General features: G+C 54.0%; 55 protein-coding genes (1 of these 55 running past the window's edge). 36 read left to right on the top strand and 19 right to left on the bottom strand.

Annotated features, from left to right (window positions below; genetic code table 11):
* The 3 genes in view from HOJ08_07880 to HOJ08_07870 are tightly spaced (at most 30 nt apart) and all read right to left on the bottom strand, a layout consistent with a single transcriptional unit that may run on beyond the window.
* A protein-coding gene (locus HOJ08_07880) for a xanthine dehydrogenase family protein molybdopterin-binding subunit (protein MBT5673352.1) crosses the window boundary here: on the bottom strand, positions 1-972 show its 5' end (the start). It extends 1,194 nt beyond the left edge of the window; 972 of the gene's 2,166 nt are visible here — the first part of the coding sequence; it begins with the start codon at positions 970-972; its stop codon lies beyond the left edge, outside the window.
* Between the two features lie 10 nt (positions 973-982).
* The gene (locus HOJ08_07875) at positions 983-1,450 is read right to left on the bottom strand and encodes a (2Fe-2S)-binding protein (GenBank protein ID MBT5673351.1); all 468 of its coding nucleotides are present in this window, start codon (positions 1,448-1,450) and stop codon (positions 983-985) included.
* Positions 1,451-1,480: 30 nt separating this feature from the next.
* Positions 1,481-3,679, bottom strand: a complete 2,199-nt coding sequence (locus HOJ08_07870; GenBank protein ID MBT5673350.1) for a xanthine dehydrogenase family protein molybdopterin-binding subunit — start codon at positions 3,677-3,679, stop codon at positions 1,481-1,483.
* A 146-nt stretch (positions 3,680-3,825) separates the two neighbouring features.
* Here HOJ08_07870 and HOJ08_07865 point away from each other — a divergent pair, with 146 nt between their 5' ends.
* The 12 genes from HOJ08_07865 (at position 3,826) to HOJ08_07810 (ending at position 13,858) form a co-directional block, all read left to right on the top strand.
* The gene (locus HOJ08_07865; protein MBT5673349.1) at positions 3,826-4,161 is read left to right on the top strand and encodes an XdhC family protein; all 336 of its coding nucleotides are present in this window, start codon (positions 3,826-3,828) and stop codon (positions 4,159-4,161) included.
* Complete coding sequence (locus tag HOJ08_07860) at positions 4,158-4,871, top strand: xanthine dehydrogenase (protein ID MBT5673348.1); 714 nt, start codon at positions 4,158-4,160, stop codon at positions 4,869-4,871. Before HOJ08_07865 ends, HOJ08_07860 begins: the two co-directional genes overlap by 4 nt.
* Positions 4,868-5,473 (top strand): nucleotidyltransferase family protein, encoded by a 606-nt coding sequence (locus tag HOJ08_07855; GenBank protein ID MBT5673347.1) that lies wholly within the window; start codon positions 4,868-4,870, stop codon positions 5,471-5,473. The genes HOJ08_07860 and HOJ08_07855 overlap by 4 nt, the downstream gene beginning before the upstream one ends.
* 258 nt (positions 5,474-5,731) lie before the next feature.
* Entirely contained in the window at positions 5,732-6,208 is a 477-nt protein-coding gene (locus HOJ08_07850) for a (2Fe-2S)-binding protein (GenBank protein MBT5673346.1), read from the top strand.
* A gap of 14 nt (positions 6,209-6,222) precedes the next feature.
* On the top strand, positions 6,223-8,535 hold the full coding sequence (locus tag HOJ08_07845; GenBank protein MBT5673345.1) for a xanthine dehydrogenase family protein molybdopterin-binding subunit: 2,313 nt from the start codon (positions 6,223-6,225) through the stop codon (positions 8,533-8,535).
* A 127-nt stretch (positions 8,536-8,662) separates the two neighbouring features.
* Entirely contained in the window at positions 8,663-9,493 is an 831-nt protein-coding gene (locus HOJ08_07840; GenBank protein ID MBT5673344.1) for an alpha/beta fold hydrolase, read from the top strand.
* Positions 9,490-9,894, top strand: a complete 405-nt coding sequence (gene msrB / locus HOJ08_07835; GenBank protein MBT5673343.1) for a peptide-methionine (R)-S-oxide reductase MsrB — start codon at positions 9,490-9,492, stop codon at positions 9,892-9,894. The genes HOJ08_07840 and msrB overlap by 4 nt, the downstream gene beginning before the upstream one ends.
* 18 nt (positions 9,895-9,912) lie before the next feature.
* Positions 9,913-10,734 (top strand): sulfite exporter TauE/SafE family protein, encoded by an 822-nt coding sequence (locus tag HOJ08_07830; GenBank protein ID MBT5673342.1) that lies wholly within the window; start codon positions 9,913-9,915, stop codon positions 10,732-10,734.
* A gap of 27 nt (positions 10,735-10,761) precedes the next feature.
* A complete protein-coding gene (locus HOJ08_07825; protein ID MBT5673341.1) occupies positions 10,762-11,502 on the top strand; it encodes a hypothetical protein in 741 nt (246 codons plus the stop codon).
* Positions 11,503-11,525: 23 nt separating this feature from the next.
* The gene (locus HOJ08_07820) at positions 11,526-12,245 is read left to right on the top strand and encodes a hypothetical protein (GenBank protein ID MBT5673340.1); all 720 of its coding nucleotides are present in this window, start codon (positions 11,526-11,528) and stop codon (positions 12,243-12,245) included.
* A 57-nt stretch (positions 12,246-12,302) separates the two neighbouring features.
* On the top strand, positions 12,303-13,106 hold the full coding sequence (locus HOJ08_07815) for an alpha/beta fold hydrolase (GenBank protein ID MBT5673339.1): 804 nt from the start codon (positions 12,303-12,305) through the stop codon (positions 13,104-13,106).
* 26 nt (positions 13,107-13,132) lie between these two features.
* Positions 13,133-13,858 (top strand): hypothetical protein, encoded by a 726-nt coding sequence (locus tag HOJ08_07810; GenBank protein ID MBT5673338.1) that lies wholly within the window; start codon positions 13,133-13,135, stop codon positions 13,856-13,858.
* Positions 13,859-13,955: 97 nt separating this feature from the next.
* Here the strand turns inward: HOJ08_07810 and HOJ08_07805 are convergent, their stop codons facing one another.
* Positions 13,956-14,189 carry a hypothetical protein gene (locus HOJ08_07805; GenBank protein ID MBT5673337.1) on the bottom strand — a complete coding sequence of 78 codons (234 nt, stop codon included), beginning with the start codon at positions 14,187-14,189 and terminating at the stop codon, positions 13,956-13,958.
* Positions 14,190-14,474: 285 nt separating this feature from the next.
* Between HOJ08_07805 and HOJ08_07800 the strand changes: the two genes are divergently transcribed.
* From HOJ08_07800 to HOJ08_07790, 3 genes are all read left to right on the top strand, one after another.
* Positions 14,475-15,572 (top strand): ornithine cyclodeaminase family protein, encoded by a 1,098-nt coding sequence (locus tag HOJ08_07800; GenBank protein ID MBT5673336.1) that lies wholly within the window; start codon positions 14,475-14,477, stop codon positions 15,570-15,572.
* Positions 15,573-15,581: 9 nt separating this feature from the next.
* Positions 15,582-16,829 (top strand): MFS transporter, encoded by a 1,248-nt coding sequence (locus HOJ08_07795; protein MBT5673335.1) that lies wholly within the window; start codon positions 15,582-15,584, stop codon positions 16,827-16,829.
* Between the two features lie 202 nt (positions 16,830-17,031).
* The gene (locus HOJ08_07790; protein MBT5673334.1) at positions 17,032-17,784 is read left to right on the top strand and encodes a GntR family transcriptional regulator; all 753 of its coding nucleotides are present in this window, start codon (positions 17,032-17,034) and stop codon (positions 17,782-17,784) included.
* A 5-nt stretch (positions 17,785-17,789) separates the two neighbouring features.
* Here HOJ08_07790 and HOJ08_07785 read toward each other — a convergent pair whose 3' ends face one another.
* The 8 genes from HOJ08_07785 to HOJ08_07750 form a co-directional block, all read right to left on the bottom strand.
* On the bottom strand, positions 17,790-19,103 hold the full coding sequence (locus HOJ08_07785; GenBank protein MBT5673333.1) for a 2Fe-2S iron-sulfur cluster binding domain-containing protein: 1,314 nt from the start codon (positions 19,101-19,103) through the stop codon (positions 17,790-17,792).
* Positions 19,104-19,116: 13 nt separating this feature from the next.
* A complete protein-coding gene (locus tag HOJ08_07780) occupies positions 19,117-19,488 on the bottom strand; it encodes a (2Fe-2S) ferredoxin domain-containing protein (GenBank protein ID MBT5673332.1) in 372 nt (123 codons plus the stop codon).
* A 13-nt stretch (positions 19,489-19,501) separates the two neighbouring features.
* A complete protein-coding gene (locus HOJ08_07775) occupies positions 19,502-20,626 on the bottom strand; it encodes a DUF4340 domain-containing protein (GenBank protein MBT5673331.1) in 1,125 nt (374 codons plus the stop codon).
* Positions 20,627-20,628: 2 nt separating this feature from the next.
* Positions 20,629-22,662, bottom strand: a complete 2,034-nt coding sequence (locus HOJ08_07770; GenBank protein ID MBT5673330.1) for an ABC transporter — start codon at positions 22,660-22,662, stop codon at positions 20,629-20,631.
* 6 nt (positions 22,663-22,668) lie between these two features.
* Positions 22,669-23,403: an ABC transporter permease gene (locus HOJ08_07765; GenBank protein ID MBT5673329.1), complete on the bottom strand. Its 735-nt coding sequence runs from the start codon at positions 23,401-23,403 to the stop codon at positions 22,669-22,671.
* Positions 23,400-24,347 carry an ATP-binding cassette domain-containing protein gene (locus HOJ08_07760; protein ID MBT5673328.1) on the bottom strand — a complete coding sequence of 316 codons (948 nt, stop codon included), beginning with the start codon at positions 24,345-24,347 and terminating at the stop codon, positions 23,400-23,402. Before HOJ08_07760 ends, HOJ08_07765 begins: the two co-directional genes overlap by 4 nt.
* Before the next feature lie 192 nt (positions 24,348-24,539).
* Entirely contained in the window at positions 24,540-25,847 is a 1,308-nt protein-coding gene (locus HOJ08_07755) for a 2-methylfumaryl-CoA isomerase (GenBank protein ID MBT5673327.1), read from the bottom strand.
* 73 nt (positions 25,848-25,920) lie between these two features.
* Entirely contained in the window at positions 25,921-26,997 is a 1,077-nt protein-coding gene (locus HOJ08_07750) for an AbrB family transcriptional regulator (GenBank protein ID MBT5673326.1), read from the bottom strand.
* Positions 26,998-27,220: 223 nt separating this feature from the next.
* Here HOJ08_07750 and tkt point away from each other — a divergent pair, with 223 nt between their 5' ends.
* Genes tkt through HOJ08_07735 form a run of 3 tightly spaced genes read left to right on the top strand, consistent with a single transcriptional unit; the run spans position 27,221 to position 31,553 of the window.
* Entirely contained in the window at positions 27,221-29,257 is a 2,037-nt protein-coding gene (tkt, locus tag HOJ08_07745) for a transketolase (protein MBT5673325.1), read from the top strand.
* 58 nt (positions 29,258-29,315) lie between these two features.
* The gene (gene gap / locus HOJ08_07740) at positions 29,316-30,320 is read left to right on the top strand and encodes a type I glyceraldehyde-3-phosphate dehydrogenase (GenBank protein ID MBT5673324.1); all 1,005 of its coding nucleotides are present in this window, start codon (positions 29,316-29,318) and stop codon (positions 30,318-30,320) included.
* A gap of 15 nt (positions 30,321-30,335) precedes the next feature.
* Positions 30,336-31,553 (top strand): phosphoglycerate kinase, encoded by a 1,218-nt coding sequence (locus HOJ08_07735; GenBank protein MBT5673323.1) that lies wholly within the window; start codon positions 30,336-30,338, stop codon positions 31,551-31,553.
* Here the strand turns inward: HOJ08_07735 and HOJ08_07730 are convergent.
* Positions 31,550-33,517: a PAS domain S-box protein gene (locus HOJ08_07730; GenBank protein ID MBT5673322.1), complete on the bottom strand. Its 1,968-nt coding sequence runs from the start codon at positions 33,515-33,517 to the stop codon at positions 31,550-31,552. The genes HOJ08_07735 and HOJ08_07730 overlap by 4 nt on opposite strands.
* 3 nt (positions 33,518-33,520) lie before the next feature.
* A complete protein-coding gene (locus tag HOJ08_07725) occupies positions 33,521-34,732 on the bottom strand; it encodes a DUF2336 domain-containing protein (protein ID MBT5673321.1) in 1,212 nt (403 codons plus the stop codon).
* 369 nt (positions 34,733-35,101) lie between these two features.
* Here HOJ08_07725 and HOJ08_07720 point away from each other — a divergent pair, with 369 nt between their 5' ends.
* Positions 35,102-35,356, top strand: coding sequence for a hypothetical protein (locus tag HOJ08_07720; protein MBT5673320.1), 255 nt, complete (start codon positions 35,102-35,104; stop codon positions 35,354-35,356).
* Between the two features lie 20 nt (positions 35,357-35,376).
* Here HOJ08_07720 and ftsY read toward each other — a convergent pair whose 3' ends face one another.
* Genes ftsY through HOJ08_07705 form a run of 3 tightly spaced genes read right to left on the bottom strand, consistent with a single transcriptional unit; the run spans position 35,377 to position 38,431 of the window.
* Positions 35,377-36,312, bottom strand: coding sequence for a signal recognition particle-docking protein FtsY (gene ftsY, locus HOJ08_07715; protein ID MBT5673319.1), 936 nt, complete (start codon positions 36,310-36,312; stop codon positions 35,377-35,379).
* Positions 36,309-37,571, bottom strand: a complete 1,263-nt coding sequence (gene mtaB, locus HOJ08_07710) for a tRNA (N(6)-L-threonylcarbamoyladenosine(37)-C(2))-methylthiotransferase MtaB (GenBank protein MBT5673318.1) — start codon at positions 37,569-37,571, stop codon at positions 36,309-36,311. Before mtaB ends, ftsY begins: the two co-directional genes overlap by 4 nt.
* Positions 37,568-38,431, bottom strand: coding sequence for a diaminopimelate epimerase (locus HOJ08_07705; protein ID MBT5673317.1), 864 nt, complete (start codon positions 38,429-38,431; stop codon positions 37,568-37,570). The genes mtaB and HOJ08_07705 overlap by 4 nt, the downstream gene beginning before the upstream one ends.
* Positions 38,432-38,703: 272 nt before the next feature.
* Between HOJ08_07705 and ffh the strand changes: the two genes are divergently transcribed.
* The 9 genes from ffh to HOJ08_07660 all read left to right on the top strand — a co-directional run bounded on the left by ffh (position 38,704) and on the right by HOJ08_07660 (position 46,918).
* Positions 38,704-40,074, top strand: a complete 1,371-nt coding sequence (ffh, locus tag HOJ08_07700) for a signal recognition particle protein (protein ID MBT5673316.1) — start codon at positions 38,704-38,706, stop codon at positions 40,072-40,074.
* A 79-nt stretch (positions 40,075-40,153) separates the two neighbouring features.
* Positions 40,154-40,705: a 30S ribosomal protein S16 gene (gene rpsP, locus HOJ08_07695; GenBank protein ID MBT5673315.1), complete on the top strand. Its 552-nt coding sequence runs from the start codon at positions 40,154-40,156 to the stop codon at positions 40,703-40,705.
* A 14-nt stretch (positions 40,706-40,719) separates the two neighbouring features.
* Positions 40,720-41,307 carry a 16S rRNA processing protein RimM gene (rimM, locus tag HOJ08_07690; GenBank protein ID MBT5673314.1) on the top strand — a complete coding sequence of 196 codons (588 nt, stop codon included), beginning with the start codon at positions 40,720-40,722 and terminating at the stop codon, positions 41,305-41,307.
* Positions 41,294-42,052: a tRNA (guanosine(37)-N1)-methyltransferase TrmD gene (gene trmD, locus HOJ08_07685; protein ID MBT5673313.1), complete on the top strand. Its 759-nt coding sequence runs from the start codon at positions 41,294-41,296 to the stop codon at positions 42,050-42,052. Before rimM ends, trmD begins: the two co-directional genes overlap by 14 nt.
* A 97-nt stretch (positions 42,053-42,149) precedes the next feature.
* A complete protein-coding gene (rplS, locus tag HOJ08_07680; protein MBT5673312.1) occupies positions 42,150-42,545 on the top strand; it encodes a 50S ribosomal protein L19 in 396 nt (131 codons plus the stop codon).
* Between the two features lie 123 nt (positions 42,546-42,668).
* On the top strand, positions 42,669-44,075 hold the full coding sequence (gene leuC, locus HOJ08_07675) for a 3-isopropylmalate dehydratase large subunit (GenBank protein MBT5673311.1): 1,407 nt from the start codon (positions 42,669-42,671) through the stop codon (positions 44,073-44,075).
* Positions 44,076-44,098: 23 nt separating this feature from the next.
* Positions 44,099-44,710 (top strand): 3-isopropylmalate dehydratase small subunit, encoded by a 612-nt coding sequence (gene leuD / locus HOJ08_07670; GenBank protein MBT5673310.1) that lies wholly within the window; start codon positions 44,099-44,101, stop codon positions 44,708-44,710.
* 33 nt (positions 44,711-44,743) lie between these two features.
* Positions 44,744-45,856, top strand: a complete 1,113-nt coding sequence (leuB, locus tag HOJ08_07665; protein ID MBT5673309.1) for a 3-isopropylmalate dehydrogenase — start codon at positions 44,744-44,746, stop codon at positions 45,854-45,856.
* 33 nt (positions 45,857-45,889) lie between these two features.
* Positions 45,890-46,918, top strand: a complete 1,029-nt coding sequence (locus tag HOJ08_07660) for an aspartate-semialdehyde dehydrogenase (protein MBT5673308.1) — start codon at positions 45,890-45,892, stop codon at positions 46,916-46,918.
* A gap of 34 nt (positions 46,919-46,952) precedes the next feature.
* On the opposite strand, the gene cynS is transcribed toward HOJ08_07660, so the two are convergent.
* The gene (cynS, locus tag HOJ08_07655) at positions 46,953-47,396 is read right to left on the bottom strand and encodes a cyanase (GenBank protein MBT5673307.1); all 444 of its coding nucleotides are present in this window, start codon (positions 47,394-47,396) and stop codon (positions 46,953-46,955) included.
* Between the two features lie 239 nt (positions 47,397-47,635).
* Entirely contained in the window at positions 47,636-48,289 is a 654-nt protein-coding gene (locus HOJ08_07650; GenBank protein ID MBT5673306.1) for a LysE family transporter, read from the bottom strand.
* A gap of 99 nt (positions 48,290-48,388) precedes the next feature.
* On the opposite strand from HOJ08_07650, the gene HOJ08_07645 reads away from it, so the two are divergent.
* From HOJ08_07645 to HOJ08_07610, 8 genes are all read left to right on the top strand, one after another.
* Positions 48,389-49,309, top strand: a complete 921-nt coding sequence (locus HOJ08_07645) for a CoA ester lyase (protein MBT5673305.1) — start codon at positions 48,389-48,391, stop codon at positions 49,307-49,309.
* A 1,069-nt stretch (positions 49,310-50,378) separates the two neighbouring features.
* Positions 50,379-50,774 (top strand): succinate dehydrogenase, cytochrome b556 subunit, encoded by a 396-nt coding sequence (sdhC, locus tag HOJ08_07640; protein ID MBT5673304.1) that lies wholly within the window; start codon positions 50,379-50,381, stop codon positions 50,772-50,774.
* 14 nt (positions 50,775-50,788) lie between these two features.
* The gene (gene sdhD, locus HOJ08_07635) at positions 50,789-51,163 is read left to right on the top strand and encodes a succinate dehydrogenase, hydrophobic membrane anchor protein (protein MBT5673303.1); all 375 of its coding nucleotides are present in this window, start codon (positions 50,789-50,791) and stop codon (positions 51,161-51,163) included.
* Between the two features lies 1 nt (position 51,164).
* A complete protein-coding gene (locus tag HOJ08_07630) occupies positions 51,165-52,955 on the top strand; it encodes a succinate dehydrogenase flavoprotein subunit (GenBank protein ID MBT5673302.1) in 1,791 nt (596 codons plus the stop codon).
* Between the two features lie 46 nt (positions 52,956-53,001).
* Positions 53,002-53,781, top strand: a complete 780-nt coding sequence (locus HOJ08_07625) for a succinate dehydrogenase iron-sulfur subunit (protein ID MBT5673301.1) — start codon at positions 53,002-53,004, stop codon at positions 53,779-53,781.
* A 27-nt stretch (positions 53,782-53,808) separates the two neighbouring features.
* On the top strand, positions 53,809-54,501 hold the full coding sequence (locus HOJ08_07620; protein ID MBT5673300.1) for a hypothetical protein: 693 nt from the start codon (positions 53,809-53,811) through the stop codon (positions 54,499-54,501).
* Between the two features lie 48 nt (positions 54,502-54,549).
* On the top strand, positions 54,550-55,482 hold the full coding sequence (locus HOJ08_07615; protein ID MBT5673299.1) for a DMT family transporter: 933 nt from the start codon (positions 54,550-54,552) through the stop codon (positions 55,480-55,482).
* 111 nt (positions 55,483-55,593) lie between these two features.
* Positions 55,594-57,657 carry a tripartite tricarboxylate transporter permease gene (locus HOJ08_07610; protein MBT5673298.1) on the top strand — a complete coding sequence of 688 codons (2,064 nt, stop codon included), beginning with the start codon at positions 55,594-55,596 and terminating at the stop codon, positions 57,655-57,657.
* Positions 57,658-57,671 lie beyond the last annotated feature (14 nt).

Raw genomic sequence — 57,671 nt, 5'->3', positions numbered from 1 at the left:
GACAGCCATGCCCGATGATGGGCCGATGGATGCGTGGGACTGATAGGGCCGGCCATAGACGGCTTCCAGCGTATTGGCAGCCCCTTCGGGGGCGGTAATTTCTGGGATGGGTTGGTCTTCTGGCACGCCATCGACCACCAGATAATCATCGGTTTCCTGACTGACCAGCCAATCATAAAGCTGGTCTTCATTGGGCAGTGTCGCTTTTTCATCCCAGGTGGTGGCTTCACCCAGAACGTTCCAGGCGTGAACGGCCTGGTCTTCGCGTTCTGCAATAATGCCGATGAAGCGCCCATCAAGGATCACATCGACCACACCGGGCAGGGCACGCGCCCCTTCAATATCGGTTTTTTTCAACTGCGCATCATAAGATGGCGGGCGCAAAATGCGGCCATGCAACAGGCCGGGAATATCCATGTCTTGAATGAACGCAGGCGTGCCGGTGACTTTGTCTGCTATGTCGATGCGGATCACAGGGTGGCCAACAATGGTATGCTTTGAAGGGTCTTTTGGCGGGATTTCGCCGGTAATATCGGCATCAAACGTCTTGCCGCCCAACAATTCCCAATAGGTGGTTTGGGTGTTGGTGGCAGTGCTTTTGATGGTGCCGTCTTCGACCGATAGAGATTTTGTTTCGACAGACAGGGATGCTGCAGCCTTTTCCAGTAACAGTGCTTTGGCATGGGCACCGGCATGTCGGATGGCGGCACCACTTTCTTCAATGCTGCCAGACCCTGCGGTCAGGCGTTCATTGACGGTTTCACCCGTATCGGCGGTTTTGATCCGGATGCGATCTATTGCCACATCCAGTTCTTCGGCGGCAATTTGGGCGATGGCGGTAATCACGCCTTGGCCGTATTCAACCTTGCCGGTTTTGATGGTGATGGTGGCGGCATCATCATTGATGATGATCCATGAATCCAGCCGTGCGTCGGTGTTCAGGCTGCCGGGCAGCTTGGGCTTGTCGCTCATAATAATCCCCTTAACGCAATGCTTTGGCGGCGCGCTGGACGGCCTTTAAAACCCGGCCATGGGCACCACACCGACAAAGATTGTCTTGTAACCCAGTGCGGATAGCATCCATGTCGGGATCGGGATTGGCATCCAGCAATGCCTTGGCGGCCATGATGATGCCGCTGGTGCAATACCCACACTGGGCGGCTTGTTCTTCAATAAAGGCGGTTTGCAGGGCGTGGGGGGCGTTTTTGGTGCCCAGCCCTTCCAGGGTTGTGATGTCTTTGCCGGTCACTTCGTTGATCGGAACCGAGCACGAAAAGGCGCGTTCGCCATCAACAATGACCGAGCACGCCCCGCATTGTTCTTCACCACAGCCATATTTGGCGGATTTCAACCCCAAATCATTGCGCAGCACATACAGCAACGGGGTGTCGGGTTCGACGGTTACGGAATGTTCGGCGCCGTTAACGCGCAGTGTGAATTTTTCGGCCATGATGTTTCCTCTGTACTTTATTTTGGTTTGTTATCGTTTGCCCGCTTCGACCAACATGGCGCGAACGCGTTCGGGCGTAAATGGCATTTCGCGCAGACGCGCGCCGGTGGCATTGAAAACGGCATTGGCAATGGCCCCTGCCGTCGGGCTTTGGCTGGCTTCACCAACACCTAAGAATGGATCGCCCTTTTTGGAAATCACAATGGCGTCGACCTCAGGGGATTCGCGGAAACTGAGGATGGGATAGGTTTCCCAATCTGTGCTGGTGATGGAACCGGGGTCAAATCGCACCCGTTCTTTCAAGGTCCAGCTGGTGGCCTGAATGACGCCGCCTTCCAGTTGCGCTTTGATGCCATTGGGCGCGACCGCTTCGCCCGCATCCCCGGCAACGACTGCATGGTTGACGGTGATGACACCCGTTGCTTCATCAATGGTGATGTCCACGGCGACGGCACAATAGGCAGCAAAGTTTTTATATCGGGCATAGGCGATGCCTTGGGCATTGCCCGGCGTCCAGCTTTTGGGGTCCCATTTGATGGCGCCCGCGGTTTCTTCCAAAACAGCGCGCGCGCGCGGGTCTGATAAATGGCGCAGGCGGAAGGCCACGGTATCTTGACCGGAGGCATGGGCCAGTTCGTCCATCATTGATTCAATGGCGAACACATTGGCAAAAGCACCAAGGCCGCGCAGGGATGAGGTTCTAAACGGATGGTTTGCGACAAAATGCTTGGCGATGTTGCAAACCGGTAAATCATATCCGGGGCTGGCATTGCGGTGTTCGCCTGCTTCATCGGCCACAGCGGCGATAAAGGGCTGGGGTTTCCAATGGGTATCCATGTGGGACGCCGCCAAAAGGGCCGTTTGTTCCTTGTGGAATTTGGGCCGGTTGCCGTGCATGCCAGACCAGATATCAAACCGCCAATCAATGATCTGGCCATCCGCATCTAGGCTTGCGCGCGCGCCACACACCATGGCGGTGCCAAAGGGTTCCCACCGGTGTTCGTCCTTGCGGGTCCATTGCACCCGAACCGGGCGGCCATCGGCCTCGCGCGCCAAAAGGGCCGCATCGAGCGCCACATCATCGGCTGAATTATGGCCATAACACCCGGCCCCATCACGATGGATGCAATGGATGTTTTCTTCTTTTAATTCCAGAACCGGGGCCAAAGCCCGGCGCAGGGGGAACACCCCTTGGCTGTGGGTCCAGAGCGTTAAGGCATCGCCTTTGAATTGTGCAATGGCGCAGGCCGGTCCCATGGCCCCATGCAGGATATAGGGTTTGCCATACATTCCCTCCAGGGTCAGGGCAGCATTTTTGGGTGGTGGGGCTTCAACGGGGGCATCTTTGATATGGGCGCCATCTATGACGCCGTTATCGATGGTGTCTTGGCTGACCATCCAGTCATAAATTTGTTCTTCATTGGGCAGGGGCTCCCCTGCGGTCCAATTGGCGGCCTCGGCCAGCGCTTCTGCGGCTTTGATGGCCTGGTCTTCTCTTTCGGCAATAAGGCCCAGAAAACTGCCATTTTTGACGATTTTTACGACCCCGGGCATGGCCTCAAGCGCGCTTGGGTCAACGGATTCAAGGCGTGAACCTTGGTGGGTTGGCCGAATGATGCGCCCATGCAGCATATTGGGGCGTTCCATGTCGTGCATGAACAGGGCATCCCCGATGCCTTCACCCGGGCCGAAAACGCGCCATGGAATATCCACCCGCTCAGGCTCTGTACCAACAATGCGGTGGGCGCTGGCTGGTTTGGGGGAAACGGTCCCGGTAGCTTTTTGGCCAAATTTTTCACCGCCCATCACATCCCAATAGGTGGTTTGGGCATTGGTGGCGGGGCTTTTGATGGTGCCGTCTTCGACGATCAGGCTATCGACATCGACGCCCATGTTTTCTGCGGCTTTGGCCAGCATAATGGCGCGGCATTCGGCGGCGGCGTAGCGCAGCGCGGTGGCCGAACTTTCCATGGATTTGCTGCCCGATGTCACCTGTTCATCGGCGGTCAATTCGGTGTCGGCCATTTGCATGCGGACCCGGGAAAGGTCGATATCCAGCTCTTCTGCAGCAACCATGGCCAGTGCGGTACGCAGGCCTTGGCCGATTTCAATTTTGCCGGATTGAATCTGGATAACGCCGTCTGGTTCAATGACGATCCATTTGTCCAGATCAGGATTATTTCGAAGGCTGCCGATAAAGACGGATTTGGCTTTTGGCGTGGTGTTCATAAAGCGCCGCCTCCCTTAGCGACAGATTTAAAGTTGTTTTATTTGTTGTGCAGCCTCCACCCCGGTTTTGTCAAGTTGGCGTAAGCGGAAACAAGGGTATAATGGTTGGCAATGATGATAGCCTTTTGCTCAGGGGGAGAGAATCTATGAATGGTATTGTGCCCGGAAGTGGCGACGATGTTTTAAGTCTGGCAGCAGAGTGGAAAGCCGATGGCCGTGAGGTGGCGGTGGCCACCGTGGTGACCACCTGGGGTTCATCGCCCCGGCCCGTGGGCAGCCAGCTGGTTGTCGATGGGGATGGTAATTTTGCTGGCTCGGTTTCTGCGGGTTGCGTCGAAAGCGCCGTGGTTGATGCGGCCCAGGGCGTGATCACCGAAGGCAAACCCCGATTGCTTGATTTTGGCATTGCCGATGATCAGGCTTGGGAAGTGGGCCTGTCGTGTGGCGGTAAAATCGAAATTTACGTGGAGAAAGTGGCATGAAGGCAACCAGTCTAAACGCGCTGCTTAAGGCGCGGGCTGAAAAACGCGACGTGGCGCTGGTCACCGATCTTGAAAGCGGTGCAGAAGCCTTGGTGGTGGATGGTTTGGCCGAAGGTGATCTTGCCCTTGATGGCGGGCTGTCGGGTGCTGTTAAAAAAGCCATGGCTGCCAATGAAAGCCGCCGCGTCGAAGAAAATGAACGCAGTTATTTTATTCTGGTCCTAAGCCAGCCCTTGCGATTGGCCATCATTGGTGCGGGCCATATTTCGCAATATCTTTCTTCCATGGCGGCCATGGCCGGGTTTGAGGTAACGATCATTGATCCGCGCACGACCTATGCCACAGCGCCCCGTTTTCCCGGTGCTGAGCTAAACCATGATTGGCCCGAAGAAGCGCTGGGGGCCCTTGGCATTGATCGGCGTATGGCGGTGGTTGCCTTGAGCCACGATCCAAAGCTGGATGAACCGGCCCTTGCAACGGCAATGAAGTCTGATGCGTTTTATATTGGTGCATTGGGGTCTCGGAAAACCCAAGGTGCCCGGCGCGAACGCATGAAAGAACAGGGATTTAGCGATGCCGATCTAGATCGCATCCATGGCCCCGTGGGGCTGGACATTGGCGCATTATCGCCGCCGGAAATTGGCATTTCCATCGTTGCCCAGATCATTGATGTGTTGCGGCCAAAGAAAAAGGGCATTGCCCCTAAATGACGGCATCTGTACCCAAGATCGCGGGTTTGATTTTGGCGGCAGGGTCCAGCCAGCGTGCGGGTGCGTTAAATAAATTAATGGCTCCCATTGGCGACAAACCGATGATTGCCTGCGTTGTTGATCAGGTTTGCGCATCCCGCGCGGATAAAGTCGTGGTTGTTTCGGGGTTTGAATCAGGCCGTATCGAAGATGCGCTTTTGGGCCGGGATATTTCATTTGTCCATAATCCAGAATTTGGCGAAGGCATGGGCACGTCCATTGCTGCGGGCATTGGGGCTTTGGGTAATGATATTGACGGTGCGTTGATCTGTTTGGGTGACATGCCAAACCTGAATGCCGATGCCATCAACCAATTGATTGATAGCTTTGATGCGGATGGCATTTCGGTGCCGGTGGCTGACGGGCGGCGGGGAAACCCGGTTTTGTTTGCCGCGAAATTTTTTCCAGAACTGATCGCCCTGAAAGGGGATGGGGGTGCCAAAGCCGTGGTTGGTGCCCATCCAGATGCAGTTCGCGAGATTGCCATGACCGGGTCAGGGACCCTATTGGACCTTGATACCGCAGCGGCCATTGACGATTTTAATAAACCTTCCTCTAACTAGTCTTGACTCAATGCCCGCGTGGGGTAGAGAATTCATCAACGGGAGATGACGGACAACAAAGAGCAGAAACAATTCTGCCTGTGTCCGATTTAATTCACCAATTTGATTATCACGCAAATTTTGCGTGTTCATAATTTAAAGGGATGTCCAGCCTGTGGCTTAACGGCACAGGGCATAAGAAGCATCCACAATTGGGGGGCCTGCCTTTTTGCATGGCCTGAAGTTGACAACGTTAATCAACCTTTATGGAGGCGGTTCATGGCCAAAAAAGAACGGATGAAACTCAATGTAAATGGGGGGCACTACACGGTCAGTGTGGACCCTGAAATGCCCCTGCTTTATGCGCTCCGAAACGATATCGGGCTTAATAATCCTCATTTTGGTTGCGGGCTGGCCCAGTGCGGCGCCTGTACGGTCCATGTCAACGGCAAGGCCACGCGATCTTGTGTGACGCCGGTTGGATCGGTTAAGGGCAAGAAAGTGGTGACCCTTCGGGGCTTGGGCACGCCGGAAAAACCCCATCCATTGCAAACGGCATACGTTGAAGAGCAGGTGCCGCAATGTGGCTATTGCGTCAACGGCTGGATCATGACGGCGGCGGAAATGCTGGCGAAAAATCCAAAGGTCAATGATGCGGAAATTCGCGAGGGGCTAAAGGGGCTTAAATGCCGCTGTGGCACCCATTACGCCATCATGAATGCGGTTAAACGCGCTGCCAAAGCCATGGCATCTTAGGGAGGGCCCGGAAAATGACGAAAATGATTTCACCAAAAGATTTTGATGTTTCGCGCCGCGACCTTCTCAGGGGTGCGGGTGCATTGGTGGTTGTCATGGGCGCACAGCCCATTGTGGCAACCAAAAAAGCTTCGGCAAAAACCATGGCGGCCTTTGGGTCGACCAAAAAGCCAAAACTGATCCCCGATCAACTGGACACGTTCATTGCGATGACGTCAGACGGCAAAGTCACGGCGTTCTTTGGCAAGATGGATATGGGCCAGGGCGTCGATGTGGCGGTTTCCCAGATTGTCGCTGAAGAGCTGGATGTTAATTACGAACGGGTGACCACCTTGATGGGTGATACCTTGCACACGGTCAATCAGGGCGGTGCATCGGGATCATTCGGGGTGAAATGGGGCGGCAAGGCCATGCGCGTCATCGCCGCCGAAGCCCGCCGCGTTCTGGTCGAAGAAGGTGCGAAGCGATTAAAGGTTGATGCGGCCACCCTGGAAGTGAATGACGGGGTTATCAGCGTCAAAGGGAATATGTCTAAAAAGATTTCCTACACCGATATCCTTCAGGGCAATTATTTTAACAGCAAGCTCAAGTGGAACAAAAAGCTGGGCAACCGATTGTATTCCCACGGCAAGGCCAAGCCCAAAGCGGTGAAGGATTACCGCGTTGTTGGCAAACCTTTCCCGCGCGTCGATGTTGCCGGCAAGGTGTTTGGCACATCGGACTTTGTGACCGACGTCAAGGTGCCGGGCATGGTTCATGCCCGGGTGATCCATCCCACCCAGGCTGGATCAAAGTTAAAGGGTTATGACGCGGCTTCCATCAAGCACATCAAGGGCATTACCGTTGTCCAGAAAAAGAACTTTTTGGCCGTGGTTGCCGATAATGAATGGGATGCCATTCAGGCGGCAGAAGCCATCAAGGTCAATTGGAGCGGCGGTGGCAAGGCACCCTTTGGCGATCAAAAAGATCTTTACGATCACATCCGCAAAGCACCGGTGATCAAGAAAAAGAACAAGCACAAAAAAGGCAATGTGGATAAGGCCCTGAAAAAGGCCGCAAAGGTTCTGACATCGGAATATGAATTTCCGTTCCAGTCCCATGCTTCCATGGGCCCGGCCTGTGCGGTGGTCGATTCCACGGCGACCCCTGTGATGTTGTGGACCGGGTCTCAAAAGCCCCATTACACGGCCCTGGGCGTTGAAAAAATGCTGAAACTGCCAAAGGGTTCCGTGCGCGGGATTTGGATTCCAGGCCCCGGTTCATACGGTCGTAACGATGCCGGGGATGCTGCCATGCAGGCGGCGTTGATTTCCAAAGAAGTGGGTAAACCGGTCCGGGTTCAGGGCATGCGCCATGAAGGCACGGGCTGGGATCCAAAGGCGCCGGCCTCTGTACATTCTTGCCGAGGCGGCATTGATAAAGACGGCAATGTCGTTGCCTATGAATTTATTTCAAAGGCGTTTGATCGGCAAAATGTGCGGTCCAATGAATCCAAGCCCAGAGATAATCTTGCGGGTCAGGCGCTTGGGGTAAAATTGAACCCCCGCAAGTTCTTTTCTGAACCCGATAACATTTATGACGTGCCCGATTACAAGCTGGGCTGGAAGGTGATCCCGCCATTTTTAAAGCGCAATTCACCGCTCAGGACATCACATCTGCGCGACCCCATTGGGCCCCAGATTCAGTTTGCATCGGAACAGTTCCAAGATGAACTGGCCGAAACCGCAGGGATGGACCCGGTTGAATACCGGCTTAAATACCTGCGCACCCAACGCGACCGCGATGCCATCACGGCGGTGGCCAAAAAGGCCGGGTGGAAGTCAAGGGTTGGTCCACGCAAAGGCCAAAAAAGCAAAAATGTGGTAACCGGTCGGGGCATTGCCTATGCCCGTCGTTCGGGTTCGTTCGTGGCTGTCATATCCGAGGTCGAGGTGGACAAACGGACAGGCCGGATCTGGCCCAAAAAATTCACCGTTTCCCACGATTGTGGCCTGATCATCAATCCCGATGGTCTGACCCGGTGTGTTCACGGCAATGTCGGTATGGCCTTAAGCCGGGCACTTTATGAAGAGGTGATGTTCAGCCCCGATGCGGTGACCAGTGTCGATTGGGAAAGCTATCCCATCGCCGAAAGCCCCGACACCCCGGAAACCATTGATGTGGTGTTGATCAATCGGCCGGACAAACCGGCCATGGGGGCGGGGGAACCCTCCACCCGGCCGGTGGCTGCGGCCATGGCGAATGCCTTCTATGATGCCACGGGTGTGCGTCTTCGAACCGCACCCATGACCCCTGCGCGGGTTAAGGCGGCATTGGCCAAAGGATAAGGTTAAACACCCTGAGACGCATAAGACGGCGGGCCATATTGGCCCGCCGTTTTTCTTTTGTCTGATGCTTGCCCAGCGAAAGCGGATCGCTTAAATTTTTGCGTGCTGTAATAAAGGAGATATCCATTTGCCAAGCGTAGAAACCCGTGGGGCATCCATTGTTTATGATGATACCGGTGACGAAACAGGGCGTCGCCCTGTTGTTGTGTTGGTGCATTCCGTGGGCCTGTCCACCCGCGAAGGCTGGCGCGGGCAAGTGCCGGTTCTGGCCCGCAATTACCGGGTGATCACCTATGACATTCGGGGGTTGGGCGAATCATCGTGTGGTGATGCGCCCATGGGTGTTGAAACCTTCACTGAAGACCTGATCGCATTGTTGGATCATTTGGGCATTGATAAAATTATTCTCATGGGCGTGTCGCTGGGAAGCTTTATCGGTCAGGCCTTTGCCTGTGCCCATGGGAATCGGTTGACCGCGCTGGCGTTGGTGTCCACGGCGTGCCGGATCAAGGGCGGAAATTCCGGGGTGCGTGCGGCGCGCAACACCGCCATTCGCGAACACGGTATGAAAATCGCCGCTGGCCCTCAAATTGACAGCCATTTTCCCGATGATTTCCGTGCCGCCAATTCAGGATTGATGGATTGGTATCGAACCCATTACATCAACAATGATCCAGACGCCTATATTGCCATCATGGAAGATTTGGGGCGCTTTGATTATTGCGATCGATTGGCTGGCATTGCTTGCCCAACCTTGATTATTGCTGGCGGCGAAGATGCCAGTTCTGTCGCGGGGACTAAACCGGGTGAAAGTGCAAGATTAGTGGCTGCAAAAATTCCGGGTGCCAGGCTTGAGATTATCAAGGGGGCCCATCATTATCCCCAGATTGATCATGAAGCGGTATTTAACGCCGTCATGTTGGATTTTTTTAAAACCGTCACACAGGAAAAACCATGACCGATAAAATCACCAAAACAAATGAGCAATGGCGCGCGCAACTCTCAGCGGATGAATACCGGGTTGCCCGTGAAAAGGGCACTGAGCAGGCCTTTACCGGGCGCTATTGGGATTGCCACGATCATGGCACCTATCATTGTATTTGCTGTGGGACGGCACTTTTTTCTTCTGAAACAAAATTCGAATCCGGTTCTGGCTGGCCCAGCTATACCGCTCCCATAGAACCGGGCGTGATTGAAGAAGTGCGCGATAGCAGTTTCGGGGCGGTGCGCACCGAAGTGGTGTGTGGGCGCTGTGATGCCCATCTTGGCCATGTGTTTCCAGATGGCCCGCCGCCCACTGGTTTGCGCTATTGCATCAATTCCGTATCTTTGAACTTTGAAAAGACCGACGCATCGTGATGCCTGAAAGGCAAATTTATGAATGATCCAACCACGCTGGTTCTGATTGCCATGGCCCTTTTTTGTGCTGGCGTGCTTTCAGGGCTGGTGGCGGGGCTGTTGGGCACAGGCGGGGGCATTGTTTTGGTGCCGGCCTATTATTTTGCCCAAGGGTTTTTAGACATTGATGTGGCCGTGCGCATGCATTTGGCGGTGGGGACATCGCTGGCGGTGATTGTGGTGACGGCGGCAACCTCTGCCAGGACCCATTGGCGTATTGGCGCAGTCAATTTTTCAATCCTGCAAAGCTACGGGCCGGGCATTCTGGCCGGTGTGGCCATGGGCACGGCATTGGCATCGGTGGTGTCTGGCACGGCATTGGCGGCGGTTTTTGCCAGCATCGCAATTTTGGTTGCCGGAAATCTGGCAGCGGGTGAGCCCCGCGTTACCTTGGGCGACACCATGCCCGGGCCCATCGGCAGTTTTGCCTTTGGCAGTGGCACCGGGGCGGTTTCTACCATGGCTGGGATCGGCGGCGGTGCGGTTACCGTGGCCATCTTGACCGTGTTTTCAACGCCCATTCATATGGCCGTTGGCACGGCGTCTTTCGTGGGCCTGTTGGTGGCCATTCCGGGCGCGTTGGGTTTTGTTGGCATTGGCTGGCAAACCGCTGGGTTGCCGCCGTTTTCGGTTGGCTATGTTAATCTGGCGGGCTTTGTGGTTTGTGCTCTGCCCGCCATGGTGATGGCACCCATTGGGGCGCGTCTTGCGCATCGTTTGCCGCGCCGCCATCTTACCCGTATATTTGCATTGTTTCTGGGCGCGGCCGCATTGCGGATGTTCTGGGATATATTTGCTTAAGGCATAAAATAAAAAAGGGGGGCAATCATGGTTCAGTGGGATAAAATTCACGGTCATCGCGCGCGTATTGGCTATACGGTCGCAGCAGTCACCACAGAGGTGTATCCCATTGATTGGTACCGCATTGTGCCCGATGGCGTGTCGTTGATGATGATCACCCTGCCGCTTGGGGATCGTTCCAAAAATGACGTTGAAAAATGTTATGAAATTTCCATTGAATCCGCCCACACCTTTGCCCGTGCCGGGGCCGATCTGGTGCTTTTGGGCGGGCTTCCCATCAACATTTCAAAGGGCGAAGGCACCATTGAAGAATTGATGGCAGGCTTGGAGAAAGAAATTGGCGTGAAGGTTTCATCTTCTGCATTGGCCCAAGTCCATGCCTTCAAGGCCCTTGGTTCCAAAAAGGTGGCGGTCGTTCACCCCTTCTTGCCGGACCAAAACCCGCGCCATGAAAAAACCATTTCTGAATTTTTTGGCCTGGAACCAACGGGCGTTTATTCGGGCGGTTCTGCTTTGGTGTCGCTTGGCACCCTTACCCCTAAATGTGCGTTGGATTGGGGGCGGGCCGCCATGGCAGAAAACCCTGATGCCGATACGCTTTATTTTGGTTGCCCCCACTGGACGGTGATTGATGCGATTGCGCCATTGGAAAAAGAATTTGGCATTTCAGTCATGACATCGCTTCAGGCCATCGCCTGGGAATCCATGCGCCAAACCGGCGTTGATGATCGCGTTGACGGGTTTGGCCGTCTGCTAAATGAATTTTAAAAAACAATAAAAGGAGAATCCCCATGTATGGACATCGTGCAAGGATCGGCTATTGCTCACCCCCCTTTGTGACCGAAACGTTTTGTTATGAATTTTATAAAATGGTGCCCGATGGCGTGACCTTGATGATCACGACTTTGGAAATCCGCACCCGCACCAAAGAAGAGGTTGTTGGCTGTCATGAACGCTCATTAGAGGCGGCCCAGTACATGGCTGATTCCGGTGCCGATGTTGTGGTGCTGGGCGGCAACCCGGTGAACCAGTCCTTAGGCGTTGAAAACCTGCCAAAGCTTTGCGAAGACCTCGGCAATAAAATTGGCACGAAAGTGGTGACCTCTACCCAGGCCCAGATTGAAGCCATGACGTTACTTGGGTCCAAAAAGGTGGCCTCCGTCCATTGTTACGAGCCGGAACATAATGACCGCCATGAACAATCGGTGCGCAATATGGGGTTTGAACCCACAGGCATTATTGCCGTGGGTTCAGATTTTAAACATATCGGTGCCATTGATGTTGATGTTGCTTTCAAGCTGGCATCTCAGGTGAAGGAAGAAAATCCCGAAGCCGATACCATTCATCTGGGCTCGGCACACTGGGCCGTGGCCCATGTTCTGGACAAGATCGAAAAGGAATTGGGTGTTTCTGTCATGACATCACAACAAGCCATCACCTGGAAGGCCCTGCGCACCGCAGGGATTACGGAACCCATTGAAGGCTTTGGCCGGCTGCTGCGCGAATTTTGATCTGTAAAACAAACCAAGTGATTGTAGAGGGTTGGCAAAGCAACCAAGGGGGACTGTATGCCTAAAAGTAACGCCAATGGCGTTGAAATTCATTACGAAGTAACCGGTGAAGGCCCGCCCTTGGTGTTGCTGCATGCCATTCCATATGATCATACCTTGTGGCTGTATCAGGCCGCCCATTTTTCCACCTGGTTTAAGGTCATCTCCGTTGATTTGCGCGGTTGGGGGCGGTCTGAAAAAGTGACAACCCCTTATGATTTTGAAGAAATGAGCGACGATATCATTGGTGTTATGGATGATATTGGTGCCGATGATGCCATCGTGATGGGCTGTTCCATTGGTTCTAAAATGGCCTTGTTGCTGGGCGGAAAATACCCAGAACGGTTCCAGGCGGTGATACAGGTGGGCGGCAATTCAGCGCCTCAGGATATGGACCGGCGGATCAAAGGCTACGGCGAAGAAGATTTTCCACCGTACCGCCATGCCCATCTGCGCTATGGGGTGCGCGAAACATTCGCCGATTCACCCATGGGCACCTATTTGGTTGATAATTTCTGCGAACGCCATTCCTGGCATGACCCCAAGGCCGTGGTTCAGGTATTTGAGGCATTATGCCGGGGGGATGCACGCGATTACCTTGCGGCGTATACCCGCCCAACCCTGATTATCAATGGTGAATTTGATGGCGCGCGCCCAAAGGGTGAAAAAACCGCAAGCCTTATTCCCGGGTCCCATCATCAGGTGCTGGCAGGATGCGGTCATGCCTGTATGATCGAAGACCCCGCCGCATTTGATGCGGTTGTGATTGAATTTTTGAAGGAATACAGCCTGATGCCCCAATTGCCGGGTGAGGGTGAATAATAAAAAAACAAACAAGGAGAAACATCATGCCCATTTATGGTCACCGCGCGCGCATTGGATACACCTCGCCACCATCGGCCACAGAGGTGTTCCCATATGAATTTTATAAAATCGTTCCCGATGGCGTGACCTTGGTGGTGCACACCTTGCCCTTGGTAGAACGCAATGATGAAGAGGTGGACCGTTCCTATGAGGCGAGCCTTAGGGCTGCAAAAATTATGGCACGGGCAAAGGTCGATATTCTGGTCTTTGGTGGCCTGCCCATCAACGTGTCAAAAGGGTTTGATAATCTGGATGTCTTGATCGCAGACACAGAAAAGGAAGTGGGCATTCCCATTACCACGTCGGCCACGGCCCAGCGCGAAGCTTTCAAGACTCTTGGCTGTAACAAGGTGGGCATTGTCCACCCCTATGACACCTCCCATGATGAACGGCATATGAATTACATGCGGGAATTTGGCCTTGATCCTCAGGGCTGTGATCGGGCAGAGGCCAAATTTATAGAGCTGGGTTTGGTCGAAGAAGAAAGGGCCTTGAAGTTGGGGCGCTCGGTCAAGGCCCAGCATCCCGACATCGACACCATTTATTATTCCTGCCCCCACTGGGCCATGATTGGCGCCATTGATGTTTTGGAAAAAGAATTGGATGTCACAGTGGTGCAGCCCATTCAGGCTATCATCTGGCAGGCATTGCGGCGCACCGGTGTGACCGATTCGATTCCTGGATACGGGCGCTTGCTTGCAGATTTCTGATCGGGTTTTCCAGATAGAATAGCAAAGGGCCGGAGAATTCATTTCTCCGGCCCTTCAGTATGCTCAGCAGCGCTACTTGCGCTCAAAAAATTCTAGATCAACCTGGTTCTCTTTTTGCAAAGAGCCACATGATAATCGCGATGGCTATTAGGCCAACAAGGCCATTATTTCCGAGCGCCTTGATGAGTGTCAGCAAATTGCCAACGACATCACCAATAAAGGCGACCTTCGGACCGATAAGAATCTGGACGACAATGCCCAGGGCGACAAGTAGAAGGCCGACTTCAGTAATTTGGCCGAGCCAACCTTTTATTTTATCAAGGAATGTCATACATCCCCCTCCTTCGGATCTCTCTCTTTCTCAGGCGACAACTATATCTTTTTGGGGGGCTGTTAATATGCCGAGAATGAGAGATTTTTTGGTTTAGCCACCCCGAGAACGCCACAAGTTGTGGCCTCCAGCTGTTATGCCACAATATATCGTGTTGCTTGTCAACAATATTTTAACCATGATTCATGCCCTCAAATCGGTTTTGGGCGGCAATCATGTGACAGAACGCATGGAAAACGCCATGATAGACACCATAAAAAGATCAAATAAGGGGGGCTATTTGGGATGACGATTATAATTACCGATGATGACATTGAGCGTCATTTATCTATGCGTGAATGCATCGATGCCATGGGGACAGCGTTCGCTGATTTTTCTAAAGGGGATGCTGTTAATCTGCCGCGCGCCAGATATCAGGCGCGCCACCGGGATCCCAAACAACGCTATTTCGCTAACGTCCATGTCGGTGCCGTGCCATCGGTGGGGCTGGCATGCGTGCGCGCGGGATCACAAATCATCACTCCGCCCACACCTGAAAATAATCGCCGCATTTATGAAAACCCCCGACCTTTCAATTGGGGGTTTGTGATTTTGTTTGATATTGAAACGGCCGAACCCCTTGCCTTGATGCATGAATATTATCTATCCGGGATGCGGGTGGGGGCCACATCTGGTCTTTGCGTGGATCAGGTTGCCCCCAAAGACGTGAAGACCCTTGGGCTGTTTGGGACGGGAAAACAGGCAGGCAGCGCTTTTGATGCCATCAATACGGTCCGCGATTTTGAACGGGTTATTGTTTACAGCCCCAATCCGGAACACCGGGAAATGTTCGTCACTGAAAAGCGCAAACAATGGGGCGATAAGGTTGAGGTCATTATGGCTGACACCCCAGATGCACCGGTGAAGGGCGCCGATGTAATTTGCTGTTGCACCACGGCGATGGAGCCGGTGTTTGACGGTAATTTGCTTGAAGACGGCCAGCTGGTTGTTTCCATTGCCAATTCTGATTCCACGAATAAAAAACGCACAGAAGTGGACGAAGCTACCTACGCCAAGGCCACCAACATCATCGTCAATGATTGGGAAAGTGTGATTGATAACGATCAGACGGAACTGCTAGAGCCCCTTGATGCGGGCACCATCAAACGCGAAAGCATTGTTGAACTTGGCGATATTATTGCCGGGAAGGAAACAGTGAAGTCCGGCGGGGAGGGTATCGTTTATTACAAAAATAATTCAGGGCTCGCCATTCAGTTCGCCGCCACGGGGCGCATCGTCTATGATCGGGTGATGGCAGAAGGCACCAACAAACAAATCCCCACAGAATGGCTGGGCACTGATCTTGGTGCCCTGTATGAGGCCGGTTTCAGGCCTTCACCATGATCGGTATTGATGCTTAGCGGCTTCGGCAACATAACGCGGGTTCTGGTTAATCCCAATTACCGTTGGTATCTCGGCGGTAATTTCTGCACCAGCACGGGCAACTGGGTCCAGCGCGTGGGCATGGGCTGGCTGACATGGGAATTGACCCATTCCGGTGCCTGGCTTGGGGTTATCGCCTTTGCTGATCTGGCCCCGACCATTCTCTTTGGCCTTCTTGCCGGTGCCATCATTGACCGGGTCGATTCCCTGACGGTGTTGCGCGTCACACAGGTCCTTTCTGTTCTTCAGGGAATAGGGCTTGCGGTGATGACCTTGGCTGGACACATCACCATAGAATGGCTGGTTTTCTTTGCCACGTTGCATGGGTGTATCAGTGCCTTTAACCGGCCCGCACGAATGACGGTCGTTTATAATCTGGCAGGCCGTGAAATGTTGTCTTCTGCCATTGCCTTGAATTCCATGATTTTCAACACCAGCCGGTTTACCGGGCCCGGCATCGGCGGGGCCGTCATCGCATATGGGGGTGTGGGATGGGCATTTGCGTTGAATGCCTTGACGTATTTATTTTTCTTCATCGCCCTGATGGCTATCAAGCTGGCATCGGACAAGCCCGAAACCCCCGCCCGCAAAAGCCTGCTGTCATCAACGGCGGAAGGCTTGCGCTATGTGCGTGGCCATCAAGGCGTTATGTTGATGATGTTGATCATGATGATATCGGGCATGCTGGCAAGGCCATTTACTGAATTGCTTCCAGGATTGGTGGACGCGGTCTTTCATCGGGGGGTGAATGCCTATTCTACCATGCTGATTTTGCACGGCAGCGGTGCCATGGTCGGGGCTTATTGGTTGGCGCAGCGGGGGTCCATCACGGGCCTGACCCGGGTCACCATCGCATTTCTATGTGTGACATCCCTGTCCCTGATCGCTTTTTCACTGGCGCATTCATTTTGGTTGGCACTGCCCGTCATGTTTATCACCGGTGCCGGGTTTGCCATCATGGGAACAGGCATACAGACCCTGATCCAGACGGCCATCGATACAGAAATGCGCGGCCGTGTTATGGCGCTATACGGGATTGTTGCCCGCGCCATACCGGCATTCGGGGCGTTGATCATGGGTATTTCATCTGAATTCTTTGGCCTTATGACGCCTATTCTGGTGGGCGCAACCTTAAGCCTTGGCTTGTGGGTTTGGGCGCGAGGGTGCCGAAATACCATTGCCGCACAGGTGGAACGCGAGCAGGTAAGTGGCCGATAAAGGCCTTGAAGGCGCATTTGTCCACATGCGCGCCATGATGTAACATGATTTAAAATGAAGCGATTGTACGCTTTGGCACACAGACCCCAATAATTATGTATTATATAAGTATCTAGCTGTGTGCCATGAGGGCCACACATCGGCGGGCATTGGTGACAGGTTAATCGAAGGATTAACCCGGCATTGAGCGAAGACCCGCAACGTGATTGGGGTTCCGTCTATGGAAGAACGCAATCTGGGTACGGATTTTCAGCCGCTTTACCGCCAGGTAAAGGCGCTTTTGATCAAGCGCGTGATGCTGGGGGACTGGAAGCCGGGAGAGGCAATGCCCAGTGAAACCCGGCTTGCTACCGAATTTCGTGTCTCTCAGGGGACGGTGCGCAAAGCCATTGAAGAAATGGCAGCGGAACACATTGTGGTGCGCCATCAGGGCAAAGGGACCTTTGTTACGGGGCGAACAACAGAATCGCGTATCCATTTCTTTTCCATGTCGAACATTGATCACGAACCGGTGGTTCGGCGCACCATGGTTTCCATGGAAAACACCGTGGCACCAGCCAATAAAAATGAGCGAAAAACGCTGAAATTAGAAGACGGGGAAAAAGTGTTCCGGCTCCATCGGGTCCGCGCCATTGATGGCAAAGCCGTCATCTGCGAAGACATCTCAATGGCGGATCGCCTTTTTCCGGGGTTCGGCGAATTGCTGGGAAAGAAATGGCGCTCTAACACCTATTTGATGATGGAAGAACATTACGGCGTTCTGACGGCGCGTGCCGATGAATGGTTAAATGCGGTTCGTGCTGGGAAACGCGAAGCCAAAGAATTGGATATAAAGGCGGGGGACCCCTTGCTGGAAATCAACCGCATCTCTTTTGGTCTGGATGGAAATCCCATCGATATGCGCCGCATCCGCATAAATTCGCGCGAATATTTATACTACAACAGCGTCCGATAGCGCCCCTAGATATCAAGCACCAGTTTTTCCCCGGGTTTGGCACGGGAAATACAGGTCAGGATTTTGTCGCCCTTGGCTTTTTCTTCTGCGCTCAGTATCTGGTCGCGATGTTCTGCTTCACCGGAAATCAATCGCACCTGACAGGTTGAACAAAAACCCTGTTCGCACGATGAATCCAGCGCAATGCCTTCTGCGCGGATGACTTCCAAAATGGTGCGGTCCGCAGGCACGGTCAGGTCCAGACGACGGCGCGACAGGTAAATGTCGAATGCTTCATTTTTCCAATCGGCATTGGTGGGGGCAGCGGCAAACAGTTCAAAATGAACGCTGTCGTCAGACCAGTGCGCGGACGCATCTCTAACGGCTGTAATCAAGCCGCCGGGCCCACAGATATAAAGATGTGCGCCACTGGGCTGGTCTTTAAGGGTCGCTGCCAGATCCATGCCCTTGGACGGATCGCCGCCATCATGGTGCAGGGTCAGGTTGTCGCCTGCCACAGACTTGGCCATGTCCAGAAAAGCGGTTTGTTCCGCGCTGCGGGTGCAGTAATGCAGGTGAAATGCGGCACCCCGGGCTTTTAAAACCCGCGCCATGGCCAGCATTGGCGTGATGCCAATCCCGCCGGCGATCAAGATATGTGGCCCATTGCCATCGGCCAGTGGGAACAGGTTTTCTGGCGGGGTAATGGAAATGGTGTCGCCCTGGCTGATCGCATGCATCCAGGAAGAACCGCCCCGGCTTTTGGGTTCCCGCAAGACGCCAAGGGTATAATGGTTGCGTTCCGTGGGGTCGCTGGCGATGGAATAGGACCGGCGCAGCCCGCCTTCGGTGATGACATCCACATGGGCACCTGCGTCAAAGGCAGGAAGGTCTGCGCCATCTTTGGCGGCCAGTTCAAACGATTTGATGTCTGGCGTTTCCTGGGCGATGGACGCAACAGTCAAATCCAGCAATTGTGTGGGCTGGGGTTTGGGAATGCGTTGGTCCACATCAAGGACAAGGCGTTCAACGGGAACGCCGCCTTTAAGATGGCTTTCGATAATTTCATCGACATCATCATTAGATGCGGGGGAATACCAAACGGCATCGGGATAGACAACAATGGCCGGGCCCAATTCGCACCGTTCCATGCAGCCAGCTTCGGTGACCTTGATATTTTCGATGCCTTCTTCGGCTACACGTTTGCTCAGGTGCGCCATAATGGTGTGTCCGCCACGATCCGCACAGCAACTGCGGGGGTGGCCCTCTGCGCGCTGGTTGGTGCAGCACAAAACATGGGTTTCGTATAAAGGTTGTGGGTCTTCGGGCAGGGAAGCCATGTATGGGGGTCTCCTAGGATGCAGACGCTAGGTCCGCAGGGGTCCGGGCTGAGGGTTGAACCATAAGCCGCGTAACACGACCACCTTCGATGATGTGTTTTTGAACAATGTCTTCGACGTCTTGTTCCGTTTTGAAGGCATACCAAACGCCTTCGGGATACATGACCATAATCGGGCCCAGTTCACACCGGTCCAGACAACTGGATCGGTTGATCCGAATGTTGGTGACGCCATTTGCTTTGGCAAAGCGCCGCATATGCCCCATCAATTCCATGGCGCCTTTGGCCCCACAGCAGGTGCGGCCTTTGCTGCAATCGGTATCTTGCAGGCAGAAAAAAGCATGGGGATTGTATAAAAGTTTTTGTGTGCTCTCGCCGTCACTCATGGCTTTATCCTTGTTATTTCTTGGCCGGCCCAGTTGCCGGAGTGCTTGCCGGCGTTGATCCCGGCTTTGGCTGGGTCATGCTTTTCATGGTTTTGAGCAGGTTTTTGGTTTCAAACGGATTAATGGTATAGGCCCAACCCTTTGTCACCGTGTTGATTTTTAAAATTTCTTTGTCGCGCTTGGCTGTATCAACCTTGTCGCCCTTTTCAGGGTTGGGATTGGCGCGGGCGCGAAAGGTGACCCAATGTTTTTTGCCCGCCGTGGCGGCCCAGTTTTCGATGATCAGTCCATCGTAGGTAACATAACGGGTGCGCGGGGCTTGGCTGAAATCAAATTTGAGCTCGCTTTGGGGCCGCACTTCGACAAACGCCAAATTCTGGATGGCCCGGGCGATGTCTTCTGCCCCGAACAATTCTTTCAGCTCACGGGTTTTGGCCATGCCTTCAAGGGTAAAGTCCTGGTCGTTTTCGGCCTTTTTGAAAATCCTGAGGGGCTTTTCACCGGGGATGGTCAGGATGGTTTCCCGCACCCTTGGCAGGTCCACTTCGACGATCATCTGGTTGACCCATCCCTCACGTTTTTCAGGGATGAAAACCTTGCCCCGCGCCAGCCATGCGCGGTCATCGCCCGGCTTGCGGACGAACAATTGCCCGGTCCCCGATAAGGTGGGCTTTTCCAGCCCAACAATCAGATCGGAAATTTTTTCGTCTTTTGCATTAAACAATTCAATGCGTGACGCGTGGGAATTCTTTTTGCCCGTATGCTTCGCTGGGTCTTCTACCCGGATTTTCAGATATTTTGCTGCCCGGTTGGTCTTGGCCTCGATCACGGCAATCGATGCCATGCCAGCGGCAACGGCGCGGACCGAAACCAGCGGGGCCGGATAATTATAAAGCTCTTTCAGGGCCCAGTTGACCTTGCCATCCTTTGTCGTGGTAGCAACAAGGGTGGATGTGCCCGATGCGCGGGTGATTTTGATGCGCCGAACATCGTTGACCTGTGTGGCAAGATCGGGGAACAGAATCCGGCCATCGCCCCGTATTCCGGTACCGCTGTCGCTGGAAATGGTAACCCAGAACGCAGCAGCCGTGATGGTGATGGTCAGGACAAGCAAGGTGAGGAATGATTTGGGTGTCATGATTAGCCCTTTGCTTCCGTTTCCATACGCTGGCGACGGCGGCGTGTGCGGGCAAGCCCAAGGACAATGGCAGCCAAGGCCACCATCAGGGGGATCAGGGCAATGTTGAAGAACCACAGCTCCGACTTCAACTCATCGATGTCTTTACGCAAGCCCAGTTGCACATCTCGCAATTGTTTGCGCACGCCCAGCAATTTCCCTTTGAATTTATTGATTTCTTTGATCTGCTTGGGGCTGAGAATGGCGCGGTCATCTTTGTTGCGGGTTGGGGATTGTAATTCCCGCAATTTCTTTTCAGCTTCTTCGCGCTTGCTTTGCAGTTCCCGTTCCTTGGCACGTAAACGCAGCTCGGCTTTGCGGGTCAGGTCATCAACCAAATCAAAGGGCCGTCGTGAAACGCCACGGGAACGCAACCCGATCAGTTCGTCTGATCCGGTCAAATTGTCCAGCGCATTGGTCACCAAATTCATGTTGTCGGAAACCGGAATGGTGGAGGTTCGGCCAAACAGGTTCTGGACCCGAACCCAAAATTCATCCCGCAGCATATCGGAATCAGCAACGACAACGGCGTGAATGGGCTGCTTTGCTTCTGAAAGATGGGCCTTGGCCAGCGCCGCGCGCATCAGGGCAGCTTTTTTGATGACCCGGGGGTCGTCTTTTTTCAGCGCCTTCTTTTTGAACATGCCTGGCTGTGGCTTTTTTTCACCGGTATCAATATAGGCCGATGCCGGGGGCGGGCCTTTGGGGAAGGCGGTCTTTGCAGGCCCCGTCAGGCGGGCGGCAAGGACAAGACGCTTGCCCGATGGCTTGAAGTTTTTAACGATGCTTTGGAAATCCGGGCGGCCCTTTAGGTCTTCGGCCTTCAGCATCATGGATTGTTCAGATGTTGTAATCAGCGGCGTCAGGCTTAGTTTTGAGTCAGCCTTGAGGCTAAGCGCGCCAGGCGTTGCCATTACCATGTTGTCAATTTCTGTGGTGATCAGGTCGCCTTGAACCAGATTGGTTTTACGAAGCTGTAGCCATGCCGGATATTGAACGGCCACGGGGCTTGACGCTGAGCCGCCATTGACCCGCTGGGCAGACAGCATGTCGGTCGCGGCCATAGTCTTGTCATAAGACAGCCCCCATGATTTGAAAATGGGAGCAAGGTCTGAAGCGCCCGGGACAAATTTTCCACCGGGGCCGGGAATGCGACTGGCAATTTCTGACAATGGATCAACAAAAATCAGAGCGCGTCCGCCGCGCATCATGAACTGATCAATGGCATAAGTGGTTTTCTTGGTGATCCCTGCAGGATGGAGCACAAACAAAATGTCGATGTTCTTCGGGATTTCACCGGTGGTAATGGGAATGTCCTGGACCTGAAACAATTGGTCCAACTGCCCGGTCAACTGCCAGGGTCGGCCCATGCTTGACATCCGCGCCATCATGGAACCGGGGAACCCGCGCACCGGCAGCCACGATATCAGGCCGATGGTTTTGCGCTTTGGATTAGCCAACCGGTACACCACTTTGGTCAGGTCGTATTCAAGGTATGCTTCACGGCTTGGGGTGAAGAAGGGGATGATTTCTTCTTCTGCTGTGGCGTTGGTGCCAGCCAATCCGAAATAAACTTTTTCGCCAGTGCGGTCCAACGGCAGCCCCTGAAGCCCAAAGGCCACGGCTTCATCTTCGGCATCGGAAAAAGAAACCGGGTCAATTTCAGTGATGCGAACCTTGCCCCGGGAATTGGCGGCATATTCATGCATCATGTCGCGCACGCGACCGGCATATTTGCCCAGTCCCGGTAATTCTTTGCCCAAAACGGTAGAGAAGTAAAACCGGAGCGTGACAGGTTCATCGATTTGGCTCAGCACCTTGTGGGTGCCCGCAGACAGGGTGAACAGTTTGTCCTGGGTCAGATCAATGCGCGCGCCAATGAACCCGGCATGGGTCAAAACGTTGACGGCGATAAACAGGATAATCGACAGGCAAACGCCCCAAACCGCGAGTGAGCGGCGCATAATGCCAGATGAATTTTTGGACGTGTCGCTCATGATCTCTCAGCGCGCCTTCAAAAGGGTGACAAGAATAACGTTGATGAACAGGAACAATGCGATCACCGACAGGAAATAGACCATGTTCACCATGTCCAGAACGCCCTTTGAAATCGCATCAAAATTGGCGAGGAAACTTAATCCTGCAACAACATTGATCACTTCGGGGGCGGCCCAGCCGGAAATGAAATTCAGCACCAATGGTGTGCCCGAAACGGTGAACAGGATGCTGACCATGACGGCCAGAACAAACGCGATCACCTGATTTTTAGAGGCGGCGGAAAAACAGGCCCCGATGGCAAGATACGCACCGGCCATAACCAGCGATCCAATATAACCAGCGGCGATCACGCCGTTATCGGGGGACCCTAAATAGTTGACCGTGATGACAATGGGGAAGGTCAGCACCAAGGCAATGGCTGTGAAAACCCAGGATGCAAAAAACTTTGCCAACACAGCCTGGGTGGCAGAAATGGGCAGGGTTAACAGCAGCTCAATGGTGCCGGTTTTGCGTTCTTCGGACCACAGGCGCATGGAGATGGCGGGGACCAAAAGCAGATACAACCAGGTGTGAAAGGCAAAAAATGGTGCCAGATCAGCTTGCCCTCGATCGAAGAAGCCGCCCATGAAAAAGGTAAGTGCGCCCAGCAATGCCAGAAAGATAACAATAAAGACATAAGCCACAGGCGTGATGAAATAACTTGCCAGCTCGCGGCGAAACAGGACCCAAACGACGTTCATGAAACGCCTCCGTGTTTCCGGGCTTTGGGCAAGGTGACATCCCGGAAAACATCTTCCAGATGGCCGCGCTCTATCCGAATGTCGGCAACGGAAAGGCCGCGTTGGCGAACCAATACGCGGATGGGTTCAAGAATATCGGTGCTTGGATCAATGGGGCGAACAAACAGATCGCGGTCTTCAATTTCTGCATGGGCAACGCCGGAAAGGGCGCTGACGTCACCAATTAATTGTTCCAGGGTTTCGCGGGTGGCGGTAATGGCGACACCTTGATGGCGGTCTGATCGTGATTCCAGTTCCAGAGGCGTACCGTCGGCAACCACGTGGCCGCGCGCGATAATGATGGCCCGGGAACAGACGGCATCCACTTCTTCCAGAATATGGGTTGAAATGATGATGGCCTTGTCTGCGGACATTTCCTGAATCAGGCTTCGGACTTCGTGTTTCTGGTTGGGGTCTAACCCGTCGGTTGGTTCATCCAGAATCAGAATATCGGGATCATGCAACAATGCCTGGGCCAGCCCGACCCGGCGTTTATAGCCCCGCGACAGGGTTTCAATAGGCTGATAGAGGACGTCTTCTAACTGTGTGCGATCGGCGGCGCGTGCCACGCAATCCCGGGCTTCACGCCCTGAAAATCCGCGTATGCCCGCAATAAATTGCAAAAAACCCAAAGGGTTCATTTCCGAATAGCTGGGCGCGCCTTCGGGCATATAGCCGATGCAGCGTTTGGCCTCGATGGGATCGGTTGCAACGTCAAAGCCGCAGACCTGTGCGCTGCCCGCATCGGGCTCCAGAAACCCTGCGATCATTTTCATGGTGGTGGATTTTCCGGCACCATTGGGGCCTAGAAATCCCAGCACTTCACCCCGTTCCACGGAGAAAGAAATCCCGTTCACGGCCTGAATCGCACCAAAATGCTTGTGCAATCCGTCGACTTCAATCATCGCTGCCATGAACTCAGGGACCTCCCGGTCACTTTTTTATAATAATTACTGTTTTTTCAGGCATTTGGGACCGATCCACCCAAAAGCCGGAGGTAATATCTAGTTTTCAAGGGGGGGCACGTCAAGACCTATCGGGGATTATTCAGGCAATCCGCCCCTCAAGGGGTTTTTCGCCCCAAAATCTGTCTAAATTTAGGCAACGGTGCCGTTATCATGAAGGTTTCCGATCTCGCCGGAGCTCATGCCCAGAACATCGCCCAAAACCCAATCGGTATCGGCCCCAAGGGTTGGTGCGGGTTTTACGGCCATGCGGGGGAATGCCCCGAAGGAAAGGGGGCTGGCGGGGGTTAAAAGTGGCCCGATCCCCGGGTGCTCAACCATGGAAAACAGCGGGTTATCGGTCGAACATCTGGGATCGCTTTCCACCAATTGGCGGAACGTCTGGTACGGGCCCCAGCAAACGCCGTTGTCATCAAAGGCTTTTGCCACATCGACCAAGGTATGGTTTTTGATCCAGGGCTCAATGATGGCGGCGATTTCATCGCGGGCCCGGAAACGGTTGCCTTGGCGGGAAAGATCAATCCCCAGCGTGTCTTGAAGGGCGCTGATGGCATCATTGGTGTCCGTGGCCCGGACAAGACCCTGCCATTGGCGACCGGTCAGGCCCACCACCATGACCCTTGGCCCGTCTTTGGTTTCAAAATCTCTGCCAAACCCGCCATATAGGTCATTGCCATAGCGCGGGCGGTCTTCTTTGTTGATGGCAACTTCGCCAATAATGCCCAAGGCCCCGGTTATGGCCAAGGCAACGTCGGATAGGGCCAGGGTTACCTTTTGGCCGGTCTGGGTGCGGGCGCGGTGGCGTTCTGCAGCCAAAATGCCCGTTGATGCCCATAACCCACAAATGGCATCCCATGCCGGCAAAACATGGTTGATGGGGGACTCATTGGTTTCTGGGCCATCAGGGCCTGTCGCATACGGAAAGCCCATAGCGGCATTGATGGTATAGTCGACAGCGCTTTTGCCTTCATGGTCGCCGGTAATATTTACCATGATAAGGTCTTCGCGGATGGCTTTAAGGCGGTCATAATCCAGCCAGCCCCGGGCCGGGAAATTGGTCAGGAAAATGCCCCGGTTATCGCCGGGGGCGGTGATCAATTGGGTGGCGATTGCGGCCCCTTCGGGGCGGCCAAGATCAATGGCGATAGATTTCTTGCCTTTATTAAGCCCTGCCCAGAACAGGCTGGCACCCTCTTCACCCTCTGTGTCTTCTGTGTTCACGACGGGCCAGCGGTGATAATCCAGCCCCCCGCCGATGGGATCAAAGCGGATGACCTCAGCGCCCAGCTGGGCCAAGGCCATGCCGCCAAGGGGTGCTGCGACGAAGGCAGAGCCTTCCACGACGCGCAAGCCAGAAAGCAGCGCATTGGGCTCCGGTGTTGGTTCCTTTGAATCTGGCGAAGGCTCGGCGGCCTTGGGATCTTTGATTTTTGAGTTCATACCCATACTTCTTATGGTGAGAACGGGTGATATGCAATTGAATCTGGGGGAGGATGCCCCCTTTATGCAGTGCTTATTTTGTGGGTTCTTGCTCCATCCGGCTTCGGACCCATTGGGCAAGGCCATAAATATACTGGGTGCCCATGTTGACGATCACCACCCGGACCATATGAAAGGCCACCACCAAAGGCACGCCGACGTTTAACGCCTGGGCGGTGATGGTCATTTCGGCCAATCCCCCCGGTGCGGTTGCAATCAACATGGTGGCAATGGACATGCCGAATGCCCATGCCAATCCCAAAGCCACCAATGCAGACACGATCAAAATAAAGAATGCATTGAACAGGGCAAAGGGAATGAACAGCCTGTGGCGGATAAAGAATTCACGTTCATATCTGGCGCCTAAGACAAGACCAAACATCAATTGTGCAAAATCTGTCATCCATGACGGGATTGATGAAAGTTCAATGCCATTCATGGTCAGCGCTGCGCCAAAAAAAATCGGCGTCAGAAGGTAGCCATTTTGCAGCCCCATCCGTTCTGAAACTTCCCCAAGGATAAATCCGACACCAAGCCAGGGGAGCAAAATCCAGAATTCCAGCGGCAATTGGGGCCGATACGCGCTGGCCTCGATGGGGATGCCACCATAGGTCAGAACAAAGGGAACAATGATGACCACCGCAGAAACCCTGAGGCTGTGGGCAACGGCTACCGGTGGAATTTGTGCTCCGTGGCGTTCCGCCAACACCGCCATGGCCATGGCACCGCCGGGGATGGATGCAAAAAAGGAAGATTTGCCATCAACGCCGGAAACCCGGCTGAGCACCACCGCGCCCAACCCACCGATCAGGAAGGCCGATGCCGTGGCCAGGGCGATGGCGCCGATATGGGTGCCGATGGCGGCCACCACTACAGGTGTAAAATAAAGCGATACCGCAGAGCCCAGAATGATTTGGCCCATTTGGCGGGCATAGGGCAGGGCGTATATCCTGATTCCCATTAAATTAAGGGTGGCCACGGCAACCATCGGGCCAATCATCCAGGGGATGGGCGTGTCCAGCCAGTCAAATAGCGCCCCGGCAGGGATGCCAATGCAAAGGCCTTTCAAAATTCCGGGCAGTCGTGGTCGAAGGTCTGAAAGAACACTCATGAAGGCTTTGGGTCCTGTGTGGGCAAGGTTGATTGCGCGATAAAGTAGCCTAATGCCTATTCAAAGGCGAGCAATCCACCACCAAAAGATAAAAGCCCCCCCTAAAAATATAAAAGGGAGCCTGTTTGGTGAAAACCATTGGCACCGGCTGCGCTTTTGGCTTATCAAATGGGGTCATGTCTTGTGCGCATTTTTGCGCAAAAAATAGCCGGGAGGGCCAAAAGTGTCGGACGCTAAAGCGCCAGACGTCAGTGCGTCATCTGTCGATCCAGCAATTCAGAAAAGAATGGCCAATGCCATACGGTTTTTGGCCATGGATGCGGTTGAAAAAGCCAAATCCGGTCACCCGGGCATGCCCATGGGCGCCGCCGATATGGCGACGGTCCTGTTTTCCCAATTTTTGAAATTTGATCCCAATGATCCGGCCTGGCCAGATCGTGATCGTTTTGTCCTCTCAGCGGGCCATGGCTCGATGCTGCTGTATTCGTTGCTGCATCTGACGGGCTACAAGGACATGACCCTGGATGAGCTGAAAAATTTCCGCCAGTTCGAAAGCCGCACCGCAGGCCATCCTGAATACGGGGTCGCCCCGGGCATTGAAACCACCACAGGCCCCCTTGGCCAAGGGCTGGCCAATGCTGTTGGCATGGCGCTGGCAGAACGCCACATGGCGGCGCGTTCCGGTGATGATCTGGTAGACCATCACACCTATGCCATCGTTGGGGATGGCTGTTTGATGGAAGGGATCAGCCACGAAGCGGCATCCTTGGCCGGGCATCTTCGCTTGTCAAAATTGGTTGTCCTTTGGGACGATAACAAGATTTGCATCGATGGCCCGACCTCCCTCACCGTCTCCGAAGACACCTTAAAGCGGTTTGATGCCTATGGCTGGGATGTTTGCAGCGTTGATGGCCATGACCCCGAAGCCATTCGTGCCGCCATTGCGGCTGCGCGCGTATCGGATCGTCCATCGTTGATTTCAGCCCGGACCACCATTGGCTTCGGCGCGCCTACCAAGGGCGGCACATCGGCCACCCATGGGGCACCCTTGGGTGCAGAAGAAATCGCAGGGGCGCGTAAAGCGCTCGATTGGCCCCATGCGCCGTTCGAAATACCAGAAGATGTCCGCGCTGCCTGGAAGGCCGTAGGGGCCCGCGGGGGGGCCGCGCGTGATGCCTGGAGCAAACGCCTGGATGCACAACCTGCCGATCAGCGCGAAGCCTTTGAAGCCGCACTTTCCGGCGATATGCCGAAAGAATTTGATGGGGTGGTGGATGATTACATCGCAACATTGATAAAAGACGCGCCAGCCTGGGCGACGCGCAAATCTTCTCAAGAAGCCCTTGAGGTGATGACCGCCGCAGTACCGGGAATGCTTGGCGGATCAGCCGACCTGACCGGATCGAACAACACCAAGACCAAAGTCGAAGACGTGTTGGATGCCGATCATTATGGCGGGCGATACATCTATTACGGGGTGCGTGAACACGGCATGGCATCGGTTATGAACGGGATGGCGCTTCATGGGGGCATTATTCCTTATGGCGGCACCTTCCTGATCTTTACCGATTATTGCAGGCCCGCAATCCGTCTATCGGCATTGATGGGGCTTCGGGTGATTTATGTCATGACCCATGATTCCATCGGTCTTGGCGAAGACGGCCCAACCCATCAACCGGTTGAACACTTGATGAGCCTGCGGGCCATCCCGGAGCTTCGGGTGTACCGACCGGCCGATGCGGTTGAAACCGCAGAATGCTGGGCGGCGGCCTTGAAAGATAAAACCCATCCGGCCGTGCTTGCGCTGACACGCCAAGGCCTTCCCACCGTGCGCACCTCAGCGGGTGCCGGCACCGATGGTGCGGGCACAGGGGGGTATGTTCTGCGTGAAGCCGAAGGTGATGCCAAGGTGACCTTGTTGGCAACGGGGTCCGAGGTTGAAATCGCCCTTGGCGCGCGCGACCTTTTGGCATCTGACGGCATTGCGGCATCGGTTGTTTCCATGCCGTGCTGGGAATTGTTTGATCTAAGGCCAAAGGCAGAACGCGAAAAAATTCTGGGCCCCGGGACGGTGCGGGTCGCCGTTGAGGCAGGTGCTGCATTTGGTTGGGAACGCTACGTTGGCACCGAAGGTGGCATTGTTGCCATGAATTCCTTCGGGGCATCGGCACCGATCAAAGATTTATATGCCCATTTTGGAATTACGGCCCAAGCGGTTGCTGCAAAGGCGAAGGCCCTTCTTGCGGATAAAAACGGATAATTCACACTCAGCTAATTTACACACAGCCAATTTACACTGGCAATAACAGGAGAATATTATGGCGATCAGGGTAGCGATCAACGGTTTTGGACGTATCGGGCGTCTTGTCCTTCGGGCCATCCATGAGCAAAACCGCAAGGATATCGAAGTGGTTGCTATCAACGATCTTGGATCGATTGAGGCCAATGCCTATCTATTGCAGCATGATTCAGTTCACGGGCGATTCCCCGGCACGGTGCGAGCCACCAAAACCGGCATCAATTTTGGTCGCGGTGCGGTTCGGGTTTTAGCCGAACGTGATCCTGCCAATTTGCCTTGGGCAAAAATGGGCGTTGATGTTGCACTGGAATGCACAGGCATTTTCACATCCCGTGACGGGGCATCGAAACATCTTGAAGCGGGCGCCAAACGCGTTCTGATCTCAGCGCCCGCCAGTGGCGAAGACATCACGGTTGTAAACGGTGTCAATCACAAGAAACTGCGCAAAAGCCACCGCATCATTTCCAATGCATCGTGCACCACCAATTGCCTGGCCCCTGTGGCTTATGTGATGCAGAAATCCTGTGGGATCACCCGGGGTTTCATGACCACGGTTCATTCCTATACCGGAGATCAAAGTCTGCAAGATACCCTGCACAAGGATTTGCGGCGTTCCCGGGCAGCGGCCCAGAACATGATCCCAACCTCAACCGGTGCGGCAAAGGCCGTGGGTTTGGTGTTGCCAGAACTCGTCGGCAAAATTGATGGCACGGCCGTTCGCGTGCCCACCATCAATGTCTCCATGGTCGATCTGACCTTTGTACCGAAAAAGCCAACCACGGTTGAAGCGGTCAACAAGGCCATCATCAAAGCAGCCGATGGTCCCTTGAAGGGGGTGCTTTCTTATACGTCCGATCCAGTGGTGTCCGGTGATTTCAATCACAACCCATCCAGTTCCATCTTTGATTTGTCGGAAACCCAGGTGATTGATGGGCGCTTTGTCCGCATCCTGTCTTGGTATGACAATGAATGGGGCTTTTCCAATCGGATGGTGGATGTTGCAGCTATGGTCGGCAAGCTGTAGCCAACAGGTAAACCCATGGATCACGACGGCACCGTCTTTAAAACGCTGGATGATTGCGACGTTTCGGGCAAACGCGTTTTGGTGCGCGTGGACCTGAACGTGCCGGTCATGGATGGGCGTGTGTCTGACATGACCCGGATTGAACGGGTGGCCCCGACGTTACGGGAACTTTCCGATAAGGGCGCCAAGGTTGTGGTGCTGTCCCATTTTGATCGCCCGGGCGGCAAGGTTGTGCCTGAAATGTCGCTGGCATCTTTGGCGAAACCCTTGGCAGAAGTGCTGGGCCGTGATGTTGCCTTTGCCAAGGACTGTATTGGTTCTGATGCTGCTAACGTGGTGGAAAACCTTTCCTCCAGCGGGGTGGCATTGTTGGAAAATTTGCGCTTTCACAGCGGCGAAGAAGCCAATGATGCGGCATTTTCAAGTGCCTTGGCGGAACTGGGCGATCTCTATGTGAATGATGCCTTTTCTGCGGCACATCGGGCCCATGGGTCCATCGAAGGCCTGACCCATCACCTGCCATCGTTTGCCGGACGTCTGATGCAGGCGGAACTGGAAGCCCTGCGCAATGCGCTGGAAACGCCTGAACACCCGGTTGCGGCCATCATTGGTGGGTCCAAAGTTTCCAGCAAACTGGACCTGCTTGGCAATCTTTCGACCCGGGTGGATAAACTGGTGATTGGCGGCGGCATGGCCAACACATTTATGTTTGCAAAGGGCATCAATGTTGGCGCATCCCTTTGTGAACGCGACATGGTCGATACCGCGTGCGCCATTCTGGCCCGCGCAGAAGATGCCGGGTGTGAAATACTTTTGCCCATTGATGTGGTGATAGCATCGGGCCTTAAAGATGGTGCAAGTGCCAAAACCGTTGGTATCAACGACGTTCCAAAGGATGCGATGATCCTTGATGTTGGGGCTTTAACTGCAAAATTCCTGTGTGATGCGCTGGGATCGTGCAAAACCGTGGTCTGGAACGGCCCGCTTGGGGCATTTGAATTTTCACCCTTTGATACTGGGACGACATCGGTTGCCCGTCATGTTGCCGCGCTGACCCAATCGGGAGACTTGCTGTCTGTGGCTGGCGGTGGCGACACAGTGGCGGCCCTGGCCAAGGCGGGCGCCGGGGATGATTTTTCTTACGTATCAACCGCAGGCGGGGCATTTCTGGAATGGCTTGAGGGCAAGGAACTGCCCGGTGTCCGCGCGCTGGTAGACGCTGCGAAGGGTTAAGCGCGGGGTCCGCTAAGGACGCGGTTGGCAGGAAACGCGATGGAAATACAGGTGCCCTCACCGGGCGTGCTTTCCAGCTTTAAATCACCATCATGAAGTTTGATCAGGGCGACTGTCAGCGGCAGGCCCAGCCCGGTGCCGTCAAAGCGGCGCGCCAGACTGCTATCGACCTGGCCAAACGCGCTAAGGGCTGCGGGGATGTCTTCTTTTTTTATACCGATCCCGGTATCAATGATCTGAATGGTAACCCCGCCCTCTTTGTTCAGGCCGCCGTCAATGCGTACCGTGCCGCCAGCGGGGGTAAATTTTACGGCGTTGGAAACAAGGTTTAGAAAGATTTGGCGGATTTTGCGCTGATCAGAATAAAAGGGTGGCAGGTCATTTGGTAAATTTGATGAAATCGCAACCTCGGCTGCTTCGGCTTGATCACAAAACAAACGGATGGTGGCATCGGCTTCACGTTTCAGGCTGACTTTTTCCTCGTGGAGTTCCAGCTTTCCGGCATCGGCTTTTGAAACGTCCAGAATGTCATTAATGACGCCAAGAAGGTGCCGCCCGGAATCCAGAATGTCGTGAATATATTCCTGATAGCGTTCGTTGCCGATGGGGCCAAGGGCCTGGTCGCGCATCACTTCGGTGAAGCCAATAATGGCATTGAGCGGGGTGCGCAATTCGTGGCTCATATTGGCAAGAAATTCACTTTTTGACCGGCTGCCCTGTTCCGCCAGTTCTTTGGATGATCGCAGGGCTTCTTCACGATTTTTCATATCCGTGACATCGGAAACAATGGTGACAACGCCTCCGTCTTCGGTGCTTCGGTCACTGATCCTGATCCACCGCCCGCTGGCTAAATGAAGCTCTATATTTGCCGCAATCTGTTCCGTGGCTTCGGTGTGCAAAACATTCCATTCTAAAAGGGCGTTCTCAGGACCGGTAACAAAGCCGGAATTGACAGCGGCTTCTAAAACTCCGGAAAAGGCAGCGCCCGGAACAAGAAAACGGGCAATGCCTGCCAGGTATTCTTTGAACCTGTTGTTAAAAAGGATCAGCCTGTCTTCGGCATCAAAGAGTGCAAACCCTTCTGAAATATTTTCAATTGCGGCCGTAAGCCGGTCGCGTGAAATGGATGCATTCCTGCGCGCTGCAGTTTCATCGGAAATTTCAGTTGCGGTCCCCCGAAAGCCCTTGAAAGCCCCGGTATCTGAAAACATGGGCAGGCCGGAAAGAAACAGCTTTCGGGTGCGGCCATCCGCAAGGGTGATCAGGAAGTTGATATCGCGAAAGGGGGAACGTGTTTCGCGCGTGAGCAAGGGTTGATTGCGCTCGCCATCACGGGGCTTGAACGTCCCAATATCAAACATATTTTTCCCCATAATTTCACGGGGATGAATTTCAAGGACCTCGTTAACCCGGGAAGAGACATAAACCAGATTGAAGTCTGTATCGGTTTCCCATATCAGGTCTGTGACCAGACGGGCAATGTCGTCAAACCGGTCCTGGGCAACCAGTTGCGCCAGACCTTGGGTGTCTTTATCCGAAACATCCGTGTACATGCCCCCGACCGCGACAATCAATCCGCTGTCATTGTGAATTGGGAAATGATTGGAGCTGAAAGAGCGCAAGCCATCGGTGGTTTCCAGGTTTTCAGTCCGGGTGGTGCCTGCAGCCATAGCGATGACATTGGCGATCACCTCATCTAGGGGAAATACAGGCTCTGGCATTGTGTCATTGCCTGCCTGGTGGTCAACGGGCATGGCATTGACCATGCTTGCGGCAAGCCTTCGGTATGCTGCATTTACGGAAATAAAATTGCCACAAAGATCGGCAGTATAAAATGGGGGCGCACTTGCGGTTGTTGCTGCGGCTGAAAGATTGGGCGGATTTGTTGTTCCGTCTGTTTGCACCGTTTCCAGATCAGAAGCGGTTGTCTGATCCTTTAAAATCTTATGCAGACGACCCGACATTTCTCACGATGCCCCATCATCGAATTCCCGCCGAGAGCCATTGTCACTCCGGCGCTCGTTTTCAGAATTCTCAGGATCGGTGTATTTATCGAGGACACGCATGGCATTCAGATAATTGGAATCTCGTTGCCAGCGTTGCAGCATCGCTTGGGCTGTTTCCATTTTGATTCTGTCAAATAGCTCAAGAACGCGATTTAATTCCTTGGGGTTTATGGACTGGTCACTGCTGTGTGCCTTTCGGGTCAGCATGAAGATGGAGGCAAAATCACTTTTTATAATGTTAACCCCCCTGCACACGACAGTCAGGGCTTCACCGCCTGGTTCAAACAAAATTCGGCGCAGCAGTCTGGGACTTAGATCCGACAGGCGGGCGAACAAGGCTTCGAACAGGGGAATTTCACCCTGGCGTAGAACCTTGACCAGAAGTTCAGAATTCAACTCACCCTGATCGGCAAGTTTTTCAGCCAGTTCCATGGGCTTTGTTTTGCCCGTTTCCATTCCGCTACGGCTGTCTTTTTCCATGACATTCTTGACGGTGTCTTCAAGGGTCGCATCAAGCTCTATTTCATCAATTTCAAAATGTTCAACGATGTGTTTGCGCAGTGCGGCTGACACCCACCAATACATGCGTTTGACAATTTCGGGATCAATATCGGGCCTGCGCAAAAGCGGATTCTGATAGGTATCAACCCGTTTGGATTGTTCCACCAGGTATTCCATGGTGGTTTTGGAAATAGCGGCACTTGGATTTTCCAGCATCGTCTTTATGACATCCTGGTTGCCGGTTTCTACCAGGGCATCGGTCACGCTTTCGCTCAGGGCACGACGCATAGCAATGGCCATCTGGTGTTGCATTGTCCGGTGTCGGATCACCTCAACCAAATCGATATCATGAAGAATCTCGCTGCCGATCAAAATGGGGTGGGCGACTTCGATGTCATCATTGGCAAGGGTGATCGCCAGGTCATGGGGCGGGTTATCCATTTTGGATATTTTTTCGGCCAAGGCGCGGCGCACGGACATTTCCACATCATGGATAATTTGGCGCAAGATGTCGGTCATCAGCGCCCGTTCCCGGTCGCTCAGGACATTGCCATTGTTGCCAAACAAATCCCCGACAGCATCGACCAGGTTTGATCTGCCCTTGGCGCTTTTGTCCCGCGCCATTTCCATCAACGCATTGAATTCTTCTTTTGCAGCGATTTCGTCAGTCATAATATTTTACTGTTTTGGAGGATTGCCAATTGAACATGGTCATTCCCCATTCCCCAAGTATGTGGCCCCCTCGTGCTCCGGTTTGGAACGAGCCACCTAAATTTCTAATTATCCCCCTATTTTCAGTGATTTATATTTAAGCAATCGTAAACAAAAGATGCTTTTGGAAGGCGTTTTTGAAAGAGGGTGGAAAAGGCTGCATTTTAATTAAATTTTAAACGGGGTCTTTTAGGGTCAAGCCATCGTCGCGTGGAAATCAGGTATGGGTTCGCGTGGAATACAGGTAGTTGCGAACAGGTGGACACGATGGTCGGATAGATCATGGGTTCACTGCGATACGGCGAAAACAGTGGTTTAGTAAGGATTTCCATGCAGATACCTCCCTCGAATGCCCTTCTTAATGCCCTTTCCGTTGCCCAGGTTCAGGCACCTGCTGCCCGGCCCATCGCGCCGGTAACGCCCAATGCGCCGGTTTCCGGTGTGCATCAAAATGGTGCCATGGCCGCTGCGGCGAAAGCACTGGCGGCACGCGGCAATCCGTTGCCCCAGGCCCCGGTTTCATTGCCAACAGAAGCGCCTTCCGGAAATTTGCCCCGGGGCAGTATTATTAATCTGGTTGTGTAATTTTTAAGACGCGTCCGTTTTTAAGACAGGTCAAGCCCAAGCAGGGAACGCGCAAAATCCCTTGCTGCAAAAGGCCTTAGGTCTTCCAGACCTTCGCCAACGCCAATGGCGTGAATGGGCAAGGCCAACCGGTCGGCCAGTGCCACCAACACCCCCCCGCGCGCTGTGCCATCCAGCTTTGTGACAATCAAGCCATCAACCTTGGTGATATCGCGGAAGGTTTCCGCCTGAATGTGTGCGTTCTGGCCGGTGGTGGCATCAAGAACCAATACGGTGGAATGGGGCGCGGTATCATCCAGCTTTTTGATGACCCGGGTAATCTTTTCCAATTCGGCCATTTGGTCAGATTTATTGTGAAGGCGCCCGGCGGTGTCGATAATCAAGATATCAACACCTTCCTTTTTTGCAGCTTCAAGGGCCCCAAATGCTACGGCAGCAGGATCGCGGGTGCCCGGATCATTAAAAAACAGGGCCCCGGCACGCTCGGACCAGACCCGAAGCTGTTCCACGGCGGCGGCACGAAAGGTATCTGCTGCTGCCAGCATGACCGAATGCCCCTCATCGACAAAATAATGGGCAAGCTTGCCAATGGTGGTGGTCTTTCCGGTGCCATTGACCCCGACGATTAACAAAACATGGGGGCGCGCAGCCGTATCAATGACAAGGGGCTTGGCGACGGGCTCTAGAATGTTGGTGATTTCGTCGGCCAGTGCTTCTGTCGCTTGTTTTGCCGTTGTTTCAGGGTCTCCATTTTTTTCAAATTTTTGATTTGAAAGTGTTGCGGCCAAACGCGCCGATGTTGTCGGCCCGATGTCGGCAGTGATCAGCAGGTCTTCAATATTCTCGATTGTTTTTTGATCAATGCGCGGGGATGAAAAAACCGAAATCAGGCCATCCGAAAGTGCATTTGATGTTTGCGTTAGCCCTTTGCGAAGCCGTCCCAGCCATCCGCTCATGACAATAGGCGGCCTAAAAGCTGGCCGTCTTTTTGGCCGGTAATTTCTGCAGTTGCAATCGTGCCAACCGGTGCTGTCCCGGTCAGCGCAACACGGGCGAAGCGTTCGGTGCGCCCGATGCCCGGTTGTTCGATCAAGACGTATTCTTGGGTCCCGGTGCACGATTTCAGAAATGAATCCCGCGCTTTTTCACCCGCTTCCCGCAAGGCCTTGGCGCGGGCCTTGATGATGGTGCCGTTGATCGCAGGCATTTGGGCGGCCGGTGTATCAGGGCGCGCAGAAAATGGAAAAACGTGAAGCCATGTCAGCCCTGCGTCTTCAATCAAGCGTAAGCTGTTTTCAAACATGGCGTCTGTTTCCGTTGGAAAGCCAGCAATCAGATCGGCACCAAACACGGTTTCTGGCCGGATGGCACGAACGGCATTACAAAATTCGATGGCTTGATCCCGGGTGTGGCGGCGCTTCATGCGTTTCAAGATCATGTCATCGCCTGCCTGGAGGCTTAAGTGCAGTTGCGCCATCACACGGGGCTCGGTGGTGATGACATCAAACAGGATGTCGTCCACTTCGGCGACATCAATGGATGAAAGCCGAAGGCGGGGCAGGTCTGGCACCTGATCAAGAAGGGTGCGGACCAAGGTGCCCAGGCGGGCACTTTCGGGAAGATCTTCCCCATAAGCGGTCAGATCAACCCCGGTCAGCACGATTTCCTGGAAGCCCTTGTCCACCAAAGCCCGGGTTTGTTGCAACACGCCTTTGATGGGCACAGAGCGTGAATTGCCGCGCCCAAAGGGAATGATGCAGAAGGTGCAGCGGTGATCACAGCCTTGTTGAACTTCGACAAAGGCCCGGGCCTTTCCTTCAAAGCCTTCGACCAAATGACCGGCGGTTTCGCGAACGGTCATAATATCTGCAACCAAAACACGGGGGGTGTCAGTTTTGGTTTTGATGCGGGCAAAGCTTTCCGGGGTAAGCTTTTCGCTGTTGCCAATGACGTGATCGACTTCATCCATGGATGAAAAGCCATCAGGATTAATCTGGGCGGCGCACCCGGTGACGATCACTGTGGCGTTGGGGTGATCGCGCCTTGCCTTGCGAATGGCTTGGCGCGATTGGCGTTCCGATTCTGTTGTGACCGCACAGGTATTGATGATCACTGCATTTTCAAGGCCGGCACTTTTGGCGTGGCCGCGCATGACTTCCGCTTCAAACGTATTGAGGCGACACCCAAACGAGACGATTTCTGCTTCGCCTGTCACAGGCCTTTCCCCGTGATCAGGCTGGGGGCAACCATGCCGGTGAAGGCGACCGACACGGGACCGCTCATCAGGACGTGATTATCGGCTTCGCGCCATTCAATTTCCAACGTGCCGCCATCAAGGTGACAGATAACCGTGCGTCCAAGCAGGCCCCGGCGGATGCCGTTCACAACCGTGCCACAGGCCCCGGTGCCACAGGCTTGTGTCAGGCCAGCACCGCGTTCCCAAACCCGCAGCCGTAATTCATTTTTATTTTTAATTTCGGCAAAGCCGATATTGGCGCGTTCGGGAAAAATTGGATCATGTTCTAAAACCGGCCCAATCGTTTTCAGGTCCAGCGCATCGATAGCATCAACAAAAAAGGTGGCGTGGGGGTTGCCCATAGAGCATGCGGCCGGATCGGAAACGCTGCCAGCTTGAAGGGGCAGGTGCAGGGTGTCTTCGTCCTGGGCGAGCGGGATGTCCCGCCAATCAAGCCCCGGCTCACCCATGTCCACACGCACGCCATTGTCGGCGCCTTCTGCGATCAAGATGCCTGCGTTGGTCTCGATGATGGCTTCATCGCCCCCGTTTTCATCCATTAACAGGGCGGCGACACATCGGGTGGCATTGCCACAGGCAGATGATTCGCTGCCATCGGCATTGCGGATATGCATAAAGGTCTGGGCATCAGAATTTTTAGGTGCGGCCAAAAGAATCAACTGATCACAGCCAATGCCCCGATGGCGATCGGCAATGCGCGCAGAGGCTTCCCCATCGATCAGGCTTTCCAGCGGCTGGTCGTGGCTGATCCGGCGTCCGTCAATGATGACAAAATCATTGCCGAGCCCATGCATTTTTATGAATAGCAAACCTTCCATAACCGGCCTTATATGGCGCACTTGCCACCAGTTGCAACCGCTTTCGGGTGTTTGAGCCCTTTTGGGGCCTGTGGACACCCCCTAAATTCATCTTTCTCTCTCAAAAACTTGACAATTTGGGCACATAACGCCTAAATTCCGCCCGCTTAGGGAAAATTACCACCCCGAGCTCCCCGGTTTCCCCGGGGGGTCCCACCAGCCCGCGAGTTTCGCGCACTGGTGTGATTGTCGTTTTGAGTTTGAGATTACCTAAAAAGGCCTGCAAGACCGCGATGTTTGAAAATCTTGGCAATCGTTTAAATGACGTTTTTTCCCGGCTGACCGGTAAGGGTGCGCTGGGCGAAGCAGACGTGGATGAAGCGCTGCGCGAAGTGCGGGTTGCCCTATTGGAAGCCGACGTGGCGCTGCCCGTGGTCAAGGATTTCTTGGATCGTGTGCGCAAGTCCGCCCTTGGTGAAAAGGTCATCCGCTCGGTCACGCCGGGCCAGATGGTCGTCAAAATTGTCTCTGATGAACTGACAGCCCTTTTGGGTGGTGAAAATCAGGCGCTTAATCTGGCGACAACCCCGCCTGCGGTTATTTTGATGGTCGGTTTGCAAGGCTCTGGCAAGACCACCTCATCGGCAAAAATCGCACTTCGCTTGTCTGGTAAATCGGGCAAGAAGGTTTTGATGGCGTCTCTGGATACCCAGCGCCCCGCAGCCCAAGAACAGCTGGCCGTCCTTGGCCGCCAAGCCCAGATCAATACCTTGCCAGTTGTTGACGGCCAATCGGCGATCGATATTACCCAGCGTGCGTTGGCCTCGGCCCGCCTTGAAGGCTATGACGTTGTCATTCTGGATACTGCGGGACGGCTTCATGTTGACGCAGATTTGATGGATGAAGTGGCAAAGGTCCACGAACTGTCTAACCCCATCGAGACCCTTTTGGTGGCCGATGCCATGACCGGCCAGGATGCCGTCAATGTTGCATCAACCTTTAAGGAACGGGTTGGGGTGACGGGCATTGTGCTCACCCGGGTTGATGGTGATGCAAGGGGTGGTGCGGCCCTTTCCATGCGTGCCGTTGCTGGCGTGCCGGTCAAATTAATGGGGACCGGTGAAAAACTGGAGGCCCTGGAAGATTTTCATCCCGATCGCATTGCCTCGCGCATTCTTGGCATGGGCGACATGGTTTCACTGGTGGAAAAAGCCGCCGAACAGGTGGACCAGGAAGAAGCTGAAAAGCTTGCTGCCAAAATGCAAAAGGGCAGTTTTGATCTTGATGATATGGCCAGTCAGCTGGAAAAGATGTCTGCCATGGGCGGGCTGAAAGGGTTGATGGGGATGTTACCCGGCGCGCAAAAAATGAAGGCGCAGATGGCAACGGCCAATATCGACGACAAGGTGTTTCTTCGCCAAATCGCCATTATTCGTTCCATGACCGGCATCGAAAAACGCCGGATAAAGATTTTGAATGCATCGCGCAAGCGGCGCATTGCGGCAGGGTCTGGGACCCAAATTCAGGACGTAAACCGCCTGATTAAACAGTTCCTGCAAATGAGCAAGATGATGAAAAAGGCCGGCAAGCTTGGTGCCAAGGGGTTGGCACGAAGTGGCATGCCGGGAATGCCTACCATGCCACCGGGCATGATGGGAAGATAGATAACCGATTGTAATACAACACTTAATTATAATTTTAACTTTGACTACTTAGTGAAGACCTGAAAGGAACCTGAAGCGTATGGCATTAAAAATTCGTTTGTCCCGCGGCGGGGCCAAAAAGCGCCCCTTCTACCGCATTGTTGTTGCTGATTCCCGTAAACCACGGGATGGCCGCTATCTTGAACGCCTTGGCCATTATGATCCGATGCTGCCCAAAGACAGTGATCAACGGGTGGTTTTGAAGGAAGACCGCATTCGTCATTGGATGGGCATGGGCGCACAGCCAAGTGACCGGGTCGCGTTGTTCTTGTCCAAGGCATCCATGATGGAAAAGCCAGCGATCGCTGAGCAAACCAAGCAGCATTTGCCAAGGGCCAAGACCCAGGAAAAGATGCGTGAAGCTGAAGAAGTGGCGAAGGCTGCAGCCGAAGCAGCAGCAGCAGCCGAAGCGGCACCCGCTGAGGAAGCACCTGCCGAAGAAGCTGCCGCCGAAGCAGCACCTGCCGAAGAAGCTGCCGCCGAAGCAGCACCTGCTGAAGAAGCTGCCGCCGAAGCAGCACCTGCTGAAGAAGCTGCCGCTGAAGAAGCACCTGCTGAAGAAGCTGCCGCTGAAGAGAAAAAGGCCGAGTAGGCCCCCGTGGCGTGATGTCTTTCAAGCCGCAAGCCAAGAACCGGGACCGTGTTTGTCTTGGTCTCATCGTCCGGCCCCACGGGGTTCGGGGGCTGGTTCGGATAAAACCCTATACCGCTGATCCCAAAGGGGTTGGCGCTTATGGGGCGGTGGAGGATGAAAGTGCAGAGCGCCAAATAAAGCTTTCGGTTGTCAATGTTGCCAAAGGCATGGTGACGGCAAAAATTGAAGGTGTAACAGACCGGGATCAGGCAGAAGCAATGCGCGGTACGGAATTATGGGTTCCCCGTTCCGTTCTGCCAGAACCGGCGGAAGAAGAATTCTACCACCACGATTTGGTGGGATTGCGCGCCGAAGGAAAAGATGGCGTGGCATTTGCCACCGTGAAGGCGGTGGAAAATTTTGGAGCCGGCAATATCGTCGAGCTTCAGTGGGAAGCAGGGCCAACGGCTTTCGTGCCATTCACGAAGGAATTTGTGCCTGTAATTGATATCCCCGGTGGCCGGATCGTGGTTGATCCGGTGCCAGACCTGAAAGAAGCAGAGCAAAAAGAAGACTTAACGCAAGATCATAAAGACGAAGAAGACCATGACGGTGAATGAACAAACAGATCAGCCCCAGGACGCGCCCCGCAAGACACCGTGGACGGCGACCATGGCGACGCTGTTCCCGGAAATGTTCCCGGGGCCCTTTGCCTGTTCCCTTGCCGGAAAGGCGCGCGATGATGGCGCGTGGCGGCTGGAAACGGTGGATATTCGCGACTATGCGCCAGACAAACACCACACCGTTGATGACGCGCCCTTTGGCGGCGGCGCATCCATGGTGTTAAAGCCCGATGTTGTGGATGCGGCCATGGCGGCGGCGCAGGCAAATTGCCCCGATGCCCCGGCTATCTATCTCAGCCCCCGTGGCAAGCCCCTGGATCAGGCCCGCGTGCGCGAATTGGCGGCTGGCCCCGGTGTGACGCTCTTGTGTGGGCGTTTTGAAGGGGTGGATGAACGGGTTATCGAAGCACGCGGCCTTGAAGAGATCAGCATGGGCGACTTCATCTTGTCTGGCGGCGAACTTGCGGCCATGGCATTGGTGGATGCCTGTGTCAGGTTGCTGCCGGGCGTTGTTGGCAATGCCGACAGCTTGATGGAAGAAAGTTTTGAAACGGGGTTATTGGAATATCCCCTTTATACCCGGCCCAAAGATTGGGGCGGGCGTGAAGTGCCTGAAGTTTTGGTTTCAGGACATCACGAAAAGGTCCGGGCCTGGCGCCAGGATCGTTCAGAAAAGATTACCCGGGCACGTCGTCCCGATCTCTGGAAGCGCTATGGCGCGGAGCGGGGTGATGGTGCGTGACGGTATATGAACATTTTTGAATTTTAAGAATGCATCGTTTTAAAGACGCATAACCAAAAGACCGCCAAAGGGGCGGCCTGAAGCAAGGAACAGAGTAATGAATATTATTGAAAAGCTTGACGCTAAGGAAATGGAACGACTGGCAGCAGAACGCCAGCTTCCGGATTTTGCACCGGGCGATACGCTTCGCGTATCGGTCAAGGTTGTTGAAGGCACGCGCGAACGTGTACAGGCCTTTGAAGGCATGTGCATCGGTCGTAAAAACGCCGGCATCAATTCAGGGTTCACCGTACGGAAAATTTCATACGGCGAAGGCGTGGAAAGAACGTTCCCCCTGTTTTCCCCCAATGTTGTCGGTGTTGAGGTAAAGCGTCGCGGTGCGGTTCGTCGTGCCAAGCTCTATTACCTTAGAGGCCGTACCGGCAAGCGTGCGCGCATTGCCGAAAAAATTACCCATCGCCCGATCAAGGATGATGGTGCAAGCAAAGAATAGATATCCATGCGCCTGTTTTGATGTTTCGGTCGTGTCTTCGATAAGTCGGGGACATGTCCGGGACGGGGTTGGATGCACGGCTTTTGTTGAGCCGGAAACTTTAATGAATGAGGCATGAATTAGATGGCCGCGCCAAAGACGCTGTTCGACAAAATTTGGGATAATCACGTTGTTCGCAGGGACGAAGACGGAACGTGTCTTCTCTACATTGATCGCCACCTCGTTCATGAGGTGACCAGTGCCCAGGCATTTGAGGGCCTGCGTCTTTCCGGGCGCAAGGTGCATCGCCGTGACGCCACCTTGTTGGTGGCCGATCATAATGTGCCGACCACGGATCGGGACAAGCCCATTGATGATGATGATTCGCGCATTCAGGTGGAGACACTGGAAAAGAACGCGGCTGATTTTGATCTGCCGTATCTTCCCTTAACCGATGCCCGCCAAGGCGTGGTCCATATTGTCGGTCCGGAACAGGGTTTTACCCAGCCCGGCATGACCATCGTTTGTGGTGATTCCCATACCGCAACCCACGGCGCGTTTGGTTCGCTGGCTTTCGGCGTTGGCACATCAGAAGTAGAACATGTGCTGGCCACGGAGACCTTGATCCAGCGCCCCGCCAAAAACATGCGCATTACCGTGACCGGCACGCCCCATCCGGGTGTGACGGCCAAGGACATCATTTTGGCCATCATTGGCAAGCTCGGCACCGCAGGTGGCACCGGCCACGTGGTTGAATTTGCAGGCGAGGCCATCACCGGGCTTTCCATGGAAGGCCGCATGACGGTTTGCAACATGACCATCGAAGCAGGGGCGCGTGCGGGCCTGATTGCCCCCGATGATGTGACCTTTGATTATATGAAAGACCGCCCCATGGGCCCACAGGCCAAAGATTGGGACGCAGCGGTGGCATTTTGGAAATCACTGCCGTCTGATACCGGCGCGGTTTATGACACGGAAATTACCTTGGCCGCCGAAGAAATTGTGCCGCTTGTCACCTGGGGCACCAGCCCCGAAGACGTGCTTCCCGTGACGGGCGTTGTGCCTGATCCATCAACGGCGCGCGATGATAACAAGCGCGCCGCCATGGTCCGGGCGCTTGAATATATGGGCTTGAAGGCCGGCACAAAATTGACGGATATCCCAATTCAGACGGCCTTTATCGGGTCATGCACCAATGGGCGCCTTGAAGACCTGCGCGCCGCAGCATCCATTGCCAAGGGCAAAAAGGTTGCAAAAGGCGTGCGTGCTTTGGTGGTGCCGGGTTCTGGTTTGGTCAAGGCTGCGGCTGAAGCCGAAGGTCTGGATAAAATTTTCACCGAAGCGGGCTTTGAATGGCGTGAAGCCGGGTGCTCCATGTGCCTTGCCATGAACCCTGATAAATTGGCCCCGGGGGAACGTTCGGCCTCTACGTCCAACCGCAATTTTGAAGGCCGTCAAGGTCCGGGCGGGCGCACCCATCTTATGAGCCCGATCATGGTTGCTGCTGCGGCCATTCGCGGCCATATCACTGATGTTCGCGACTTCGATTAGTCTAAAGGCAGGAGAAATTCAAAATGGATAAGTTCAACACCCTGACGGGCATTGCAGCACCGCTGCCCATGATTAATGTGGATACCGATAAAATCATCCCGGCGATCTGGCTCAAGACCATCAAGCGCACGGGCCTTGGCCCGGCCTTGTTTGAATCCATCCGTTACAAAGCCGATGGAGCCGAGGACCCCGATTTTGTGTTGAATAAAGAACCGTATCGGAAAGCACAAATTCTGGTGACCGGCGAAAATTTTGGCTGCGGATCATCCAGAGAACATGCGGTTTGGGCGCTGTACGGGTTTGGCATTCGGTGTCTTATTGCCCCCGATTTTGCCGACATCTTTTATTCCAATGCATCGAAAAATGGCATTTTGCTGATCAAGCTGCCTCAGGAAACGGTGGATCAATTGATGAGTGATGCCGACAAGGGTGAAAATGCGCGCATGACGGTGGACCTAGAACGCCAAGTCATTGTTCGCCCCGATGGGGACGAGATCGCATTTGAAATTGACCCCTTTCGCAAGCATTGCTTGTTGAACGGGCTCGACGATATTGCGCTGACCCTGGAGAAGAAAGAAAGCATCGACACGTTCGAAGCATCACAGAAATCAGCGACCCCGTGGCTCTATAGCTAAACCAAACACAATAGAAAATAAGAGAAACAAACAATGGCAGCGAATAAAAACCTTTTGATTTTGCCAGGCGACGGCATCGGCCCTGAAGTCATGGGCGAGGTTAAACGCGTGATTAACTGGATGGATTCTAACCGTGCGGTTAGTTTTGACGTTGATGAAGATCTGGTTGGCGGTTGCGCCTATGAATCCCATGGCGCGCCTTTAAGTGATGCCACCATGAACAAAGCCATGGATGCCGATGCAGTTTTACTGGGTGCGGTCGGTGGCCCGAAATGGGAAAAACTGCCGTTTGAATTCCAGCCCGAACGCGGGCTTTTACGCCTTCGCAAAGACATGGAATTATTTGCTAATTTGCGCCCAGCCATTGTGTTTGATGCATTGGCCGAAGCGTCATCGTTAAAGACAGATTTGGTCGCGGGGCTGGATATCCTGATCCTTCGCGAATTGACCGGCGGTGTTTACTTTGGCGAACCCCGGGGCATCACGGACCTGCCCAATGGCGAACGCCGGGGTGTGAACACGCAAGTGTATGACACCTATGAAATCATTCGCATTGGCAAGGTCGCTTTTGAGCTGGCGGCCAAACGCGATGGCCGGTTGTGTTCAGTAGAAAAAGCCAATGTCATGGAATCGGGCGTGTTGTGGCGCGAAGAAATTACCAAGCTCCATGATGCAGAATATCCTGATATAGAGCTAAGCCACATGTATGCCGATAACTGCGCCATGCAATTGGTGCGTGCCCCAAAGCAATTTGATGTCATCGTCACCGATAATCTGTTTGGTGATATGTTGTCTGATTGCGCGGCCATGTTGACGGGGTCTTTGGGCATGTTGCCCTCAGCGTCTCTTGGGGCAGCAGATGCCACCGGGCGTCGCAAGGCATTGTATGAACCGGTTCATGGTTCAGCGCCTGATATCGCCGGTGAAAACAAGGCCAATCCATTGGCGACCATTTTGTCCCATGCAATGATGCTGCGGTATTCCTTTGATCTGGGCGATGAAGCCGATCTTGTGGAAAATGCGGTCAAAGGCGTGTTGAGCAAGGGCTTGCGCACGGCTGATATCATGCAAGAGGGCAAGGAATTGATTTCCACCACAGACATGGGCCAGGCAGTTGTTGATGAAATGGCCAAGCTTACACATTAAGCCCAACGGATTGGGCCTTAGGAGAAATTAATCATGGGCTATCGGGTAGCCGTGGTCGGCGCCACCGGAAATGTTGGGCGCGAAATTATCAAAACACTGGCTGAGCGAGATTTCCCTGCTGATGAAGTGGTGGCGCTTGCGTCCTCGCGTTCTATTGGCAAAGAAGTTTCCTATGGGGATAAAAAAATCTTGAAGGTCAAAGACCTTGAACATCATGATTTTTCCAAAACCGACATCGCGTTGTTTTCGGCCGGCTCCGGTGTTGCTGAAGTTCACGGTGCACGGGCCGCCGCTGCGGGCTGCGTGGTGATCGATAATTCATCACAGTTTCGCATGGACCCAGATGTGCCCCTGGTGGTGCCAGAGGTCAACGCGGAAGCCCTGTCCGGATTTCGGGAACGCAACATCATTGCCAATCCCAATTGTTCGACCATTCAGATGGTGGTGGCCCTAAAGCCATTGCATGATCGTGCCCGGATTTCGCGGGTGGTGGTGTCCACCTATCAGTCCACATCGGGTGCTGGCAAGATGGGGATGGATGAATTGTTCAACCAGACCCGGGGCGTCTTTGTGAACGATGCCATGGTCAAGGAACAGTTCACCAAACAAATTGCGTTTAACGTCATTCCACATATCGACATTTTTCTTGAAGATGGTTCCACCAAGGAAGAATGGAAAATGCGCGTCGAAACCATGAAAATTCTTGATCCTGAAATCCAGGTTCATGCCACCTGTGTGCGCGTGCCGGTTTTCATTGGCCATGGCGAATCAGTAAATGTTGAATTCACCAGCCCGCTGGATGCCGATGAAGCCCGCAACATCCTTCGCGATGCGCCGGGGTGTGCGGTAGTGGATCATCAGGCCGATGAAGGTTACGTGACGCCTGTGGAATGTGCTGGTGAAGATGCCGTTTATATCAGCCGCATCCGCGATGATGTGACGGTGGAAAATGGCCTAAGCCTGTGGGTGGTGGCCGATAATCTGCGCAAGGGCGCGGCCCTTAACGCGGTCCAGATCGCCGAACACTTGATTGCCAGCTATCTGGATGAAAGAGAATCCTGAGTTCACCCAGGATTCTCTAACGCCACCTCTATTTTTAATACCGTTTATAGGGCAGGAATTTTCCGTTCATGGTGATCTTGACCCGGTCGCCCTTGGGATCGGGAACCCGTTCCATATCCATGGAAAAATCAATGGCACTCATGATGCCATCGCCAAATTCTTCCTCGATCACCGCTTTTAACGTGGTGCCATATACCTGGATGATTTCATGAAAGCGATAGACCAGCGCATCGGTCGGAACGCCCTGATCCAGTGACCCGCGATAGGGGCAGGTTGCCAGAAGGGCGGCATCAGAATCATCAAGCCCCAGCATATCAGTGGCGGTTTTGGCTTCTGTTTCGGTCATCTGCATCTGGCCCAGCAGGGCTGCTGTCGTCCAGATGGGGGATTGGCCGATTTTTTCCGCCAGTGCCGTCCACGTCACGCCGGTTTCTCTTTTCTTCTCGATGATTTTTTCTGTGAGCTCTTTTCTGGTCATTGGTTTTTCCTTTTTTCAATAAATTGTCATTGGCAGGGCACCTTCAAGCGTTTTAATTGCAACCGCTGTGCCATTGGGCCGAAGAAACATTTTCTTTAATGATAACAGGTAGTTATGGGACGGCATCGCCGCCGGGCAAGCAAAATGCGCCATTTTGGAGCGCGCTAGTCGTCCAATTATTAGGCAATTATTAAATAAGGTGAAAAAATAGGCATTTAAGGGAAAGCGCCCGAGCGCGCCTACCAAACCAGCAGTAAAGTCCCGAAAACCAGCAGCAATCCACCGGTACAGCGGTTGATCCAGAGGATCACCTGTCCATTTGGGTCTTCTTTCGCGCGGGCATTGATGCGGTCGCGTAAATAACTGGAAATCGATACCAGCACGGTCCACCACAACACGCCGCCCACAAAAATTCCCCCAACCAAGGCAACCCCCCACAGGGGATGGGTTCCAATATGGCCAATGTTGATGGCCGCAAAAATAGCGGCAAAGGACACCGCCGTAATGGGGTTGGTGATCATGAGGGTGAATGCGGCAACAAAATTCCCAAGATGGGTTTTGAAATCGTGGGCGATGCCAAGGTCATTTTGGGCTTTTATTTTTAAGGCCCCTGATAATAAAAGCTTCAAGCCTATGATGATCACGATGGTGCCGCCGATCATCTGAAGCCAGCCTTGCTTGTCGGCAATTTGGTCGGCCATAAAACCAAGGCCCAATGCGGCAATGGCACCAATCACGGTATCGGCTAATGCTGCGCCCAATCCACAGACGTAACCGGCCCCCCTGCCATGGACGATGGTGCGCTGCATGCACATGATCGCAACCGGCCCCACGGGGGCTGCAACCAGAAAGCCAACAATCAGGCCCTTGAGAAAAAATTGGGCGGTATCCATGCCCTGACTGTAATATGGACCACCCCTTGCGGCCAAGACCTGGGCGGCTTAATTTTGGGTCTCAACACAAGACGCTATTTAAAGGATTGATCCCCGCGCATGACAACACCTCAGGAAGACGATAACGCAGCCCCCATTTTTCCAAGACGCAGTTGCCTTTATATGCCCGGCACCAATGTGCGGGCCCATGAAAAGGCCAAGGGGCTGAGCACGGATGTCTTGATTTTTGATCTGGAAGATTCCGTCGCCCCCGATGCCAAAGCCGATGCCCGCAACGCGATCATTGCGGCCCTCAAGACAGGCGGCTATGGACGCAGGGAATTGGTGGTTCGCGTCAATGGCTTTGATACCCCGTGGGGCGAAGATGACATTCGCGCCATTGCGGGGTTGGACGCAGGTGAAGGTGCCCATGCGGTACTGATCCCAAAGGTCGAAGACCCGGCCACGGTCCGGCGCGCGGGCGATCTTTTGGATGCAGCCGGCGGTGACACGCGGCTTTGGTCGATGATGGAAACGGCCCGGGGTGTGTTGGGGGCCGCCGAAATCGCGGCCGCCCATGAACGGCTGGATATGTTCACCATGGGTCTGGAAGATCTCGCCAAAGAACTCCACGCCGACAATTCCGGCGATCGCTTAGCCATGCTGTATGCCCTTGAACACAGTGTCATGGCGGCCAGGGCCTATGGGCTTGGCATCCTAGATGGTGTCTATCCAGCCTTCGATGATGCCGATGGATTTCAGGCCGTCTGCGAACAGGGCAGGCGGTTGGGCTTTGATGGCAAACAGCTCATCCACCCGCGCCAAATCGATCCCGCCAATGTTGCGTTTTCTCCATCCCCTGATGCCGTGTCCGAAGCAAGGCGCATGATTGATGCCTTTGAACAGGCCGAAGCCCGCGGTGAGGGCATTACGGTTCTCGACGGTGCCATGGTGGAAGCCCTCCATGTCGTCGAGGCGAAGCAGTTGGTTGCCTTCGCCGATGCCATTTCGGCATTGGAAACAGAATCCACTAACCCCTAAATCTAGGCGTTTATGACGGCCAGAACCGGGCCAGCCACAAATTGTGGCTGCAAAAATTTGTTGCCCTGTGGATAACTTTTGGGTAAATAAAGGGGCGTCAGGCCGTACAAAGACCCCGGTACAAGGCCGTAACCTTGTACAAACGTCCCGCGAAGGACGAACCTGACGCCCCGAGAGTGATTGCTCGCTCCCGATACGAAACGTGATCGACACCGCCTTCGTGCGCCCTGCCATCCAGCGTTTTATCGCGTCCCCAGGGAGAGAATGACGATAAACCCATAGACAGCCAGCGCCCCAACAAGGTGTGGTGCCACGAAAAAATCCGTTTTCCCGCCAACCAGCCTTTTCTTTTGGTCAGAAACAGAAGTTACCCCCCATCCCATGTGACCGCGACACCGTTCCCTTTGCAGGGCCGGGTCCGGGCGCTGCTGCCCTTGGGGAGGCAACAGGTTCCGGAAAAAAGCCAGCATTACGGCAAGGATATAAATCCTTCCGCCCAAAGGTACCTGGTCCAATGGACCCCAATCTCGCGACTGCCCCTTTTGAAAAGAGGGCGCCTTTGGCACCTGGTCTTTTGTTCAACCGGCGAACCGGTTTCCCGCAAGACCCCCGAATTTGTCAAACACACCGTTGCGAAAGACCCGGAGGAGTCTTCCGAAGCGGTTGAAGCCGCATTCGGAACGCTCATGTACCGTCTTGATGATCGGATTCTCTGGGGCTATTCGCAAGTAAATTTTCAAGTAAAAACAAAACTTTCATGTATAAATTTATGTTTATTGTATAATAGGATAACAACTTATCCACAATTTTGTCCACATTTGTGGATAATATAAGTAAAAGATGTTTTTTAAGGCGTTGATTCATGGTTATTTTTGCCCCGTGCCCCGGGTAAAGCAATAATGCGCAAGCCCTGCCGCAACACAGGCCAAGCTACTGAAAAGACTGGTTATGCGTGGCGTTGACTTGGTCCGCGGCAAGGGTTAAACCGAAGCCTTAATATTTCCCCTCTATAATGGGGGCGCAACATTTTCCAGCCCGCGCAAAGGGCAGAACACGCGAAAGCCCAATAATGGCCCAAGACAATCGTCCCTTGTCGCCCCATCTTCAGGTTTACAGGCCGCAGATTACATCGGTCCTTTCTATTGTTCATCGCCTGACGGGCATCGGCCTTGGTGCGGGCGCCGTTGCTTTGGTTGTCTGGCTTGCTGCCGCTGCCGCAGGTCCGCGCTGGTTTGAATTGGCTTCAAACATGGCCGCGTCTTGGCCGGGACAAGCATTGCTTTTGGGGTTCACCTGGGCGCTGTTTTATCACCTGTGTAATGGCATCCGTCATTTGTTCTGGGATGTTGGGCTGGGGTTTGAACTGACCACGGCGCGTCTTTCGGGTTGGGCGGTGATCATCACATCCATGCTTCTGACCGGGATTTCCTGGGCCATTGGCCTGAGCAAGGTGGCGGGCGCATGAGCAACCATAGCGAAATGAAATCCCGTCTTGCACGGGTGCGCGGCCTTGGTTCAGCCAAGGAAGGTGTTGCCCATTGGTGGGCCCAGCGGCTCAGTGCCGTTGCTTTGTTGCCATTGATTATCTGGTTTTCTGCATCCCTTGTTTATTTAAGCGGCGCCAATCATGCGACGGTGCTGGCCTGGCTGAAAACGCCCTTGGCCCCGATCTTGATGGTGGCGCTTGTTTCTGCCGGGTTCTATCACTTGCAACTTGGCCTCCAGGTGGTGATTGAAGATTACGTTCATAACGGCGCGATCAAATTATCCCTTGTTATTATCACCAGACTCGGTTGTGCGCTGGCGGCGCTGATCGGCGTCTTTTCTGTTCTCCGCATTGCTTTTGGGGGCTGATATGTCCGGCGCTTATGAAACCATTGATCATCATTCTGACGTGATTGTTGTCGGGGCCGGGGGTGCGGGCTTGCGCGCGACGCTCGGCATGACAGCAGCCGGTCTGGACACAGCCTGTATCTCCAAGGTGTTTCCCACCCGTAGCCACACCGTGGCGGCACAGGGGGGCGTTGGGGCATCGTTCGGCAATGTCGAACCCGATGACTGGCGCTTTCACATGTATGACACCATCAAGGGATCAGACTGGTTGGGGGATCAGGACGCTATTGAATATATGGTCCGTGAAGCCATTCCTGCCATCACCGAGCTGGAGCATTTCGGGGTGCCTTTTTCGCGCACACCGGAAGGTAAAATTTATCAACGCCCCTTTGGCGGGCACACGGCCAATTATGGTGAAAAACTGGCCCATCGTGCCTGTGCTGCGGCGGACCGCACCGGCCACGCCATCTTGCACACCCTGTATCAGCAAGCCTTAAAGCATAAGGCGCAGTTCTATATCGAATATTTTGCAGTCGATCTGATCATGAATGATGATGGCTCATGCCAAGGCGTGATGGCCTGGAATTTGGCAGACGGCACCTTGCACCGGTTCATCGCCCCCATGACGGTGATTGCAACCGGGGGCTATGGGCGGTCTTATTTCTCTTGCACCTCTGCACATACCTGTACGGGGGACGGCAATGGCATGGTTTTGCGTGCGGGCTTGCCCTTGCAAGACATGGAATTCATCCAGTTTCACCCCACCGGCATTTATGGCTCAGGCTGCCTGATTACCGAAGGCGCCCGCGGTGAAGGGGGCTATGTTACCAATTCAGAGGGTGAGCGTTTCATGGAACGCTATGCCCCAACCGTGAAAGATTTGGCATCCCGCGATGTGGTCAGCCGTTCCATGACCGTTGAAATTCGGGAAGGCCGGGGCGTTGGCCCAAAGAAGGATCATATCCATCTGCATCTGGAACATCTGGACCCGGTTCTTTTGCATGAACGCCTGCCGGGCATTTCAGAAACCGCGAAAATTTTTGCAGGCGTTGATGTCACCAAAGAACCGATCCCGGTTCTGCCCACGGTGCATTACAACATGGGCGGTATTCCCACCAATTATCATGGCGAAGTGGTGAACCCGACAGACTCTGATCCCGATAAAGTGGTGCCGGGGCTGATGGCCATTGGCGAAGCCGCCTGTGTTTCTGTCCATGGTGCAAACCGGTTGGGCTGTAATTCGTTGTTGGACATCATTGTGTTTGGGCGCGCAGCCGCCAATCGTGCCGCTGAATTGATCACGCCGGGTGCTGCCAAAATCAGTCTGGATAAATCAGCGGGCGAAGAAGCCATTGCCCGCCTTGATCGGCTGCGCAATGCCAAGGGGCCAAAATCTGTCGCGCAAATTCGTGATCGGATGCAGCACACCATGCAAAATAACTGTGCCGTTTTCCGCACCTCCGAAGTCTTGTCCGAAGGCATTGGCATGATTGATGATTGCGCAAAAGAACTATCCGATATTGGTGTGACCGATCGCTCGATGATCTGGAATTCAGATTTGGTAGAAGCGCTGGAACTTGAAAACCTGATGAGTCAGGCTGTGGTTTCCATGCATTCTGCCCATGGGCGTCATGAAAGCCGTGGTGCCCATGCCCATGAAGATTTCCCCAATCGCGACGATGTGGATTGGTTGAAACATACCGCCGCCTATCTTGATGGGGATCAAAACGTTAGCTTTAAGTATCGCCCGGTACACTTGAACACACTGAGCGATGATATCGAAACCTTCCCTCCCAAAGAGCGGGTATATTAAGTCGGCCTTCTATTGGGCTGTGGTTTGAATTTAAAGGACTGTTTCCATGGTGGAACTCACGCTTCCGCGTAATTCGAAAGTTAAAAAGGGAAAAACCCATCGGGCACCCGAAGGTGCCACCAACGTCAAGACGTTCCACGTCTATCGTTGGAACCCTGATGATGAAGAAAACCCGCGCGTGGATTCCTATGAACTGGATATGGATGCCTGCGGGCCGATGGTGCTTGATGCGCTGATCAAGATCAAGAACGAGGTGGATTCAAGCCTGACCTTCCGTCGGTCGTGTCGTGAAGGGGTGTGTGGGTCCTGTGCCATGAATGTTGATGGCACCAATACCTTGAGTTGCACCAAAGCCATTGAAGAGATCAAGGGCGATGCCAAAATTTATCCGCTGCCCCATATGAAGGTGGTGAAGGATCTGGTGCCGGATTTGACCAATGCCTACGCGCAATACGCATCGATTGAACCCTGGATTAAAACCGAAACTCCAACGCCGGTTAATGGCGAACGCTTGCAAAGCCCGGAAGAAAGAAAACTTCTGGATGGGTTGTGGGAATGTGTTTTGTGTTTCTGTTGTTCCACATCTTGTCCCAGCTATTGGTGGAATGATGATCGGTTCTTGGGCCCGGCAACCTTGTTGCAGGCATATCGCTGGATCATCGATTCGCGCGATGAACATACCGGGGAACGGCTGGATGAACTGGAAGACCCGTTCCGGCTTTATCGGTGTCACACTATTATGAATTGCACCAACACCTGCCCCAAAAATCTGAACCCGGCTAAGGCTATTGGTGAAATTAAAAAACACTTGGTTGAGCGTCGCTAAGTTAGACGATGGCTTGAGGGGAATTTTATGACCACAAATATTGAAACCATCACCATTGCAACGACCGACGGGACGGCCATGCCGGTTGATGTTGCGGCCCCCGCAACGCCGGGTAAAGGCATCATCATTGTGCCGTCGGTTTTTGGCAACACCGATGACGTGCATAGAATTATGGGCACCTATGCCGATCGCGGGTATCTGGTTATGGCCCCGGACCCTTTTTGGCGTTCCATTCCGGGCCCCATGAGCCGTGATGAAGCAGATGTGGCAACAGCCAAAAAACGCTATGCAGAATTTGACGTTGATCTGGGGGTTTCTGATCTGGGCGATGCGGTCAAAGCCATGCGAGCCCATGACCTGTGCACGGGCAAGGTCGCGGTGATGGGCTATTGCTTTGGCGGGCGCTATGCGTATCTGGCAGGGACCCGTCTTGGTGTTGATGGGGCCATCAGCTTTCATGGCACAAAGATCGGCTTGAATTTGGATGAAGCTGACAAACTGGCCTGTCCCATGACCATTCATGTTGGCGACAGTGATACATCTATTCCCATGGAAGAGGTCAATGCCACCCGCGCGGCACTGGCAGGCAACAGTGCGGTTGAAATCAACGTCTACCCCGGCTGTGCGCATGGGTTTACGGGCCGTGGGCGGCCTGCTTATGATGCCCATGCCGACACCACCTCTACCAATGCGGCCCTTGCCTTGCTGGAGGCGATGTAGGCGCCATTTGCGTCAACACCAACCAACATCTTGATTAAAGCCTTTCCAATGTTCGCTGCGCTGCAAGCCCGCTGGTTGCAAGTGCCCGGGAATTTGCGCGGTGGATTGTGGATGGCAACAGGTGCCATGGCCATGGCTGGTGCGATGGCCATTGCCAAATGGTTGTCCACGGACATTCATGCGTTTGAGCTGAATTTCTTCCGCTGTATTTTTGGTCTTGTTGCCATGATCCCCTTGCTGATGAAAAAGGGGCCGAGCATTCTTCGTTCCAAATGTCCGGGGATACAATTGGGGCGGGGTATTTTAGGGGGCATCGGCCAAATTTGCGTCTATTACGCGCTGGCCTATCTTCCGCTTGCGGTGGTGATTGCCATTACCTTTACCCGGCCCCTGTTTTTGGTGGTCTTGGCGGTATTATTCCTGGGTGAAATCGTGCGCTGGCGGCGTTGGAGCGCCATTATCATTGGGTTTGTGGGCGTGTTGATTGTTGCCCGTCCGGTGATCGACGGGGTCAGCCTGCCGTTGATGGTGTTGGTCTTTTCAACGCTGTGTCACGCATCGGCCCATGTCTTTTTGAAAAAGGCATCGGGCATTGATGAACCGGCGACGGTGGTTTTTTACTATCTTCTTATTTCCACCCTGGTTTCTGCGGTGCCAACATTTATGGTCTGGACCACGCCCACGGCTGAACAATTTGGCTGGCTTGTCCTGACTGGCCTTCTCTATGTTATCGGCCAATCCATGATCGCTCTTGCCTTCCGGGCCGGTGAAGCCACGGCCATTATGCCGTTTGATTACATGCGGCTGCTGTATGGCATCATTTTCGATATCGTCCTGTTTACTATTTTTCCCGATGTCTGGACCCTTGTCGGTTCCATTGTGATTATTGGCTCTACGCTTTATGTGGCCCGCCGCCAGGTGCGCATCCGGTCGGAAACAGCAGAACAGACGGCTAAAAGCGGTTCTGACCCGCTCTTGTAAGGCAGGGGTTGCGGTGTGCTTGAGCCCCCTATAAAAGGGTTGAAACCTTTGCGATCTGTGATCAGGGAGAATATTTAAATGGAAGCGCAAACTGTGGCCAATATTGGCCCCATGTTCGACATGGCCATTCAGGCCCTTGTTATTCTTTCTGATCCATCGCGGATTATGTTCCTGGTTGCCGGGGTCCTGATGGGCCTTGTGGTCGGGGTTATCCCCGGGCTTGGCGGTCTGGTTGGGTTGACTCTTCTTCTCCCCTTTACCTATGCGTTGGACCCTTATTCGGCCATTGCCATGATGCTGGGGTTAGGCTCGGTGACGGTGACGTCAGATACCATTCCGGCCGTTTTATTTGGCGTGCCCGGCACATCCGGATCGGCTGCGACCATTTTGGATGGCTACCCCCTTGCCCGAAAAGGTGAGGCAAGCCGTGCCTTTGGCGCGGCCTTTACGGCATCGGTTATGGGCGGGTTGTTTGGTGCCTTGTTGCTGGGCGTTAGCCTGCCGTTGTTGCGGCCTTTCATGCTGTCTTTCTCCCAGCCGGAAATGCTGGCGATTTGCGTCTTTGGCCTGTCTTTGGTGGCGGTGTTGTCGGGCAACACCCCCGTAAAGGGTGTGATGGCGGCATGTTTGGGTGTGTTGGTCTCGACCATTGGTGATGATCAACAGACGGGGATATTGCGCTGGACCTTTGGCAGCCAATATTTGTGGGATGGCCTGCCTTTGGTGCCTTTTGCCCTTGGTGTGTTTGCCATTCCGGAATTGGCAGATTTGGCGATTACGCGGAAGACCGTGGCCGGCGATACCGTCACTGTTGGTCGCAAGGGCCAGATGCAAGGCGTGCGCGATGTCTTTAACAACTGGTTTTTGGTCTTGCGCTGTGGATTGATTGGCTCTGCCTTGGGTTCGGTCCCGGGCATTGGAGCCTCAGTGGTGGATTGGGTGGCCTATGGCCATGCGGCGCGCACCGAAAAGGGCGCATCAGAGACCTTTGGTAAGGGCGACATCCGTGGCTTGATCGCATCGGAAAGCTCCAACAATGCCAAAGAAGGCGGTGCCTTGGTGCCGACCATTGCCTTTGGTGTGCCGGGTTCTGCTTCTATGGCGCTACTTTTGGGTGCCTTTTTGATCCACGGCATTGTGCCGGGGCCAAAGATGCTGACAGAACATCTGGACCTTACCTACACCATGGTTTGGTCTGTTGCGTTTGCCAATATTATGGGCGCAGGCATCTGTTTCGCCTTTTCAGACAAGCTTGCCAAGATCGCCCAGATCCGGCCAGGAATTTTGGTGCCCATCGTTTTATCGGTGACCTTCCTTGGTGCCTTCCAGGGCAATAAATCTTGGGGCGATCTCAACGCCTTATTGATATTTGGTGGGCTAGGTTGGCTCATGAAGCGCTTGCATTGGCCAAGGCCACCATTGGTGCTCGGGTTCGTCCTTGGTGCGCTGATAGAGCGTTATTTGTTCATTTCGGTGAGCCGCTGGGATTTTGACTGGATGGAAAGGCCGATCGTGATCACTGTTTTCGCCTTTACAGTGCTCTCTGTGGCATGGCCCTTTATTAAAAAATGGCGTGAACGTAATAAGGACGAAAAACGCGAAAAGACCCGCTATGAAATTCAGAGTGATTATTTAAAGAACCCTGATTTTATCTTTTCCCTGATCATGGGTGGGCTGTTCATCGGCGCCTTTACCTTGTCCACAGAATGGGATCTTGAAGCGCGTCTCACGCCAATGGCTGTGGGCATATTGGGGCTCTTCTTCGCGGTACTTCTGGTCGGCGGCAAACTGTTTATCGCGCCGCCGAAAAAATCAGCCGGTGCTGATGGCAAAGATGCCGTCCAAGACGATATCCATTTTGATATTCAGGCAGATTATGGCGACCTTACCAGCCGAACCGTTTATATCCGCGCCGCGCGGTATTTTGGGTGGTGCATTGGCTATGTGCTCTTGGCCCATGTCATTGGGCTGCTTTTGGCCAACCTTCTGTTCATGCTGGCTTATGTCCGCAAGGAAGGCGGGGAAAGCTGGAAGGTGACGCTGATGTGGGTGCTGCCCATGTGGCTGTTCTGCTATGGCCTGTTTCACATGTTGCTGCGCATCCTGTGGCCACAGGCCTTGATTGGCACATGGTTCCCGGTTCTGCGGTCTATCCGCGAGATCAACCTGTTTTAGTTAGGTCCGGTAAT

The organism is Rhodospirillales bacterium (genome assembly GCA_018666775.1).
GTDB lineage: Bacteria > Pseudomonadota > Alphaproteobacteria > SMXQ01 > SMXQ01 > JABIXC01.
This window is presented reverse-complemented; position numbering and strand designations above follow the sequence as displayed.

Coding starts and splice junctions, on each gene's coding strand:
- HOJ08_07875 (MBT5673351.1), bottom strand. CDS start 1,450: ATGGCCGAAAAATTCACACTGCGCGTTAACGGCGCCGAACATTCCGTA.
- HOJ08_07870 (MBT5673350.1), bottom strand. CDS start 3,679: ATGAACACCACGCCAAAAGCCAAATCCGTCTTTATCGGCAGCCTTCGA.
- HOJ08_07865 (MBT5673349.1), top strand. CDS start 3,826: ATGAATGGTATTGTGCCCGGAAGTGGCGACGATGTTTTAAGTCTGGCA.
- HOJ08_07860 (MBT5673348.1), top strand. CDS start 4,158: ATGAAGGCAACCAGTCTAAACGCGCTGCTTAAGGCGCGGGCTGAAAAA.
- HOJ08_07855 (MBT5673347.1), top strand. CDS start 4,868: ATGACGGCATCTGTACCCAAGATCGCGGGTTTGATTTTGGCGGCAGGG.
- HOJ08_07850 (MBT5673346.1), top strand. CDS start 5,732: ATGGCCAAAAAAGAACGGATGAAACTCAATGTAAATGGGGGGCACTAC.
- HOJ08_07845 (MBT5673345.1), top strand. CDS start 6,223: ATGACGAAAATGATTTCACCAAAAGATTTTGATGTTTCGCGCCGCGAC.
- msrB (MBT5673343.1), top strand. CDS start 9,490: ATGACCGATAAAATCACCAAAACAAATGAGCAATGGCGCGCGCAACTC.
- HOJ08_07830 (MBT5673342.1), top strand. CDS start 9,913: ATGAATGATCCAACCACGCTGGTTCTGATTGCCATGGCCCTTTTTTGT.
- HOJ08_07825 (MBT5673341.1), top strand. CDS start 10,762: ATGGTTCAGTGGGATAAAATTCACGGTCATCGCGCGCGTATTGGCTAT.
- HOJ08_07820 (MBT5673340.1), top strand. CDS start 11,526: ATGTATGGACATCGTGCAAGGATCGGCTATTGCTCACCCCCCTTTGTG.
- HOJ08_07815 (MBT5673339.1), top strand. CDS start 12,303: ATGCCTAAAAGTAACGCCAATGGCGTTGAAATTCATTACGAAGTAACC.
- HOJ08_07810 (MBT5673338.1), top strand. CDS start 13,133: ATGCCCATTTATGGTCACCGCGCGCGCATTGGATACACCTCGCCACCA.
- HOJ08_07805 (MBT5673337.1), bottom strand. CDS start 14,189: ATGACATTCCTTGATAAAATAAAAGGTTGGCTCGGCCAAATTACTGAA.
- HOJ08_07800 (MBT5673336.1), top strand. CDS start 14,475: ATGACGATTATAATTACCGATGATGACATTGAGCGTCATTTATCTATG.
- HOJ08_07795 (MBT5673335.1), top strand. CDS start 15,582: ATGCTTAGCGGCTTCGGCAACATAACGCGGGTTCTGGTTAATCCCAAT.
- HOJ08_07785 (MBT5673333.1), bottom strand. CDS start 19,103: ATGGCTTCCCTGCCCGAAGACCCACAACCTTTATACGAAACCCATGTT.
- HOJ08_07780 (MBT5673332.1), bottom strand. CDS start 19,488: ATGAGTGACGGCGAGAGCACACAAAAACTTTTATACAATCCCCATGCT.
- HOJ08_07775 (MBT5673331.1), bottom strand. CDS start 20,626: ATGACACCCAAATCATTCCTCACCTTGCTTGTCCTGACCATCACCATC.
- HOJ08_07770 (MBT5673330.1), bottom strand. CDS start 22,662: ATGAGCGACACGTCCAAAAATTCATCTGGCATTATGCGCCGCTCACTC.
- HOJ08_07765 (MBT5673329.1), bottom strand. CDS start 23,403: ATGAACGTCGTTTGGGTCCTGTTTCGCCGCGAGCTGGCAAGTTATTTC.
- HOJ08_07760 (MBT5673328.1), bottom strand. CDS start 24,347: ATGATTGAAGTCGACGGATTGCACAAGCATTTTGGTGCGATTCAGGCC.
- HOJ08_07755 (MBT5673327.1), bottom strand. CDS start 25,847: ATGAACTCAAAAATCAAAGATCCCAAGGCCGCCGAGCCTTCGCCAGAT.
- HOJ08_07750 (MBT5673326.1), bottom strand. CDS start 26,997: ATGAGTGTTCTTTCAGACCTTCGACCACGACTGCCCGGAATTTTGAAA.
- gap (MBT5673324.1), top strand. CDS start 29,316: ATGGCGATCAGGGTAGCGATCAACGGTTTTGGACGTATCGGGCGTCTT.
- HOJ08_07735 (MBT5673323.1), top strand. CDS start 30,336: ATGGATCACGACGGCACCGTCTTTAAAACGCTGGATGATTGCGACGTT.
- HOJ08_07730 (MBT5673322.1), bottom strand. CDS start 33,517: ATGTCGGGTCGTCTGCATAAGATTTTAAAGGATCAGACAACCGCTTCT.
- HOJ08_07725 (MBT5673321.1), bottom strand. CDS start 34,732: ATGACTGACGAAATCGCTGCAAAAGAAGAATTCAATGCGTTGATGGAA.
- HOJ08_07720 (MBT5673320.1), top strand. CDS start 35,102: ATGCAGATACCTCCCTCGAATGCCCTTCTTAATGCCCTTTCCGTTGCC.
- ftsY (MBT5673319.1), bottom strand. CDS start 36,312: ATGAGCGGATGGCTGGGACGGCTTCGCAAAGGGCTAACGCAAACATCA.
- HOJ08_07705 (MBT5673317.1), bottom strand. CDS start 38,431: ATGGAAGGTTTGCTATTCATAAAAATGCATGGGCTCGGCAATGATTTT.
- ffh (MBT5673316.1), top strand. CDS start 38,704: ATGTTTGAAAATCTTGGCAATCGTTTAAATGACGTTTTTTCCCGGCTG.
- rpsP (MBT5673315.1), top strand. CDS start 40,154: ATGGCATTAAAAATTCGTTTGTCCCGCGGCGGGGCCAAAAAGCGCCCC.
- rimM (MBT5673314.1), top strand. CDS start 40,720: ATGTCTTTCAAGCCGCAAGCCAAGAACCGGGACCGTGTTTGTCTTGGT.
- trmD (MBT5673313.1), top strand. CDS start 41,294: ATGACGGTGAATGAACAAACAGATCAGCCCCAGGACGCGCCCCGCAAG.
- rplS (MBT5673312.1), top strand. CDS start 42,150: ATGAATATTATTGAAAAGCTTGACGCTAAGGAAATGGAACGACTGGCA.
- leuC (MBT5673311.1), top strand. CDS start 42,669: ATGGCCGCGCCAAAGACGCTGTTCGACAAAATTTGGGATAATCACGTT.
- leuD (MBT5673310.1), top strand. CDS start 44,099: ATGGATAAGTTCAACACCCTGACGGGCATTGCAGCACCGCTGCCCATG.
- leuB (MBT5673309.1), top strand. CDS start 44,744: ATGGCAGCGAATAAAAACCTTTTGATTTTGCCAGGCGACGGCATCGGC.
- HOJ08_07660 (MBT5673308.1), top strand. CDS start 45,890: ATGGGCTATCGGGTAGCCGTGGTCGGCGCCACCGGAAATGTTGGGCGC.
- cynS (MBT5673307.1), bottom strand. CDS start 47,396: ATGACCAGAAAAGAGCTCACAGAAAAAATCATCGAGAAGAAAAGAGAA.
- HOJ08_07650 (MBT5673306.1), bottom strand. CDS start 48,289: ATGGATACCGCCCAATTTTTTCTCAAGGGCCTGATTGTTGGCTTTCTG.
- HOJ08_07645 (MBT5673305.1), top strand. CDS start 48,389: ATGACAACACCTCAGGAAGACGATAACGCAGCCCCCATTTTTCCAAGA.
- sdhC (MBT5673304.1), top strand. CDS start 50,379: ATGGCCCAAGACAATCGTCCCTTGTCGCCCCATCTTCAGGTTTACAGG.
- sdhD (MBT5673303.1), top strand. CDS start 50,789: ATGAAATCCCGTCTTGCACGGGTGCGCGGCCTTGGTTCAGCCAAGGAA.
- HOJ08_07630 (MBT5673302.1), top strand. CDS start 51,165: ATGTCCGGCGCTTATGAAACCATTGATCATCATTCTGACGTGATTGTT.
- HOJ08_07625 (MBT5673301.1), top strand. CDS start 53,002: ATGGTGGAACTCACGCTTCCGCGTAATTCGAAAGTTAAAAAGGGAAAA.
- HOJ08_07620 (MBT5673300.1), top strand. CDS start 53,809: ATGACCACAAATATTGAAACCATCACCATTGCAACGACCGACGGGACG.
- HOJ08_07615 (MBT5673299.1), top strand. CDS start 54,550: ATGTTCGCTGCGCTGCAAGCCCGCTGGTTGCAAGTGCCCGGGAATTTG.
- HOJ08_07610 (MBT5673298.1), top strand. CDS start 55,594: ATGTTCGACATGGCCATTCAGGCCCTTGTTATTCTTTCTGATCCATCG.